Annotated in this window: 32 protein-coding genes, 1 tRNA gene and 1 riboswitch (1 of these 34 only partly in view); of the genes, 6 read left to right on the plus strand and 27 right to left on the minus strand. The window is 44.8% G+C overall.

The window, feature by feature from the left end:
- The 24 genes from R2S67_RS19230 to R2S67_RS19345 all read right to left on the minus strand — a co-directional run.
- Positions 1 to 1,423 carry the start of a YhdP family protein gene (locus R2S67_RS19230; RefSeq protein WP_317346667.1) on the minus strand. Its footprint begins 2,459 nt before the window's first position, so 1,423 of the gene's 3,882 nt are visible here — the first part of the coding sequence; the start codon lies at positions 1,421 to 1,423; its stop codon lies off the left edge, out of view.
- A gap of 12 nt (positions 1,424 to 1,435) precedes the next feature.
- Complete coding sequence (rng, locus tag R2S67_RS19235; protein WP_005381138.1) at positions 1,436 to 2,905, minus strand: ribonuclease G; 1,470 nt, start codon at positions 2,903 to 2,905, stop codon at positions 1,436 to 1,438.
- A gap of 18 nt (positions 2,906 to 2,923) precedes the next feature.
- Positions 2,924 to 3,493: a Maf family protein gene (locus R2S67_RS19240; RefSeq protein WP_104970986.1), complete on the minus strand. Its 570-nt coding sequence runs from the start codon at positions 3,491 to 3,493 to the stop codon at positions 2,924 to 2,926.
- Positions 3,494 to 3,497: 4 nt separating this feature from the next.
- A complete protein-coding gene (gene mreD / locus R2S67_RS19245; RefSeq protein WP_012841380.1) occupies positions 3,498 to 3,986 on the minus strand; it encodes a rod shape-determining protein MreD in 489 nt (162 codons plus the stop codon).
- Positions 3,976 to 4,875: a rod shape-determining protein MreC gene (gene mreC / locus R2S67_RS19250; RefSeq protein ID WP_005396268.1), complete on the minus strand. Its 900-nt coding sequence runs from the start codon at positions 4,873 to 4,875 to the stop codon at positions 3,976 to 3,978. Before mreC ends, mreD begins: the two co-directional genes overlap by 11 nt.
- 150 nt (positions 4,876 to 5,025) lie before the next feature.
- Complete coding sequence (locus tag R2S67_RS19255; RefSeq protein ID WP_005381144.1) at positions 5,026 to 6,069, minus strand: rod shape-determining protein; 1,044 nt, start codon at positions 6,067 to 6,069, stop codon at positions 5,026 to 5,028.
- 151 nt (positions 6,070 to 6,220) lie between these two features.
- Positions 6,221 to 10,444, minus strand: coding sequence for a DUF6701 domain-containing protein (locus R2S67_RS19260; protein WP_317346668.1), 4,224 nt, complete (start codon positions 10,442 to 10,444; stop codon positions 6,221 to 6,223).
- Between the two features lie 4 nt (positions 10,445 to 10,448).
- Positions 10,449 to 10,883, minus strand: coding sequence for an MSHA biogenesis protein MshP (locus tag R2S67_RS19265; protein WP_317346669.1), 435 nt, complete (start codon positions 10,881 to 10,883; stop codon positions 10,449 to 10,451).
- Positions 10,873 to 11,628: a PilW family protein gene (locus tag R2S67_RS19270; protein ID WP_317346670.1), complete on the minus strand. Its 756-nt coding sequence runs from the start codon at positions 11,626 to 11,628 to the stop codon at positions 10,873 to 10,875. The genes R2S67_RS19265 and R2S67_RS19270 overlap by 11 nt, the downstream gene beginning before the upstream one ends.
- On the minus strand, positions 11,628 to 12,233 hold the full coding sequence (locus R2S67_RS19275; RefSeq protein WP_317346671.1) for a type II secretion system protein: 606 nt from the start codon (positions 12,231 to 12,233) through the stop codon (positions 11,628 to 11,630). The genes R2S67_RS19270 and R2S67_RS19275 overlap by 1 nt, the downstream gene beginning before the upstream one ends.
- Positions 12,230 to 12,718: a type II secretion system protein gene (locus R2S67_RS19280; protein WP_317346672.1), complete on the minus strand. Its 489-nt coding sequence runs from the start codon at positions 12,716 to 12,718 to the stop codon at positions 12,230 to 12,232. Before R2S67_RS19280 ends, R2S67_RS19275 begins: the two co-directional genes overlap by 4 nt.
- A gap of 124 nt (positions 12,719 to 12,842) precedes the next feature.
- Positions 12,843 to 13,067 carry an MSHA biogenesis protein MshA gene (locus R2S67_RS19285; protein ID WP_317346673.1) on the minus strand — a complete coding sequence of 75 codons (225 nt, stop codon included), beginning with the start codon at positions 13,065 to 13,067 and terminating at the stop codon, positions 12,843 to 12,845.
- 57 nt (positions 13,068 to 13,124) lie between these two features.
- Entirely contained in the window at positions 13,125 to 13,616 is a 492-nt protein-coding gene (locus tag R2S67_RS19290; protein WP_193448059.1) for a type II secretion system protein, read from the minus strand.
- A 291-nt stretch (positions 13,617 to 13,907) separates the two neighbouring features.
- Entirely contained in the window at positions 13,908 to 14,369 is a 462-nt protein-coding gene (locus R2S67_RS19295; protein ID WP_317346674.1) for an MSHA biogenesis protein MshF, read from the minus strand.
- 3 nt (positions 14,370 to 14,372) lie between these two features.
- Positions 14,373 to 15,596, minus strand: a complete 1,224-nt coding sequence (locus R2S67_RS19300) for a type II secretion system F family protein (protein ID WP_317346675.1) — start codon at positions 15,594 to 15,596, stop codon at positions 14,373 to 14,375.
- Positions 15,597 to 15,604: 8 nt separating this feature from the next.
- Entirely contained in the window at positions 15,605 to 17,329 is a 1,725-nt protein-coding gene (locus tag R2S67_RS19305; RefSeq protein ID WP_317346676.1) for a GspE/PulE family protein, read from the minus strand.
- Positions 17,326 to 18,420 carry a tetratricopeptide repeat protein gene (locus R2S67_RS19310; protein WP_317346677.1) on the minus strand — a complete coding sequence of 365 codons (1,095 nt, stop codon included), beginning with the start codon at positions 18,418 to 18,420 and terminating at the stop codon, positions 17,326 to 17,328. Before R2S67_RS19310 ends, R2S67_RS19305 begins: the two co-directional genes overlap by 4 nt.
- On the minus strand, positions 18,417 to 19,262 hold the full coding sequence (locus R2S67_RS19315) for an ExeA family protein (RefSeq protein WP_317346678.1): 846 nt from the start codon (positions 19,260 to 19,262) through the stop codon (positions 18,417 to 18,419). The genes R2S67_RS19310 and R2S67_RS19315 overlap by 4 nt, the downstream gene beginning before the upstream one ends.
- A gap of 44 nt (positions 19,263 to 19,306) precedes the next feature.
- The gene (mshL, locus tag R2S67_RS19320; protein WP_046873589.1) at positions 19,307 to 20,950 is read right to left on the minus strand and encodes a pilus (MSHA type) biogenesis protein MshL; all 1,644 of its coding nucleotides are present in this window, start codon (positions 20,948 to 20,950) and stop codon (positions 19,307 to 19,309) included.
- A 20-nt stretch (positions 20,951 to 20,970) separates the two neighbouring features.
- Positions 20,971 to 21,303: a hypothetical protein gene (locus R2S67_RS19325; protein ID WP_046873588.1), complete on the minus strand. Its 333-nt coding sequence runs from the start codon at positions 21,301 to 21,303 to the stop codon at positions 20,971 to 20,973.
- A complete protein-coding gene (gene gspM, locus R2S67_RS19330) occupies positions 21,296 to 21,946 on the minus strand; it encodes a type II secretion system protein GspM (protein WP_317346679.1) in 651 nt (216 codons plus the stop codon). The genes R2S67_RS19325 and gspM overlap by 8 nt, the downstream gene beginning before the upstream one ends.
- Entirely contained in the window at positions 21,943 to 23,388 is a 1,446-nt protein-coding gene (locus tag R2S67_RS19335; RefSeq protein WP_317346680.1) for an MSHA biogenesis protein MshI, read from the minus strand. Before R2S67_RS19335 ends, gspM begins: the two co-directional genes overlap by 4 nt.
- A gap of 11 nt (positions 23,389 to 23,399) precedes the next feature.
- Positions 23,400 to 25,409: an RNase E specificity factor CsrD gene (gene csrD, locus R2S67_RS19340; RefSeq protein ID WP_085344274.1), complete on the minus strand. Its 2,010-nt coding sequence runs from the start codon at positions 25,407 to 25,409 to the stop codon at positions 23,400 to 23,402.
- A gap of 243 nt (positions 25,410 to 25,652) precedes the next feature.
- Positions 25,653 to 26,186 (minus strand): single-stranded DNA-binding protein, encoded by a 534-nt coding sequence (locus R2S67_RS19345; protein WP_005397416.1) that lies wholly within the window; start codon positions 26,184 to 26,186, stop codon positions 25,653 to 25,655.
- A 277-nt stretch (positions 26,187 to 26,463) separates the two neighbouring features.
- On the opposite strand from R2S67_RS19345, the gene R2S67_RS19350 reads away from it, so the two are divergent.
- The 4 genes from R2S67_RS19350 (at position 26,464) to R2S67_RS19365 (ending at position 32,960) form a co-directional block, all read left to right on the plus strand.
- Positions 26,464 to 27,108 carry a LuxR C-terminal-related transcriptional regulator gene (locus R2S67_RS19350; protein WP_005397417.1) on the plus strand — a complete coding sequence of 215 codons (645 nt, stop codon included), beginning with the start codon at positions 26,464 to 26,466 and terminating at the stop codon, positions 27,106 to 27,108.
- A 158-nt stretch (positions 27,109 to 27,266) separates the two neighbouring features.
- A complete protein-coding gene (gene galU / locus R2S67_RS19355; protein WP_005397418.1) occupies positions 27,267 to 28,139 on the plus strand; it encodes a UTP--glucose-1-phosphate uridylyltransferase GalU in 873 nt (290 codons plus the stop codon).
- A 149-nt stretch (positions 28,140 to 28,288) separates the two neighbouring features.
- Positions 28,289 to 31,111: an excinuclease ABC subunit UvrA gene (uvrA, locus tag R2S67_RS19360; RefSeq protein WP_317346681.1), complete on the plus strand. Its 2,823-nt coding sequence runs from the start codon at positions 28,289 to 28,291 to the stop codon at positions 31,109 to 31,111.
- 67 nt (positions 31,112 to 31,178) lie between these two features.
- Positions 31,179 to 32,960, plus strand: a complete 1,782-nt coding sequence (locus R2S67_RS19365) for a PglL family O-oligosaccharyltransferase (protein WP_317346682.1) — start codon at positions 31,179 to 31,181, stop codon at positions 32,958 to 32,960.
- A 59-nt stretch (positions 32,961 to 33,019) separates the two neighbouring features.
- Here the strand turns inward: R2S67_RS19365 and R2S67_RS19370 are convergent, their stop codons facing one another.
- Positions 33,020 to 34,141: an alanine--glyoxylate aminotransferase family protein gene (locus R2S67_RS19370; RefSeq protein ID WP_317346683.1), complete on the minus strand. Its 1,122-nt coding sequence runs from the start codon at positions 34,139 to 34,141 to the stop codon at positions 33,020 to 33,022.
- 220 nt (positions 34,142 to 34,361) lie between these two features.
- A riboswitch (Lysine riboswitch) is annotated at positions 34,362 to 34,540 on the plus strand.
- A gap of 101 nt (positions 34,541 to 34,641) precedes the next feature.
- On the opposite strand from R2S67_RS19370, the gene lysC reads away from it, so the two are divergent.
- Positions 34,642 to 35,994, plus strand: a complete 1,353-nt coding sequence (gene lysC / locus R2S67_RS19375) for a lysine-sensitive aspartokinase 3 (RefSeq protein ID WP_317346684.1) — start codon at positions 34,642 to 34,644, stop codon at positions 35,992 to 35,994.
- 86 nt (positions 35,995 to 36,080) lie between these two features.
- Here lysC and metH read toward each other — a convergent pair whose 3' ends face one another.
- Positions 36,081 to 39,761: a methionine synthase gene (gene metH / locus R2S67_RS19380; RefSeq protein ID WP_317346685.1), complete on the minus strand. Its 3,681-nt coding sequence runs from the start codon at positions 39,759 to 39,761 to the stop codon at positions 36,081 to 36,083.
- Positions 39,762 to 39,952: 191 nt separating this feature from the next.
- On the opposite strand from metH, the gene R2S67_RS19385 reads away from it, so the two are divergent.
- A complete protein-coding gene (locus tag R2S67_RS19385) occupies positions 39,953 to 41,284 on the plus strand; it encodes a cation:proton antiporter (RefSeq protein WP_114323950.1) in 1,332 nt (443 codons plus the stop codon).
- A gap of 772 nt (positions 41,285 to 42,056) precedes the next feature.
- Here R2S67_RS19385 and R2S67_RS19390 read toward each other — a convergent pair.
- Positions 42,057 to 42,133, minus strand: a tRNA-Asp gene (locus tag R2S67_RS19390).
- Between the last annotated feature and the right edge of the window lie 25 nt (positions 42,134 to 42,158).

The raw sequence follows: 42,158 nt of genomic DNA on the forward strand, positions 1-42,158 counted from the left end.
CTGCCGTCACTTTATCAGACCACAAGCGCCAGCCGCTCTCATCTTGTTGCCAGATAATATCGACTTCACCTTGTTTGATATTCAGCGGAGCTTGAAATACATCACCGTACGGAAAGACATCATCAATGACGGTTACTTTCGCTTTGGCTTGATCTAAATCACCAGATACACTGCCCTGTACATGATGGAATCCTGGTAGCAGTTCCCATTGCGTCATTGCAAGTTCATCCAGTTCCGCGGAGTAGCGTAACGTGTCTAAACCACCGTTCATGGACAAGCGAACATCTTCAACTCGGCCTTTCGGTGCCAATTTGTTGATAAGGTCACTGGTCGATTCCGACTCTGGAGCCAATTTGATGAGCGGAATAAGTGCTTCGATATCGAGTTGAGAAAGGTTGAGCGTCCAACCATTCGGTTGCCAATCAAACGCTGCGTCTAATTCCGGCCAAGGGGTGTTGTCGGTTCGGATCCGAAGTGAGTGACCATTTACTTTCCAACCTTGTTTATCTGGTCGAAGGTTGAAAATACCTGACTCGATAAACAGCTCATGACGACCGTTTTCATTCCACACCAGCTCAGAAGGCAACAGTTCAACATACGCATCATTCGGTTGGCTGTGTTTCAGCGTCAGCCAAGTGTTTAAGCTGACCTTACCCGACTCAGCACCCGACTCTTCTTGCATGTAAGTGGTTAACCAAGGCGTCACTGAGACATCTTGGGCACTTACGTAAAACTCACCAGACACATCACGTAGCGAACCATGATCTTTAAAGTTAGCGCTCACTAACAATGAATTCAGACGAACATCGGCAATGTTCACGGTGCCTTCGGCTAAGTGATGCTTGCCTTGGTTGCTCCAACGGAGCTGCTCGATATCTAAACGGCGAGTCTCACCAGATACCGATTTATACCAAATCCGTGAGTCGGTAATGGTGAAGTCTTCAAACTGACGTAAAAGAAGTGAGTCGAGTTGGTCGATGAGCTTCACTTCGCTCTTATCCACACTCGACTCCTGCTCTTGACGACTAGAGGTCGGCAGAATGTCTACGGTGTGAATATCCAGAGCGAGGTTATGGATGGTGAGGTCTGCGACCACCGGTTTGAGTTGCAAAAGAGATTGAATGAGATCGAATTCAATTTGGATTTCTTCAACGGCAAAGCGTGCATCCTGAATATTCGGCAGGTTCGCTTCTAAACCGAGTAGCGCGATGGAGGGGTGATTATTGCGCCACGTCCCTGCGACGTTGGCGATAGAAAAGTCAAAACCTGTGTCCTGCTTGACCCAGGTTTTGATCTCATCTTGGAAGTGGTTAAGTTGTGGCAATGTGACGCGCAGTGTGGTTACTAATATGGCCAATAACACCAGTACAGTAACTAAACTCCACGCACAAAAACGCCCAAAACGGTTAACACCAGAATTCACAAATGTTCCAAATTACATCATTACGACGTCAAACTGTTCCTGAATGTACAGGGGCTCAGCCTGAACTCGCACTTGCTTGCCAATAAATACTTCGAGCTCAGCCAATGCATGAGACTCATCACCCAACAGCGCTTCAGCAACAAACGGCGATGCGTACACAACAAAATTATCGGCGTCGTAAGCACGGTTTACACGAGTAATCTCGCGTAATATCTCAAAGCACACGGTTTCAACCGTTTTCACGCTACCACGGCCCTCACAAGTAGGACAGCCAGAACACAAGATATGTTCAATACTTTCTCGTGTGCGCTTACGCGTCATCTCGACTAAGCCGAGCTGAGTAAAGCCGTTGATGTTGGTTTTTACTCGATCTTTAGCCAGTGCGGTTTCCAATGAGGTGAGCACTCGCTGACGGTGCTCTTCAGACGCCATATCGATAAAGTCGATAATGATGATGCCGCCGAGATTGCGCAAACGCAGCTGACGAGCAATAGCTTGCGTTGCCTCAATGTTGGTATTAAAGATGGTCTCTTCGAGATTACGACGACCAACAAATGCACCAGTGTTGATGTCGATAGTTGTCATAGCTTCAGTTTGATCAATGATCAAATAGCCACCCGACTTTAGCTCAACCTTGCGCTCTAAAGAACGCTGAATTTCATTCTCGGTGTCGTACATGTCAAAGATTGGCTTGTCACCTTCGTAAAGCTCAAGCTTGTCTGTTAACTCAGGTACATACTCAGAAGTGAATTCTTTCAGGTTTTCATATTCGAGGCGGGAGTCGACCATGATTTTATCGAGCTCTGTGCCGACAAAATCACGCAGAATGCGCTGGGCCAAACCAAGCTCACCGTAAAGCGTTGAACGCGTTTTGTATTTTGAACGACGCTCCATGACTTTTAGCCACAAGCGCTTAAGAAATGCCGCATCTTGAGAAAGCTCTTTTTCATCAGCGCCTTCCGCTGCGGTACGAATGATAAAACCACCGTGCTCATCACAGTAATGGTTCACCACTTTTTTCAGACGCTCGCGCTCTTTCTCACTCTCAATACGCTGCGAGACACCAACATGGCTGGCACCCGGCATAAAGACAAGATAACGTGAAGGTAAGGTGATATCCGTCGTTAAACGCGCGCCTTTCGTGCCGAGCGGATCTTTGACCACTTGTACAACTATGTCTTGTCCCTGTCGTACCAGCTCAGAGATATCACGGACTTGAAACTGCTGTTTTTCGTTCTCTGCCACACATTCGGTATGCGGGACAATATCTGACGCATGTAAAAACGCCGCTTTATCTAAACCGATATCGACGAAAGCCGCTTGCATACCTGGCAGTACTCGGCTGACTTTGCCTTTGTATATATTGCCCACAATGCCGCGACGCGATTCGCGCTCGATATGTATTTCTTGTAGTACTCCACCTTCAATCATGGCCACACGAGTTTCACTCGGGGTCACGTTAAGCAGCAATTCTGCACTCATGTGCACACCTCAAAACAATTATAAAAATTCTTGAATTAGCTGATCGGTTTCGAACAAAGGTAAGCCTACTACAGCGTGATAACTGCCTTCGATTCGGGTGACAAATCGCCCTCCGAGTCCCTGAATACCATAACTTCCAGCTTTATCGCATGGCTCTCCTGACTGCCAATATTGTTCGATTTCTTCGTGAGTCAGTTGCTTGAACCACACGTCAGTGGTGACGACCACTGAATGTTGTTGTTCCGATGATACGACGCTCACCGCAGTCATCACTTGATGACGACGACCGGATAAGTCAGTAAGCATACGCTTTGAATCTTCAAAACTTTTTGGTTTTTCTAGCACACGGTCATCACATACTACGACCGTATCAGAGCCCAATACAACGGAATCAGGCTTAGCTAATGCTAAGCCTGCCTGAGCTTTTTCCAAAGAAAGACGCAACACGTAATCTCGTGCTTGCTCATGAGCCTGTTTGGCTTCCTCAATATCAGGCAATACTATCTCAAAATCATAACCCAGTTGAGCAAGCAGCTCTTTTCTTCTCGGAGAACCCGAAGCAAGAACGAGAGATAAGCTTTTCTTCACCGCTTTACCTTACGTGCCATGCACGACGAACTCGTCGCATTAATAAAAACATCCATGGCCAAAGTATACAGTTTATTGCTGCCGTCCACAGAGATAATGGATTAAATACTACGTCCTGGTTCAAATATTCCCCACAGAATATCAAAACTTCCAATAACGCAGTAAAAAAGGCAATTAAAATCGACTGTTGCCACAATGCCATGTTACGAATCAACAGGAAATTCAACGCCACCAGATAGATGACAATCGACATCATCATGCCGCGAATTCCAAGCGTTGAGCCGATCAAGATATCCCATAATAAGCCCAGCACTAGCGCGGTTCCAACGTTCACTCGGTGCGGCAGTGCCAACACCCAATAACACGTGACAAGGAACAACCATGATGGACGTAAAACATCCAACACACCTGGCCACGGAATGGTTTGCAATACCAGCGCAACGAAGAAACTGACACCAATCACCATTCGGCTGCTCACTACATTATTGGCCATCAGTTACCTCTTGTTCTTCTTGCTCTAGCCCTTCATCCACATTGGATCGCAGCACTTTGTGTTGACGATCTTCATTCGGCCAAATCAGCAGTAGGTAACGTAAGCGATCAAACTCTACAACTGGCTCAGCCTTGATTGACGCAAACTCTTGGCGCGTATCGTGATCCACATTGGTAACCGTCGCGACTGGGTACCCTTCTGGGTAAATCCCACCTAGGCCGGATGTCACCAATAGATCGCCAACCTGAATATCAGTACTGGTTGGAATGTGCTCCAGTTGGATTTCATCCATTTCACCATTGCCCGACGCGATCACTCGAATATCGTTACGGATCACCTGGACAGGAATCGCATTTTTCGCATCCGTTAGCAACAGAACACGTGCGTTGTGCGCTGCGACAAACGTGACTTGACCAACAATGCCTTTTTCGTTGATCACTGGCTGTCCGACGTACACACCGTCTATTTGTCCTTTATCAATCACCACTTGATGACGATAAGGTGAGGTATCAACCGCCATCACTTCTGTTACGACTTTCTTTTCATCCCGGACAAATGAAGAACCTAACAATTTGCGTAGACGTTGGTTTTCTTCTTTATATTGATCGAGCAAGATAAGCTCGCTTTTCAGGCGTAGCACTTCTCGCTTTAAGTTGCGATTGCCTTCAACTAATGCCTGACGAGTATTAAAACGTTCAAATACGCCATCGAACATGCTGCGAGGCAAATTGGCTGCGTATTGAATGGGCGCAACCATACTGTTCAATAAGTATCGGACGTTGGAAAACGTATCTAGACGACTATCAGCCAGCATTAAACTCGCCGACACGATGACAGCAAAAAACAGACGTAATTGCAGAGATGGACCTCTGCCAAAAATCGGTTTCATCTTGTTTTTGACCTGATTGCTTCCATGATTATTGAGCCTTACTTGGCAACCTAAAAATACTTAAATAAATACTTTTAGGTATGGAGCATGTTTGAATTACAGAGAGAGCAGAAATGAAGGTGAAGCCCGACATGAGCTTCACCTAAACCTTTATTCTTCAGAGAACAGATCGCCACCGTGCATGTCGATCATTTCTAGTGCTTTACCGCCACCACGCGCAACACACGTTAGTGGATCTTCCGCGATAACCACAGGGATACCGGTTTCTTCCATTAATAGACGATCAAGATCTTTCAGTAGCGCGCCACCACCAGTCAGAACCATGCCGTTTTCAGAAATGTCTGAAGCAAGCTCTGGTGGACACTGTTCTAGTGCAACCATGACTGCTGAGACGATGCCAGATAGGGGCTCTTGAAGCGCTTCTAGGATCTCGTTTGAGTTCAAGCTAAAGCTGCGTGGCACACCCTCTGCAAGATTACGACCGCGAACTTCAATCTCTTGAACTTCATCGCCAGGGTAAGCAGAACCGATTTCATGTTTGATCTTTTCAGCCGTGGCTTCACCAATCAAGCTGCCGTAGTTACGACGTACGTAGTTAATTACCGCTTCATCAAAGCGGTCACCACCGATACGTACAGACGATGAGTAAACCACACCGTTTAGAGAGATAACGGCAACTTCAGTTGTACCACCACCGATATCGACCACCATTGAACCAGTCGGCTCAGACACGCGCAGGCCAGCACCGATTGCTGCCGCCATTGGCTCGTCGATTAGGTAAACTTCACGCGCGCCAGCACCAAGTGCTGATTCACGAATTGCGCGGCGCTCAACTTGGGTAGAGCCACAAGGAACACAAACAAGAACACGTGGGCTTGGCTTTAGGATGCTGTTGTCATGCACTTGTTTGATAAAGTGCTGAAGCATTTTTTCGGTTACGTAGAAATCAGCGATTACGCCGTCTTTCATTGGGCGGATAGCGGAAATGTTGCCAGGTGTACGACCAAGCATCTGTTTTGCTGCGTGACCGACTGCAGCAACGCTTTTTGCAGAACCTACACGATCTTGACGAATAGCAACTACAGAAGGTTCATCAAGGACAATTCCTTGCCCTTTTACGTAAATTAGAGTGTTGGCTGTACCTAAATCGATAGATAGATCGTTAGAAAACATGCCACGAAGTTTCTTAAACATACTCTTCGCTCATCCTGCAAAAATATAGAAGACAAAAATTGCTCTAAATGTACCAATGCCTCGCTGTSACAGCAAGGTATTGGTACACAAACATGAGCAGAAAGCCTCAATTTCTTGCAGTTTCCTAACTTAAGGGCAAAAACCTAAGTTGTTACTGTCCGGTTAACCCAGGCTCACCACGGTAAATCACACGGTCATTACCACGGTGAATACCAAAGGTTACTACGGATGATGGGTTTTCTTCGGAGCCATCTTTATCCCAGTCGTATTTGAGCCAAGGTAAGCCATTTTTTGAATCATCAAGATCTAACCAAACGCGCGTTTGCTGACGGTATGGTTCAGCTTGAGTTGCAGTAACAGAGCGAGAAGAACCAGAAGACACTTCACCACCAGCTCCTAGTGTAACCGCTTTAGGATCAGCATCAGTACCTGTTGGCCAAATATGCCTTTCAGCGGCAGTGACACCTTTCACATCGGTTTGATTGTCATTAGGGTTGGCGATAAAGCGGCTACCATTCCAGTATTCGATTCTTAGAGGAATATGTAAGGTTGCCCCCTGATTTCCACCAACATCATCTAGGCCTACACGACCAAAGCGGATATCAGGTTGAATAGAAAGAACTGGATTACCATACACCGATATAGGATCTGGCTCTATTGCCACGCCAACCTTTATATCTGTCGCTTTTATGGTGCTGCCATTAAGATTAAAAGGTCCATCTTCGTAACCTGCGGCAGGAGTCTTTTTCATCCAACACAATCCTTCTGCCGAATTGCACTCTCCACTTAATGGGGGAGTCAGTGTGAAGCGTTGAATACTTCCCAATGCGTCTACCCAAGAAGGTGTTAAATTCCCCTGAGCATTAAACCGATTCAATGAATCACTCAACTCAAAAGATGCTACATGTTCTTTGTTGAAGTATTTATAATTTTCTACTGATTTTGGAACATCCCCACCAGTCAATACCTCTACTTCATACCACATAGAATCGAAGTTTTGATTCATATAGTTAAAGCTTTGACTTCCAGCATAGTCCCAATTTTGCCCGCGCAACGTGTAGAACTTAGGATAGAAACGACCAAGTGTAATGGTCGCGGGCTGAATCAAGAATGAACTCTTACCAAGGTAGAGAGACGTATTTTCAGCATCGCCTTTGGGCGCACTTATTGAAAATTCAAACGCACCTACCTCTGACACTGTTTGAGGAAATGACGTTTTAGCATCATCAGAAGCAATATGTTTATATGTGTCTGTGAGAAGCTCTGCTTTTTTTCCGCCAGCACTTATAGCGGGATACACAACTTCATTTGACACAACCATTTGTTCTTCTTCGTAGTTTTTAGCTGGTATATGACCTTTACCATCTTCACTATACTGCAAAGCAGTGATGCTCATAGTAAATTCCTCACCAGCTGAAACAAACCGACTATCACACCCAGAGTTAATACTGCTACACCGCCCACCTGCAGTTACTTGGAGGCGATGTGGATAACTCACAAATTTGCCAACACCCTCGGAATCTTGAATCCCCTCAACAGAAGCAATAAACGAAACTTGACCTACTTCAGGATAAGTAAACTTAAACTTAGCTTGCCCATTATCATTAAAGTATACATCCTTAAGGTAAGTACTCCCTTTCTCTGAAATAGTTTTGTCCGAGCTCCAAACCGGCGCAGTATCCCCCTCTCTCTTCATATAGTTTAACGTAACATCTGGCTGCACTATCGGAGCTACGGTATGCTTCATGCTCATATTAATATTACGTGTAGTATCGGTTGTTGAACTAGATGAGCAAAATTCAAAAAAGTTGCTATCTGAAGACTCCTTGTTAGCGATGACATCTTCAGCAACGATAGATAACGTATTGCGACGGAATTTAATCTTACAGTATTTGGCCGAAAGCTCACCACCATTAATTCGACAACGTGTATCCTCAAAACCGAACTGTGGAACCGAGCTGTGTGCAATGCCGATAGTAACTTCACCCGCTCTAGAGCCTCGAATCTGAAGATTAGTAGACCCCTTAAAGCTAATTGGTGAACTTTGTACCCAATTAGCAACATGATGCCCCGCACTGGGGGAAAGAGTTACGTGCAAATCTTCGGCATCGGTTATTGAGCCAGGATAAAGCGTATTACAGTCTTTATCCATACATGCCCTAAGAGTGACATCAGACGGCTGACATGTACTGCCAGAGCCGGAGTAATCAAACTCAAAATGATGGATACCTTCTGTAAGTGGCTGGAAATCGTCGGCACATATTTGGAAGTTATCAATTTCATGCACATTTTTTACCAAGCCAGTAGAACCCGCTACAGACACTCGAAATTCACTTGGAGCAGTCGATTGAGCAAAACCTTGCATGATATTGAAAGAATCAATAATGTCCTCCCAATCTAGGTTATCGCTTTTTAGTTTCCCTCTATCATCAACATCAACTTTGAGGTTACCTTGGTAGCTGGCTCTTTTGATAGAGACATAAACCCCGGCGTCTCGACCATCGATAGCCCGTGAATCAATAGTCATCCGATAACGGTGAATCTCGTCCTTTGACTCATCATCAAGCTTGCCAACGTTACTGTTCTTTTTAATAAAGCGATATCCACCGAACCATCCTTCAGGGAACGTACCTATACGATGGTTGTTCGTGTCAATATATTCACCAGGACCTTTTTTCTCACCCGATCCTCGTATTGCTATTGAATGATCATTCTGTCCAGGGCTACTATCAAGCGGATTTTTATCTTGATAATAACTGCCTTCATTAGAGAAGTTACCATACTCATCAATACCAAAAGCGATCCAACCTCCAGCAAACCCTTCGATGCCTCCGCCGTCAGGTTTCACGCCATAACCTAACGGCCCACCAAATGCACCAGTAGATGGTGGAACACTTGCATCCGAAAAAACAATCGCTACCCCATCTGCACCAGTGTTGTTACGGTTACCATCGTACGCAAAATGGTCAAATTCAACTTCAATAATGTTGTTGCTTGATGGAAATATATAGTTGTATGCGCCAACCGCAGCTTGGCCCTGCACATTGTTGGTTATTCTAAAACGATTCTTATGAATAAATGGTTTAGGCTCTGCACCACCCTGTCCATTATAATCACCGCTAAAGTAACCCATAGTTGCCCACTTTTGCTCAAGGTCAGATTCTTGAGCAAAGGCCTCAACATCAATACATTTTTTTGGATCAGGTAAAGTTGGTTTAGGCTCTGGCGGCGTAATGCCACAGTAATCATAAAAATCTCTATATTCTGAACTACTCACTAAATCAACAGGACATTTACCCTTCGATTGCTGTGCACTACATTTTGGGTCGCTTAACCCACAATACGCAACGAGGTTTCCATCATAGGAATATGATGAATTCGCAGTACCGCAAAGGGTAGTGTTATTAGAGAACTCAATGTACCTATTGCTTGGAAACTCTAAAGCCTTACTGTCCGCTAGGATTTTGGCTTCAGATAACTTCATGCCGCTATTAAAAGTACTGACTGTCCCAAACACAGTTGAGCGTGTTACATATAGGTACTTTTTAGTAGATAAATCATCGCCGATATAGGAATCTCTGATATAACCTTGCTCATTTTCACTTGATGCAACACCACAGATGTATGAGTTACTGACAACATCAAGGTTGTTCTTGACCTGAACACGACCTTTAATCTTTGAATTCTCGATATACCCACTATTGTGCGAGCTAGACACAGCACCTTGTACTTGCGAGTTATGAATTTTCACATTCTCCTTAGTAGAAACATTACCAGAAATATTTGAATCCTTTATATTCCCACTATCATTCAAGCTATATACAAAACCCGATACTTGCGAGTCCTCAATATTTACGTGTCCCTTGGCAATAACATTACCGGTAATAGACGAGTTATCCGACACGAAAATCGATGTATTACTATTATTTTGAGATGCTACGTTTCCAGTTACTTTAGCTTCTATTAGCTTAATATGGCTAGCGTTATCAATATCGCCATTAATAGTTAATTTAGAGGCGAAAAATGAATTTCCATTGAGATCTAATGATAAGGGACTGCTTTGAGTACCAATATTATTCCCCCCCCAGAAATAGGCATACCGTACTAGAACTAGTTGAGAGGTACTGCCCCCAGTAACAATTCTGTCACCGGAACTAAGATGTACTTGACTTGGGCATACATATTCAGATAAATCTCTAGAGTAATATCCATCAAATGAGCATGGGCTGTTAGTAGCAATCCACACGAGTTTCCAATTACCTTGTTCCAACACCCAACCCCGTCTAGGCGTTAGATCATAAGTTGTTGCTGCTGCAATACCCTGAACAAAAAACAAAGAAAAGGCTAATGCACTGAGTATTATTATTTTCTTCATTATTCTACTCTCTTACCCAAACTTCTTGCTGACGCTGTACTTGAGACAGTCCTGAACCACAAATAGCTGTTGCTTGCACCCTAAATAATGACTCTGCTGCAGACGTGTCTGCGTTCAGAGTACCTAACTTTACGCAACTCATTGAGTTAAGCCTGCATCCTGTCCCTTGTGTTACATTTGGCGCGGCACCGCTCACCTGATTTTTGCAGAGTGTCGCGACGCTATCACTCGTACCATTGAGTGGATATAACCTTGTCAGTGCCCACTCATTTGCAGACTGAGCAACAAACCAAGCTTTTGTTCCCAAAAACTCTCTTGTTAATCCGCTTTGATTCGACCATGTCACTTTCATTAAAGAGGAAGCCAAAAAGCCCATCACGATAATGACAAATAACACTACAATTAAGACATTGCCTTGTGACTTTCTTCTATGGAACATTCAGCACCTGCACATCTTGTTGATAAACACTGCGCTCACCGTCTTGCACAAACTCTATATTGATGTGGACAAGGCCACCGCGCTGAAGGGTTGCTTCTTTGTAGTGCATCTCACTCTTGGATGTATCGATATTTTTCGCAATCGTGATCGGGCGATTGTATCTAGAGTCTTGACGAGTCACCTCACCGCTATCGCTATCAAAGCAATACGTAATCTGAGAATTATCTTTATAAATATAGTGACGATTAGATATTGAGTTCGCATCAATATCATCAGCAACCCCATTAACAATAAAGGGCTTATCTGCCTCTTCTCTTTTTACATCAGTTAGTTTTATTCGCAGCGATAACGCAGAACTATCAGAGCCATCCGGAAAGAGGTCAAAGTAGCGACTTGGGTTAATAACCATCCAGTTTCCATTTGGGAATATATTTGAAGATATATCATTACCAAGAAGAAACTCTAAATTCCCATCACTTAAACTGTAAAAACCAGAGAACTCGATAGGCACAAACGCCAAACAGTTGCTTGAGGGTTCATAAAAACTATTTGGCACAGCATGGCGAATTTCACGCGACATTTTTTCCAGTACAAACTGTGCTTGAGTCTGAATTCGCTGGCGGTCGATAGAGTCTGCATAGCCTTTCATCCCCAGCTTCACATAACCAGCAATACCAAGCATCATAATACTGCCAATCACGATCGTGGCGATCATCTCAATTAAAGTAAAACCCCGCATTTTCATCAGTAGTTTCCTCGAAAAGCCGTAATTGATAACGGTTGGGTGTTGCTCGAGTAAATGGTCAGCGTCACCTTTTTATAAGGCGTGATACTCGTAGACTTTGTAGGCGCAGAGCTACCTGTCGTAACATTGTAGTAAGCCACATCCACCTCAACACGGAAGTTCTTATAACTATCACTACTGTCTTCATCCTGACTATCCAATACATTTCGAAGATTGCCACGAGAATATCCAGTACATTGGCTTACCGTTGTAGGCGTACTCCAACAGCCGATGTAATCATCAACGTCATTAAAGTCACTTGGGCGATTTTCTCCGCTGTCTTCACCTAAATCATCAGGCTCAGTACAACGCTCTTGTTTCGTACCCGCATCTCCCTCTCCACAGCGTACCAAACCACCATCAACGTTACTGTTTTCATCAAAGCCTCGCGCCAATATCTGAGACATAAAACCTTGGCCTAATGCGACAGCGCGGGTTTGATAATGAGGGATGGCGGAATCTCGAATTTGAGGGACAAGAAAAGAAGTAAACGCCACCATCGCAATACCCATTAAAACAATTGCGATGATCATTTCTATTAACGTCATGCCACTAGATTTCTTCATGAGCATGTACCTTTAGAAACATAACCTTGAGAATTAATTTCAACTTGGCAGCGGCTTCGACCATGCTTATCTTCAATCAGGATTGAAACTCCACCACTCGCAGAATTTATAGGATTACCCAACAAATTAAACTCGATTGGATTAGTTACGGCATTGGTCAGTGAAAACTTTGCGGACTTATCGATAACCACGTCACTACGAGCATCTTGTGCACTACCTGTTAGTTCACAGGCAGCAACCGAACCAACACATGAGCTAGAAACTTGTAAACGAAAATTGTTGTCAGGACTTGCAACATTCGACTGCATACGATTCACCTGTACTTGGCGAATCACAGAAATCACGCGTTCTTGTAATGCATATGCAGAGAAACTGCTAGAGCCCATAAAACGGCTGGCTGCAAAAAGTGAAAGGATAGAGAGGAGAACAATCACGAGGATTAACTCCATTAAAGTGAACCCTAATGCAGAGCTGCGAATTTTCATAACCCAACCTTAGGCTTAGAACAAGCGAGATAAGTATACGATGAAATTATGAGATTAATGATAGGTTTATAATTTTTTGATTCGAAGTGTGAACAGACGAACAAATAACCAATGCCTAGTGACTTTACTCTTTTGAACGACCAATCTCTTCTTCAATTCGATCGTAAGTTTCTTTATTGCTTAACGTTTCAGAAACATGCTCTGCGGTTTGCTTGGTTTGCTTCCACTTCGCTTCATAAATTTCTGGTTCAAAGTTTACGTATCGAGGTAATACGATATACCCAACTATGGCGATAAAACTAAGTATTACTACAAGTTCAATGCGGGATAAGCCCTTTACTATTCTCACTTAAGCACGCCTTAGAAAGGGGCCATTATGACCCCTTTAAAATCAAACAAACCACTATTATTTAGTACAAGAAGTTGATATCTCTGTTTTAGCAGGAATTAGCGCACCATCTGCATCATAGTATGATTCAGAGTACTTAACACACTCAGCAGCTTTATCCTCAGATGCATAAGTAATTGTACCTGCAGTACCATTTTTCTTATCTTTTGCGTCTGTACGCTCTGTTTCTGAAATAAGAACCCAATCTTCGTCTAATCCTTGTACTGCCTTACCCAAACCATTTTCGTCAGCCGTTGGGTAACCTAGGTAGATCGTAATATCCTCTACTTTCGTACCTTCAGCAGTCAAAGATTCTTTACCTTCTACAGCAGCTTTACCATAAGTAATGCCTGCTGCACCATCAATGGCACCTTTAAGGCCTTGGTTTGCAGCTTTACGCGCATCATCTTGCAGGTTAAGGAAACGTGGTGCTGCAGTTACCGCTAGAATACCTAGGATTACAATTACCACTACCAATTCGATAAGGGTGAAACCACCTTGTCTTTTCATTGTTTACTCTCTCTATGTAAGCATGCAGTACAACTGCAAAGTTTCGTTTAGGTCACGCGACCATTTTGGATATTGTCAAAACGGTTTGGGGCAGCAACGTTCACTAAAACTGACCGTGAAGTGGATACTGTATCTACCGCTTGAGCAGAATGACGATTCGCCATTATTCAGTTCATGCTGCAATGAGAAAAACACATTATTGTTTACCCTCTATTACAGCGCCTTACTTATGGTAATGATTGCATTATACCGACTTTCAATACCAATTATAGTGATTAGGTGTCAAAAAATTCACTCCGCCGACATTTCGACGTCTATTTTCAGCTGATTAGCTGTTGAAATAACTACAATCGACTGACCATTTTCATAAGTATAGTGGCAGACATAATGATCAGTTTTGATGGCTCCACTGATATCTATTAACTTATTGGTCATTATTTTACGTTGTGGATAATGCACTGCTAGCCAATAACCACAATCTAAAACACCTTGTTGAGTAAAGGGAGATACTAGCCCGCCCTCAGTCATCGTGAGATTAAAACCATCCATCAGCATATGTTCTGGCTCGCCTTTTACGAGCCAAGCTTGACGATAACGCTGAACACTATCTTGCATCCAAACTCTCGCCAACTTCGCTCCAGTCACCTGCGCCTGCTCGGTAACAGGACGTAATTTGGCCGCCAAGCCAACAGCAATGATGGTAGCAATTGCCCCAAAAACGATTAGCGTCGCTCGACTTTGATTTTCAACCACCTATTAGCCGCCTTTGATGATGTCTAGCATTCCCCACATTGGCAGGAAGATACCCAGTGCTAGCACCATGACCATGCCGGCGACAATCACCAAAAGTAGCGGTTCTATTCTTGCGGTCAGTGTTTTTAGATCGTAATCAACTTCTCTATCGTAAAAATCCGACACTTCCAGCAGCAGCTCATCAATACGACCGGTTTCTTCCCCTACTGCAATCATCTGAATCACCAAAGGGGTAAAGATTTTACTGTTGATGGCAGTCACTGAAATGGTGCTACCCGCTTCAATCGCGGATTTCATCTCAAGAATTCGATTTTCTAAAAAGCGGTTCCCCAGGGCTTCCCCGGCTAAAGCTAAAGACTGGTTAAGTGGAACGCCTGATTTCAGCATCAACGAGAAGGTTCTGGCAAAACGAGAAAGCTGCGCGCGATTAACGATATCGCCCACAATTGGCAGCCGAAGCCGAAACTTATCGAACTTTTCCCGACCATCTGCTGTCGCCACCCAAGCTCTGAAAACCGCAAACGCACCAATCATTGCCACAATCAGCAACACCCAATAATTAACAAAGAAATTAGAAGTAGCGATCAAAATACGCGTCGGCAATGGCAGCTCAACGCCAAAGCGCGTGAACATGGAAGCAAACTCAGGGATCACCAAGATGTTCAATATAAACATAGCGATGGTAATAAAGATAATCACAAACGTCGGATAACGCATCGCCGCTTTGATACGTTTACGAGTATCGAGTTCCTGTTCGTAGTAATTTGCCAGTTGCAATAGCGCTTGATCGAGTCGACCCGTATTCTCACCGACATTGATCATAGAAACGAACAGTGGGCTGAATACTTTGCTGTGTTGCTGCATCGCAGAAGACAAACCTCGGCCATTACTCAGTTCAGAAACGACATCTTCCAGTGCCTCTTTGAGCTGTTTGTTTTCACAATTTTGCAGCAGGCCACGCATAGAACGCAGCAACGGTACGCCCGCTTTAGTTAAGCTAAACAACTGGCGAGAGAAAAGAATGATCACTTCCAATGGAATGGCTGGCACAAATAGCTTAGACAAGCTCACTTGGCTTTTTGCCGACTCTTTCTCTAACCGCACATTGAGCGGGATGATCCCTTTATTCATCAACGCTTCCGCTGCAGCTTCTGAGTTCACTGCCTCGATTTTGCCGTTAGTGGATGAGCCGTCTAAAGTACGACCTTGATAACGAAAAGTTGGCATTCACTTACCTATATGAAAATGGGATCAGTCTTACCAGAAGCGTCACCCTCACCTAGGGTCATCACTTCATCCAAACTGACGGTGCCTTGTAGCGCCAGTTCCATTGCAGAAGCAAGCAGTGGCTTATAGTTTTCTGAGCGACGCGCGGCTTGGGCAAAACCGACCGCATCGTTGGCGCGCAGTTTATCCATCATTTCTTGCTCCAGTTCGAGCATTTCAAACACACCGATTCGGCCTCGATAGCCAGTCAAGTTACAGTTTTGACAGCCTGCACCTTTATAAAAAGTGGTGCCCACTTGGTTTGGAAAACGCCCAGCTAACCACTGTTGGCGTGACTCGTCTAGATGGTCTTCTGTTTTGCAATCTGGACAAACACGGCGAACAAGACGCTGCGCCACTACGGCTCTGACCGCACTGGCAACCAAGTAACCCGGCGCGCCCATATCGATCATGCGTAAGGCACTGTCAACCGCGTCGTTAGTGTGAAGAGTGCTCAATACTAAGTGACCCGTTAGTGCAGCTCGTAGACCAATTTCTACCGTTTCTTGGTCACGCATCTCACCGACGAGAATAATGTCTGGGTCTTGACGTAAAAAGGTTCGAAGCACACGCGAGAAGGTCAGATCGATCTTACTGTTTACCTGTACCTGAGTGATGCGAGGCAGACGGTATTCGACCGGATCTTCTGCTGTAATGATCTTTCTCCCTGGCTCGTTGAGCTCACTCAATGCGCCGTAAAGCGTGGTGGTTTTACCTGAACCTGTCGGCCCCGTCACCAAGATCATGCCGTGCGGACGAGCCAACTGTCGACGTAAACGAGCAAGCAAATCTGGCGGCAAACCTGATTCTTCTAATGGACGCAAACCAGCAGACTGGTTAAGCAGACGCATTACTACGGACTCCCCGTATTGCGTTGGTAGCGTCGACATACGAATATCGATTGATTGACCACGCACTTTGATATTGAATCGGCCATCTTGTGGCAAGCGCTTCTCAGAGATGTCCAGGTGCGCCATCAACTTCAATCGAAGAACCAAAGCCGATGCGATATTCACTTCATTCAGGATGGTTTCATGAAGTACACCATCAATACGCTGGCGTAAGCGCAAAACCTGATCGTCTGGCTCAATATGAATATCCGATGCCCCGACTTGTACCGCATCTTCAAACATGGAATTAACCAGCTTTACAACGGTAACTTCCTCGCTGTCGGTTCCATCAATACCGTAATCGAAGCTTTGCTCATCTTTATGCTCTTCATGCAACTGTTCCGCGAAAGAAGCGATTTCTTTGGTGCGGCGATAATAGCGGTCAAAGCTTGAAATGAGTTGGCGCTCTGAAGCCACAATGAACTCAAGGTTGTATTCACCTAGCAAATTCATCAGTGACTCTTGGATGAACAAATCTGCAGGGTCACTCATAGCAACGCGCAACGTGTCCCCATTTCGAGCAACGACCATCGCACGTAAGCGACGTGCGTGTACCTCAGGTAGAATCTGTACCGCTTCCGCATCCACAGGGGCACGACCAAGATCGATCAATGGCAAACCAAGTTGTTGGGACAAGAAGTCCAACATTTGCTTCTCAGTAATAAAGCCGAGATCAATTAACGCATCGCCTAGCTTCTGCCCGGTACTACGTTGTGCGTTTAGTGCTTGCTGGATTTGTTCTTCAGAGACGATGCCTTCTTCAACCAGAAGATCGCCTAAGCGTTTTCTCAACTGAATTTTCATTGTGCATTCTCCAGCTGTTTCAAGATGCTCAAACGGTCACGAATAAACGCTTGCGATTGATTCGAAATGCCAACTTTACCCAGAGCTTGGTTGTAAGAGTTGATCGCGGCGGTAAACGTCAGCGCGCGCTCTTGTTGAATAGCTAAACCTAGCCACCAGCGCGCATTTTCCGGCTCACGTTGAGTAAGGAGTTGATAACTCTCAAGCGCAATATCATTCTGCTTGTGTTTTTGTGCCAATGCCGCACGCATCGCCAAGTAATCTCGACTTGGTATTGGAGGCAAATGCACAAGCGGACTCAGCGCCGCTTCAGGTTGATTAGCTTTCACTAACAACTTAGACAAGGCCAAACGAAGTACTTGGTTGTTCGTGTCAAGGTTGATCCCTTCTTGGATAATCTCATACGCTTTACGCGTGTCGCCTTTGCCAAAGTACAACGCCGATAATTTTTGACGCGTGTCTGCATTCATTGGCTCATAACGTAACGCCTCAGCATAAGCCGACAACGCCGTTTGCATATCGTTAGCATCCAGTGCTTTTTCCGCTCGGCTAACCGCTTTAAGAGATAACTGGCGGTGCGTCAGCTCAACCTGCTCAATACGCATTGAACTGTTTTCTGCTGTCGTGCGGGTTACGTGATTAGATTGCTCATCGCTTGGCATCGTTGCCACTTGCGCGAGTAGCACTGCATCTTCAGAGACCGCATTTACCTCCGCTCTTGGCGTGAACCTATCAGCCTCTGGCATATGAAGCTGTTGCGCAGCCGGTTGTGTCACTGGCTTCGTGTAAACCACATGGGCTGTCTCGGGCGTCATTTTACTCGTTGGCGAATGAGTACTCTCTGATGATGTGATTGACGAAGCATTCACTGACGACAATGGCATGGTTTCTGTTTGAGCAGATGAAAGCTCGCCTGAAGGGATAGGACCGCGAGAGAGCGCCCAGCCGCCCACCGCAAGGCTTAACGAGAAACCAGCAACGAGCCAAAGCCAAGGTTTACTGCGTGAAACGTTGGGAATGTCCGCACGAGTAAGCTCTGACGGTGATGTTTTTTCAGCGAGTTCTGATAATGCTTTATTGATGGCACTCAAGGTTGACTCCATCCCCAAAATACGGGTGTTTTAAACTTAGGTTTACGGGCATCAAACGTATCGTGCATAGCTGCGTAAACGTGATGATTTTTTAATAGTGTGCAACGATCATTAAATGCCGCAAGCAACGACTTGTGGCTAATTTGGTTGATCAAACGTGGAATCCCCATGGATGAACGCCAAATCGCTTTTTTCTGCTCAATAGAAAAAATGTGCGCTCCATTGCCTGCTTTGTCTAAACGATTATTGATGTAAGCCACGCCTTCATCGATAGAAAGAGGACGCAGCTGACAACTAAACGTAATACGTTGACGAAACTGCCTTAGCTCGTGGCTGGCTAACCGCTCATCCAACTCAGGTTGTCCGAATAACACCAGTTGAATGAGTTTATCTTGTTCCGTTTCTAGGTTACCGAACAGACGCAATGTTTCTAAAGCTTGTGGAGAAAGAGCTTGCGCTTCATCAACGATCAAGACGGTTTTCTTTCCCGCAGAATGCACTTGAATCAGGTGTTCTTGAATGAGAGAAACAATACGTAGCGGGTCATCGTTCTCGATGCCTAACTCTCTGGCGACAGCAAACTGCAACTGCTCTCCATTCAAAACTGGATTGGGTAAGTAAATCAGCTCGACTTCAGATTTAATCTGCTCAATTAACTTACGACACACCATGGTTTTTCCGGTGCCGACTTCTCCCGTCACCTTAATCACCCCTTCTCCCATTTGCACAGCGGCTAAAATGGTTTGGATCGCCTCATAGTGAGGGACTAACCCCAAGAACATTTCTGTGTTTGGGGTTAGCGAAAAAGGCTGAACTCGAAATCCAAAATGTGACAAGTACATACTCGAATCACAAACTCATTGAAAAACGGAAGCTTTCCCCGCGCTTATTGCGCATCTGGGAACCACTCTTGCAGCAGATCACGAGAGCGCTCTAGCTCTTTCTGCCAAGAGTTCACACCAACTACGGTCGGTTTTAGCAAGATGACCAATTCTGTTTTCTCAGTCACGTTATTTACGTTGCGGAACAAATGCCCCAATGCGGGCACATCGCCCAAGAATGGGACTTTAGAAACAAGCTCACGATTTTGCTGTTTCATCAAACCGCCGATAACCACAACATCGCCATCTTTAGCACGAATAACCGAGTCTGATTCACGAATAGAGCTTTTTGCCAATGGCAATTGGATGTTTTGGAACTCACCGCCCAAGTTCAATTTCTTCACTTCTTCCGAGACTTCAATAACCGCAGGGTGAACATGCAGGAACACATTGCCTTTGTTATCAATTTGCGGAGTCACATCGAGAGAGATACCTGAGAAGAATGGTGTCAATTCCACTTCTGGGACGGCATTTGAATTTTCACCGTTGCCTGCATTGCTCGATAACTCGGTAACAAAGTACTCATCGGTACCCACTTTGATGACCGACTTTTGGTTGTTGGCAGCGGTAATACGAGGGCTCGAAAGAACGTTCAAGTCACCTTGTGTAGACATAAAACTCAACACAGCATTGAAGTTGCCATCAGAGATAGTCACGTTGGTTTGGCCGCCCAATAGCGTGCCAATCGCATCCAACGGTGGTAATGCCGACGCTGGACGGTTCACTACGACACTACCCGAGTTACCAATTGACGCCGATAAGTTCGACCAGTTGATGCCTTGTTGGTAGCCATCATTCAACGTCACTTCTAGAATTTTAGCTTCAAGAATGACCTGACGCTGCATGCGCTCCTGCGATACACCTAAGAACTCACGGACTTCTCGAATATCATCTGGAAACGCTCGAACCGTAATCACTCCTGCTTGTGGTGTTACGACAACGCTTTGTCCTTTGCCTGAACCAATTAGATTCGCAACGGCTTGCTGCAGCATCGGCCAGAAGTCACTTTCGGTGATGGTTTCGATGCGCGTACCGCCCGTAGAAGTCGTCGAGCTATCGCCGCTGTTACTTCCATTGTCAGAGTCTGATGAGTCAGAACTGTCTGAGCTACCGCCAGAATTAGACGTACCAGCCGAGGTCACTGAGCCCGTGACAATGCTCGTCAATGATCGACCAGAGCGTTTGAACTGGAGGTAATCAACAGGAATGGTTACCGTACGCATACCAGCAGGGTAGATTTGAATAACTTTGCCAGACTTCACCACATCATAGCCATACATGTTCTGTACAACGCTCAGGACTTCATCCAACGTAACATCTGACAAGTTGACGGTGATATTACCTTGTACCGCAGGATGAATCGCCACGCTGTACTCAGTACCTTTGACTAGCGAGGCAAAAAAGCTTCGTGCATCGACCGCATTCGCTTGAATACGGAAACGCTTCGAGGTGCCTTGCTCTGAAGCAACATTCGAGTCTAAGTTAGGCATCAGGTCCGCTTCGACAGAAGAAGGAATTTCTTCTAACGTGCGGCTGTTCGCTTGATTGATAGATTCATTGAGTGCTTCTTTGACTTCCACGGGGTCACGGTGACCCATTGAACATCCCATTAAAGAAGCAATCGTTATTCCTACAACTAATTTGCGCATATCTGATCAGGCTCTGGTTATTATTTTTTTACGTTTAAACCAAAAAGCTCTAGGTCCCACTGACGGTTACCACGCTTTAAAGTTACAAATTCACTATTAATGCTCGCGACGCGATAACCCTTAAATAGCTCGCCTTTTTCAACAAGCTTGTTATCCATAATCGCGACACAAGCAGTACTTGGCTTACACACAATACTGTTGAGCGTAGGCAGTCGGTACTGTTTTGCTTTTGGTTTCGCTGACGTTTCAACCGCAGGCTTTTCCCAGCCAAGTGGTGCCGTTGGATCTTGGTTCGCCCAAGCGGTTCCTGCCGCAGCCATGACAAGTAATGAGATGATGAGTTTTTTAACCACCAATAAACTCCTCTCGAGATCCTAGTGTGTAGACTTCCAACACAAGCTTCGCTTTCGGGTACTCTTCGACTTTGTAACTAAAGCTGCGCCAATAATAACTGGCAGGAAGGCTCTCCAACTTATTTAGGTAATTGGCAATAGAAAAGTAGTCGCCAGTCAGCTCCATACGTACAGGGTGTACGTAGTAACCAGAGTATTGCGATGCTTCTTTATCTTCCGTAATTGGCTCAGATGGCAAAGTTTGCAAAGACAAAAGGTGAATGCCACTTTGCTGCTCTAATACATTTTCCAGCAGCTCAGCCATTTGCGAAGGTGTAATAAGGTGTTCGATGATCTCCGCTAGCTGCATCGAAAGGTGCTGACTTTCTGTTAGCAGGTTAGATATCGCGCGATCAATCTCAGCGTTTGGATCTTTCTTCAGCTGCGCTTGAATACGTAGCGTGTCGATTTCAATCTTTTGATTGGCTTGCTTTAAATTGCTTAGTTGCCTCTCATTACTGATGATCTCGTTAAGCTTTGGTTCCAGTACCAGCGTAAAAAGCAACATGATCACGACAACTAAACCACACAGCGCGATAAGCAATTTTTCACGCGCGCTCGTTTCGCCAAAGCGCTCTTCTAATGAGAGCCAGAATTCGTTCATTTCTCTTTATCCTCGCGCGTTTTTAGTTCAAACGTCACAATATCCTTATCATTTCGGCCAATTTTGACGTCGTCAAATGTCCGGCCAACCAAGCTAATCTCAGTTTTAAATTGGTTAACCCAACTTGGTACTGAGCTCGGCTTTTTCGCCAGTCCCTTCAGATCTAAGGTATGGTTATTGATTCGAATTTCGGACAAAGAAATTTCTTGGTTTCCTAGCTTAGCTAATGATTGCATCACGCTAGAGTAACCCGTGCGCTGCGAGTCATCGTATTTCCCGACGGCTTTAAGCGAGTCTCGCTTCGCCTTGACTTCACGCTCTAAGCGGGCTTTAGCTGCCAGCTTATTATTGTCGGGTTGATGCTTACGTAGCTTGACTTGATAGCGTTCAAGCTCTGACTTCATGATATCGCCTTTGCTTTTTACAATAGCAATTTCATCTTCTAAACCACTGCTCTGCCAAGTCACATAGCCGTAAGAGAGTAGAATGCCCGCAGCCGCGACACCCCAAGATAACGCGATATTTCTTAGTGTCAGGAGCTCTTTTTTTGGCTTTAAGTAATCAGGGTATAAGTTAACGCGTCGAGTATTAGAAGTCGCAGCGGCATCTGCTAAAACGTGTCCTGATAACTCATGTTCTGGTGGTAATAACGGAGAAACTTTAGTGCTTAAACGGTAGTTCAGAGACTGAACAAGCTCACTCTCATCCTCCTCATCACAACACACTTTCAATTGATGCAGCTGCACATGGCGCAACTGAGAAGAAAGATAATCAATCGAACGTTGCAGTTCTAACGAGAGGCTATCCATCTGTAACTCGCTAGACGGAACACCCGTTAACGGTGGCGTCACACTGCGAATCGAACGATGGAACGCGATAGTATTTTCGACAAAAGCGCTAATACGGAAGTGACCACGCACACTGCGTTGTAATAATAGGAAGTTACCTAGTTCACCTGCGGTCTCTCCCCAAATGTCGTCTTCAGGAAGAATAGCTTCTAATGGCAACTGGGCGCGACTGGCCAGTAACACGATCTTATCCAACATTTTTCGTGATAAGACGTAAGCTTGCACTTTGGTTGAATTGGGTAACTCGACCGCATCTGCAATAATGTCAACGGCACGCTCAGAGATCAGTTCTTTCAACAAAAACGGTAATGCTGCAGGCCATTCTTGGCGCGGCATGACAGGTTTGTCGATTTGATACATCTGATAATAGTTATGAGAAAGGACAACCGTTAGAGAATCATACGCACTCGCAGCAACGCTCAATGCTTGCTCTACGGCTTTCTCCCAATTGGATTCAGAAATATCAAATTGGTATGGGCGGCCACTTTTTATTGAAGATGATAAATAAACGGCATCTGGCTGAATAACCAAAAAGCAGGAACGACCACCACCAGATGATCGTTTGAGCTTGTCGAGTAGTGCTTTGAAATCCATGATTATTATCTTTATTTTTTACGCCAGCGATTTCGTCTTCCCAATTTCACTTGGGATTCTGATTGAGAACTTGGCAATGCTTGTGGACGAGGAAGAAACTGCTGCTCTGCAGAAAAGTAGCGCCCTTGCCCACCATAAACCCCGAGCTCAATTAACGTGTTGAGCTCGTTTTGATTCTCAATTCCCACTGCTATGATTTTAGTTTTACTGTTTGCCGCGGCACCTAGCATGCTGCGGACAAATAGCTGGTTCTCATGTCGCTGGTCGATTTTTGCTACTAAACTGCGATGAAGTTTAAGGTAACGAATATCCACTTCTTTTAAATAGTGAGTGCTGACGATGGTTCGTCCAGCCTGCCCAACCATTAAGTGGCACCCTAAACCGGCCAGCATTTTAGCGACTGGTCGCATAAAGTCTAAGTGTCTTACAAATTGTGCTTCAACAAACTCAAAACTGAGACACTTTCTCTGTTCACGTGACAACTGTAAGAGTTCATCACGAAACCATTTAAAGTACTCTCGGTTAGAAAAAGGCGTTACATTCAAATTGAGCGCATACTCTCTCGAGTTATCAAAATTATCCTTAAATTCTCTTAAGAATTTATTAATAACTGACTTATCCATTTGCGCTTCATAACCAACCTGTCTGATCGCAGAAATAAACCGAGACGCTTTAACAATGCCATTCTCAGGATCGCGAATCCGACATGTTAACTCTTCATATAATGATTTTTTATGCGTCGCATCACTTATTGGGTGCACAGATTGTGCGTAGAGTATCACATTTTCTGGTGTAAGTGCTGTGTCAAATAACGTTCTCCACCTCACACTTCCGCGAGCTTCTTCATCGTGGTTCCATTTTTTGAAGCGACTCCAATTATTGTTATTTTGTAGTTGCGCACTACGCAAAGCTGTCTCTGCCTCATCGATGATTTGGCTGTGTCGCTCACCCTCTTTATAAGTAGTGATGCCTATATGGCACCAGTTGTCTGGGTCGAGTGGCTCTGGCGGAATTAATTTTTCTAACTGGCGAATGCATTGTGATGCCAAATTAGCCACATCTTTAGCACTTTGATGCGGAAGAAATAACGCAAAATCAGCATCGTAATAACGAGAAAATACAACATCAGGGTATCGCTGAACTAAGTTGGATAATAAACTCCCTACTTCAACAATAAACTCATCCGTAATTTGCTTATCTTGCTCTTCTTCAACCAGTTTCCAGTCTTGAATGCGTACTAGCAACACGGCGCCGCGAGCCCCACTTTCTAGTAACGCCGATTCCAGTTTGCTATCAAACAGCACTCGATTGGCGGTACCTGTTAACTTATCAAGGAAGGTTTGAGTTCGAATAAAGGTATCAAATCGGCTTCGCTCTTGACGCGCATCTTGTAACTCTTCAATTAATACATCGAGCGCTTCACTGGCAGTATAAGGCCATTCTTTTTTGTCACCTTTTGCATACTGCTCTACCCGACCAGCAAGGATCATCCTGCCTCGCTCTTCGAGCATTTCAGAGCCTTCTAATTGCTCCTTAAGCCACGCAACACCGCGCATTAAACAGAAGATGATCAGGATAACGGCAAGCGTGATCGACCAAAGCGCCTGCATTGAGTAGCTGTAACCTAAATAAGGCGGGATCGCTTTAAAATGAATCGTGTAATCTTGATTGTGAGTCAGTTGGTATTCTGTCTCAAACAAGACTGACGCTTCCATTTGATGAGAAGTATCTTTGAAGCGATAAACAACCGCATTGTTGGTCGACAATGTCATTTCGACAATATTGGAAGCCTGCAGCATTTTCGGCATCCAGCGCTGCATAGAATAAGCAGCGTCAGGATCTTCCATCTCCTTGTCGACCACCTCTACGATCCCTTCTAAATAATGGGTGAGATATTCCTGCCCAAGACGCTTAAAAGAGAGGGTGCCACCGACAAACAAGATAAACATGGCGCAGATGACGATCATGGTGACAAAAGCCACCAGCCGTGTGCTTAACTTAAGAGTTGGGGTATACCTCATGAATACCAAATTCCTTTTTTATTCATCATATACCTTATTGAAATATTTATACTTGATAAGAGTTCATCAAACAATCGGATTCGTCTGATAGTGAGAGGCCGGAGCATAAAGAACATAACACTCATTGATAAGTTTTATTGTTACGCCTAACCTTGCAGAGATAAGCCTTTGAGCTCATTAGATAGTGACAATAAAAAAAGACCGCGATATTCGCGGCCTTTTCGATTCAAGCATAAGCAGAATTTAGAACGGGATATCGTCGTCAAAATCCATTGGTGGCTCATTGTACTGCTGCTGTGGTTGCTGCGGAGCCTGCTGTTGTTGCTGTTGCTGAGGCGCATTGTACTGCTGCTGAGCTGGTTGTTGAGGCTGACCCCATCCACCTTGCTGCTGTTGACCGCCCATTGGTGCGCCGCCACCTTGACCACGACCGCCAAGCATTTGCATCACGCCGTTGAAGCCTTGAACAACGACTTCAGTTGAGTAGCGATCTTGACCGCTTTGGTCTTGCCATTTACGCGTTTGCAGTTGGCCCTCAATGTATACTTGAGAACCTTTACGCAAGTACTCACCTGCTACTTCCGCAAGCTTGCCGAACAACACAACACGGTGCCATTCCGTTTTTTCGCGCTGTTCGCCAGTCGCTTTATCACGCCATGAATCAGAAGTCGCAATAGTAATGTTTGCTACTGCACCGCCGTTCGGCATGTAACGAATTTCAGGGTCGTTACCTAGATTCCCCACCAAAATAACTTTGTTAATTCCACGGCTGGCCATGATGTGCTCCGTTTCACTCTGGATATATAAAATTTTAGCGCATTAGAATAGCACGCTTTAATGTTTTGATTAAAGTCTAATACCATTGTGATCTAATGAGTCACCTACTAGAACCCAAATCGCATTTCAACTTACGCATGTAGCACTTTTGATTCGCGTTGCAGACATCGTTTCGTGAAGCTTTGAATTCGAACGCATTTATTCAGTAAAGCTATGGTTATAACCTCTCTTTAATGCCAACTTATGGCCTTTATTGAACACTGGGAGATTTGAACACGTGAGAAAGTCGGCTTACGCAAGAAAGCTATTTCTGATCAGTATGGAAGATAATGCGCAAAAAAAGGTGGCAGCACTCGAAAAGTACATTGATATGAGCATCCCGGTGATTTCAACCGAAGCACTCATGGAAGCTAAGCCACAGCATCGTAATAAAATCCTACTGATCGACTTCAGTGAACATAAATCACTCGTTCAATCGATCAAAAACTTACCGCTGGTATGGAAGAACTTTGAAACCGTTGTGTTCAATGTCCCTAAAAGGCTGACCACGGATGAGCTGCTTTCATTTGGTCAATTAAAGGGGCTGTTCTATTCCGAAGATACGCTAGAGCAAATTGGAGAAGGATTAAAAGGCATTGTTAACGGTCAAAACTGGCTGCCGCGTAATGTAACCAGTCAACTTTTACACTATTACCGTAACGTCATTAACACTCATACTGCCCCAGCCACGGTAGACCTAACCATTCGCGAGCTGCAAGTACTGCGTTGCTTGCAAGCTGGCGCCTCAAACAGCCAAATGGCCGAGGAATTATTTGTCAGTGAATTCACCATCAAATCGCACTTGTATCAGATATTCAAAAAGCTATCAGTGAAGAATCGCGTTCAGGCAATTGCTTGGGCAGATCAAAACTTAATGTCATGATGCGATGCCGCGACTCTAATGACTGAAATGACGAGTCGCTCATCTTTTTTCCGCACTGAGTCTCACACTTTTTCCTACTTTATTCATGATTCATTGACGCCTCTCGTGTTAAAGTTATGCGCAGATTCTTGATAATAACGAGATAGGATATTCCCCCAATGATTAAAAAATGTCTGTTCCCTGCTGCAGGCTATGGCACTCGCTTCTTACCGGCAACGAAATCTATGCCAAAAGAGATGATGCCAGTCGTGAATAAACCGCTTATTGAATACGGCGTGGAAGAAGCAATTCAAGCTGGTATGAACGGCATGTGTATTGTGACAGGTCGTGGCAAACACTCTATCATGGACCACTTTGATAAGAACTACGAACTGGAACACCAGATTAGCGGTACCAATAAAGAAGAGCTATTGGTAGATATCCGTGAAATCATTGAATCTGCAAACTTCACTTACATCCGTCAACGCGAGATGAAAGGCTTAGGCCATGCGATTCTGACCGGGCGTGAACTGGTGGGTGACGAACCATTTGCCGTCGTTCTTGCTGATGACCTTTGTGTCAACGAAGAAGAAGGCGTGCTAGCTCAAATGGTGGCGCTATTTAAACAGTTCCGTTGTTCTATCGTTGCCGTACAAGAAGTCCCAGAAGATGAGACTCACAAATACGGCGTTATCTCTGGTGAAATGATCAAAGATGACATCTACCGCGTAGACGACATGGTAGAAAAACCTGAGAAAGGCACGGCACCAAGCAACCTTGCGATCATTGGTCGCTACATTCTGACCCCTGATATTTTCGAACTGATTGAAAACACAGAGCCAGGTAAAGGTGGTGAAATTCAAATCACTGACGCGCTACTTAAACAAGCAAAAGCGGGCTGTGTCTTGGCTTACAAATTCAAAGGCAAACGCTTTGACTGTGGTAGTGTTGAAGGTTACATCGAAGCAACCAACTACTGTTTTGAAAACCTTTATCTAAAAGATGAAAAAGCCTCTGAGTTAGGTAAACACGCAACACAAAAAGCGGTATAAAGCATCGTCGTAGTACGAAATTATTGTTTCTAAAGCCCAGCATTATGTTGGGCTTTTATTTTTACTGTTTTTTTATCCAGTAATTTTCTTTGCACATTTCTCACACTATGTAATACTTGCCCCACTTGGTTATACATAGAGCAAAAACGATGGATAAAATAGAAGTTCGCGGTGCCCGAACCCATAACCTCAAAGACATTAATCTTACAATCCCTCGCGATAAACTGATTGTCATTACTGGACTAAGTGGCTCCGGTAAATCCTCTCTCGCTTTCGATACATTGTATGCAGAAGGCCAACGACGCTACGTAGAGTCTCTCTCTGCCTACGCTCGTCAGTTTTTGTCTCTGATGGAAAAACCCGATGTCGACCATATTGAAGGATTATCACCCGCGATTTCTATTGAACAGAAGTCTACTTCTCATAACCCGCGTTCAACCGTCGGTACAATTACCGAAGTCTACGATTACTTACGTCTGTTGTATGCTCGTGTGGGTGAACCCCGCTGTCCAACGCACCATGCCCCTCTTGCCGCACAAACCATCAGTCAAATGGTGGACAAAGTTCTAGAGATGCCAGAAGGCAGCAAAATGATGCTGTTGGCCCCTATTGTCAAAGAGCGTAAAGGTGAGCATGTTAAAACGCTTGAGAACCTGGCAGCTCAGGGCTTTATTCGTGCGCGTATTGATGGAGAGACATGCGATCTATCTGATCCTCCAACGCTAGAGCTACATAAAAAGCACACCATTGAAGTCGTGGTCGACCGCTTTAAAGTTCGTCCAGACCTGCAACAGCGCTTAGCCGAATCTTTTGAGACAACGCTCGAATTATCAGGAGGAATTGCGGTTGTCGCGCCAATGGATGGAGACGGTGAAGAGATTATTTTCTCCGCCAACTTCGCTTGTCCACAATGTGGTTACAGCATGCAAGAGTTAGAGCCGCGACTTTTCTCATTCAACAACCCTGCTGGTGCGTGTGGGACTTGTGATGGTTTGGGTGTGCAGCAATATTTTGATCCAAGCCGAGTAATTCAAGATGATTCATTAAGCTTGGCACAAGGTGCGATTCGCGGTTGGGATCAAAAGAACTATTACTACTTCCAAATGCTCACCTCATTGGCTGATCATTATGGTTTTGATCTCCATGCACCTTTTAATTCTCTGCCAAAGAAAACGCAAGATGTCATTCTAAAGGGCTCTGGTCGTACTGAGATTGAGTTTAAATACATCAACGATCGTGGCGATATTCGCGTTAAACGCCATCCATTCGAAGGTATTCTGAATACCTTAGAACGTCGCTATCGTGATACAGAATCCAACTCTGTCCGTGAAGAGCTTGCGAAGTACATCTCCACTAAATCTTGTTCAAGCTGTGGCGGTACTCGTCTACGCCTTGAAGCACGTAACGTGTTTATTGCTGATACGACACTGCCTGAGATTGTTGAACTTAGCATTGCTGATGCATTGGAATTCTTCCATTCCTTGAAACTGGAAGGTCAACGTGCCCAAATCGCCGAAAAAGTGATGAAGGAAATCAACGATCGCCTGCAGTTCTTGGTTAACGTTGGTTTGAACTATCTAAACTTGTCTCGCAGCGCCGAAACGCTCTCTGGTGGTGAAGCCCAACGCATTCGCTTAGCAAGCCAAATTGGGGCGGGCCTTGTTGGTGTGATGTATGTTCTGGACGAACCGTCGATTGGTCTCCACCAGCGTGATAATGAACGCTTATTAAAAACGCTCACTCATTTGCGCGATTTGGGTAATACCGTACTCGTGGTAGAACACGATGAAGATGCTATTCGCTGTGCGGATCATGTCATAGATATCGGTCCTGGCGCTGGCGTACACGGTGGTCATGTTGTCGCGGAAGGCGCTATGGAAGAGATCATCGCAAATCCGAATTCTCTGACAGGTCAGTACTTAAGTGGCGTTAAAGAAATCGCAGTACCGAAAGATCGCACGCCGCGTGATCCGAAAAAAACGGTTGAGCTCTTAGGCGCAACAGGTAATAACCTTAAGAACGTTAATCTCTCTATTCCTGTTGGGTTATTCAGCTGTATTACAGGGGTATCTGGCTCAGGTAAATCAACGCTGATTAATGATACTTTCTTTAAAATTGCTCACACCCAACTCAACGGAGCAACAACGGCTCAACCTTCACCTTATAAATCGATTAAAGGCCTAGAGCACTTCGACAAGGTTATCGATATCGATCAAAGCCCAATTGGTCGTACACCTCGCTCTAACCCTGCAACCTATACGGGGATCTTTACCCCAATCCGTGAACTGTTTGCAGGCACACAAGAGTCGCGTTCTCGCGGTTACAAGCCTGGACGTTTTAGCTTTAACGTACGCGGTGGTCGTTGTGAGGCCTGTCAGGGTGATGGTGTCATTAAAGTTGAAATGCATTTCCTACCAGATGTTTATGTGCCATGTGATGTATGTAAAGGTAAGCGCTACAACCGTGAAACACTTGAAGTACGTTACAAAGGCAAAACCATTGATGAAGTGCTAGAAATGACGGTCGAAGACGCCCGAACGTTCTTTGAACCCGTACCTGCTATAGCACGTAAGCTACAGACTCTAATGGATGTTGGCTTGTCTTACATTCGCCTAGGTCAAGCGGCAACGACACTCTCCGGTGGTGAAGCTCAGCGTGTGAAACTAGCGAGAGAGCTATCCAAGCGTGATACAGGAAAAACCTTGTACATTTTGGATGAACCAACAACCGGCCTGCACTTCCATGATATCCAGCAGTTGCTCACTGTATTGCACAGACTTCGCGACCACGGAAATACTGTCGTGGTGATCGAGCATAACCTAGATGTCATTAAGACTGCGGACTGGATTATCGATCTAGGACCTGAAGGGGGACAGGGTGGAGGCGAGATAATCGCTCAAGGCACACCGGAAGATGTGTCGCAAATCGAGGGCTCACACACAGCTCACTTCCTTAAGCCTATGTTGAAGTAGAAAAAACAGGTAAAGTACCGAGACCAGCAAGTGCTGGTCTTTTTTCATTCAAAACAACGCAATAACTATGGCTACTATACATGTAAGTGGAACAAAGCTTTCTCCCGAAAAAGTACAGGTTCCCCTCAATCGCAAGTTTCTCATTGCCTTGGCAACACTATTTGTGTTGGCAATGCACTTTTTCATGCCCAACCCCGGCGGTTCGGGGCTTTCGCTTTCGTTCAATGCGACAACTTGGATTGCTTTTAGCTTTGCATTAGGCATTGGGTGTTACCAACTCGCGAATAATCGAGTGCTACGTTACTCAAAACTAACCATCGGCTTGTTCATTAGTGCTCTTATCATGACAGTACCCATTCTGTACCCAAATGCGAATAGCAGCTTGGCAGCCAATAAGCTCATAGGCCTGTGGTGTGGTGTCCTGTTCTTTATTGTTTTACAACAATTTCATTTCAGTAATAAACATCGCCAACGCCTATTATGGTTCATTGTCCTTGCGGTTGTTATCGAAGCCATTTTTGGTTTGACACAATATCTGCATCTCAAACCAGGCAATCCGTTTGGTTACGACACGGTGGCCAATCGTCCTTATGGTATTTTCCAACAGCCCAATGTAATGGCCAGCTTTCTTGCGACAGGGTTGGTGATTGCCAGCTATTTACTTGCACGTCAGCCCTACAAATACGACCGTAAGTTAAGCGATGTTTACCTTCTCTATGCCGTGCCAGTTTTAACTTTACCACTAATTGTGGCGTTGGCTTCACGCACTGGTTGGTTAGCCTCGGTCATCGCCGTGTTGTTGGTCATTCCATACATGTACCGCTTTGCAACCAAAGGACGCTTTATCCGTTGGGTTGTGTCACTTGTAAGTGGGCTCTTACTCTCAGTCGTTGTCATGCATCTTGCCTTTCCTGATGGAGGTGGGTTAGCCGCAGAAAAAGTAAATATGGAGTCTCCTCGAGCGTATACTTTTCCGCAAACATTAGACATGGTGATTGAAAAGCCTTTTACTGGTTATGGATATGGTAAGTTTGAATCTGAGTACATGCTGTATACGGCTCGTCAACATGCCCTAAATGAGAATTACCCAGCTGGTTTGCCAGCCATGGATCATCCGCATAATGAGCTACTTTACTGGGGAGTAGAAGGTGGCTTGCTGCCAATACTCGGCATCTTCTTAGCGATGGCACTGGTACTGTATCGAATCTATCAAGCCAAACGCGGAACTCGTCTTGCGTTGCTGGCCTTGTTTATACCTATCGTATTGCACTCACAACTGGAATACCCTTTCTACCACTCTCTCGTGCATTGGTTGATCTTTGTTATCCTACTGTACTGGGTCGATCAGCGCGTCTCTCGTTATCGACAAGTCGGCTTTAGTAATGTGACCAAAAGCTTGCTGCGTGTTTTTAGTTTGGTACTTCCCGTTGCGTTTACGTTTTACATGGTAAGCGCATTACATACGAACTATGTATTGACGAAGTTTGAGACCACTAGACCAACTAACCCTGATATTCTGAATCAAGTCAGTAACCCTGTGGTTTGGAAAGACAGATTTGATTGGGATGTCTATAGCACGTTTTTAAACATTGGGCTGTACCAACAAGACGCAACCTTGATTCAGCCTTATATCGATTGGTCGCTAAAAATCATCAAAGATAAGCCTCGCCCTGCATTTTATAATAATTTGATTTTGGCCTACCAAGGCTTAGATGACTCAAGTAAAGCAGAGCAAATTCGAGCTGAAGCACAGTTTTTGTTCCCGAAGATTGATTTCAGTGACGTCAATTACCAACCACCGTCTCAAGCAATCTCTGCCTCACTAGCACCTACTTCAGGTGCAGAGTAATAAGTACAAAAAAGCGAAGGGATGACCTTCGCTTTTCTTTATCTCATTGCGGTATAGTTTTATTCAGTGAGTGACTCTTCTAATGCTTTTAAGCACAGCGCAACGTTTTCAGGTCGAGCGCCGTAACCCATTAAGCCAATACGCCACGCTTTACCAGCTAATGCCCCGAGGCCTGCACCAATTTCTAGGTTATAGGTTTCTAGTAAGTGAGCACGAACTTTTGCTTCATCAATTCCTTCAGGCACGTAAATCGCATTTAATTGTGGCAACCGATGGGCTTCGTCCACAACAAATTCAAAGCCTAACTTTTGTAGGCCATTTTTGAGTTTTTCATGCATCAGTTGATGACGAGCCCAAGTGTTTTCTAATCCTTCATTTTTCAGTATCAATAAAGCTTCATGAAGCGCATACAAGCTATTAACTGGCGCCGTATGATGGTAACTACGCTTGCCTTCTCCACTCCAATAGCCCAACACTAAACTCTGATCGAGGAACCAACTCTGTACTGGCGTTGTTCTTGCTTGAATCTTTTCAATCGCGGCAGGAGAAAACGTCACTGGTGAGAGCCCTGGTACACATGACAAACATTTTTGACTGCCAGAGTAAACCGCATCCAGTTGCCATTCATCCACTTTTAACGGCACACCACCAAGTGACGTCACCGCATCAACAATAGATAATGCATTATGCTGTTTCGCCAGCTTACCCAATGCTTGAGCATCACTGACTGCACCAGTTGAGGTTTCCGCATGCACAAAAGCAAGAATTTTTGTATCTGGGTGCTGTTCGAGTGCTTGCTCGACTTTATCAATGGAAACAGGCGTCCCCCATTCATCATCGACGATAACAACTTCACCACCAGCACGGACGACATTTTCGCGCATGCGTTCACCAAATACACCGTTACGGCAGACGATCACTTTATCGCCTTCCTCGATTAAGTTTACAAAGCAGGTTTCCATCCCTGCACTACCTGGCGCTGAAACTGCAATAGTGAATTCATTGTCAGTTTGAAAGGCATACTTCAATAGCTGCTTGAGCTCATCCATCATACCGATAAACAGAGGATCAAGGTGACCTACCGTAGGACGGCTTAGTGCTTGTAACACTTGAGGATAAATATCAGAAGGACCAGGTCCCATTAAAATACGGTGAGGTGGAATAAAGCTTTGGATCGACATGTCAGCTCCTTGATTATCTTTTATCCTGAGCATTCTAAAAGTTCTATTCAATAACATGGCTCAGGTGTAGGGTTCTTCACCCTAATAGATTTTTCCTCTATCAGCAATTAGCCGTAAGTATGGAGGTCAAACCAGTGTCACAAAATCGTTAATAAAAAACACCATAAAGGTTGAAATATTGATTGACATTAAGGCCTCAAAACCGTTCAATGTTTGAGCTTTATGTAGAAGAGGAGCGCTACCCAGGTAGATGATTTGTGGAACCGCAATTCCAACACCAATCATTGAGGGGGAGTAGTGCCGAGGTAAGTCAAAGTTGCAGGATTTGACTTGTCGGTTGAATTGGGCTGAATCCCATCAACTGTCATCAGCGCAGTCTGATGAAGGGCTTCTGAGGGTAAATTTTTCAAATAGCATTCTAAATACCTCTCTTTTTGCTCTGTTCCTTTTCTCACTAAACATTGGATGTACAATTTTTTAGGAAGTCGTGGGAGAACGCAGTGAGCGCATTTAACGTAGCTAAATTCGGTGGAACCAGTGTTGCCAACTTTGAGGCAATGAGTCGTTGTGCCACCATTATCGAAAACAATCCAAATACTCGCTTGGTCGTGATCAGCGCTTGTTCTGGCGTCACCAACCTATTGGTGGAACTCGCCAATGGTGTACAGGATCAAACGCACCGTACTGAACTGCTGCAAAATCTGGCCAACATTCATGACGCCATTTTAACTCAGCTCGAAGACAGCACGAAAACTGCTGCCGAGGTGTATGGCATATTAGATACCGTCACCAGCCTGGCCGAGGCTGCATCTATCCAAGCTAGTGCGAAGTTAACCGATCATTTAGTCGCATGTGGTGAACTCATGTCGACGCACATTCTAACTCAGTTAATGTGTGAGCGAGGCATTCAAGCAGTGCGCTTTGATATCCGCGATGTGCTGCGTACTGATGACAACTTTGGTCGCGCGGAGCCAAACATTGAAGCAATTTCGACGCTTGCGCAAGATAAACTCGTACCACTTTGCCAACAATCCGTTGTTGTTACTCAAGGCTTCATAGGATCTGACGAAGCCGGTAATACAACAACACTAGGTCGAGGAGGCAGCGATTACAGCGCCGCCTTAATTGCTGAGAGCGTCAAAGCGGCAGGGTTAGAAATCTGGACTGATGTTCCGGGCATCTACACAACAGACCCGCGAATTGCGCCAAAAGCCTCACCAATTCCCGAGATCAGCTTTAGTGAAGCTTCAGAAATGGCTAACTTTGGCGCTAAAATCCTTCACCCTTCTACGCTAGTACCCGCATTGCGCCACGACATTCCGGTATTTGTAGGGTCATCGAAAGAGCCAGAAAAAGGGGGAACTTGGATTCGCCACCAAGTCGAAAGCTCACCGTTGTTCCGTGCGCTAGCTTTGCGTTGTAACCAAACCATGGTAACGCTACGCAGCGCCAATATGTTCCACGCATACGGCTTCTTAGCAAAGGTCTTTGAGATCCTTGCAAAACATAAGATCTCTGTCGATTTGATCACGACATCTGAAATCAGTGTATCGTTAACACTTGATCAAACCGATACATCCGGCGGCGCGCCGCAGCTGCCGCAAGCTGTACGAGAAGAGTTAGAAGAGCTATGTAAGGTAGAAGTTGAACATGACCTATGCCTCGTTGCTCTCATTGGTAACAACATGAGTGAGAGTAAAGGCTACGCGAAACAGGTTTTTGGCACGCTAGAAGATTTTAACCTACGCATGATTTGTTATGGCGCAAGCCCTCATAACTTATGCTTCTTGCTCCATGAATCGGTATCGAAACAAGCCATACAAAAACTCCACACCGAGTTGTTTGAGAAGTAAGTTCAACTCAATAAAACAAAGGGCTGCGTATCTGCAGCCCTTTGTTGTTTCAATAGTTGTTACGTTTGGACGAGGTAAACATCAATTTAACCGTTAATGTTTGGCCCTAACCATTTTTCAGCCTCGATCCTATCCCACCCCTTACGATCGGCGTAACTCTCTAGCTGATCTTCTTGGATCTGTGCGATCGCAAAGTAACGTGAGTCAGGATGAGAGAAATACCAACCAGAGACTGACGCGCCCGGATACATTGCATAGCTGGAGGTTAGAGTCATGCCAATGTTCTCTTCCACATTAAGTAACTCCCAAAGCGGTCCTTTTTCAGTATGTTCAGGACACGCTGGATAACCCGGCGCAGGACGAATACCTTGGTATTTTTCACGAATGAGATCATCGTTAGATAAATCTTCATCCGCAGCATAACCCCAAATTTCTTTACGGACACGCTCATGCAAATACTCAGCAAACGCTTCGGCTAGGCGATCCGCCACCGCTTGAATCATAATTGCGTTGTAATCATCTCCCTGTGCTTTGTATTCATCCGCAAGCTCTCGTTCACCAATACCACCAGTGACAGCAAATGCCCCTATCCAATCATGTTTACCCGACTCTTTAGGTGCGATGTAGTCAGATAAACAATAGTTGAATCCTTTTGGTTTCTCGGTCTGTTGACGCAAGTTACGCAATACTTTCACAACGGCGGTACGAGTTTCATCAGAATAAACTTCAATGTCGTCCCCCACGCTTGCTGCAGGGAATAAGCCACATATTCCACGCGCTTTTAACAGGCCTTCTCGCTCAACTCGGTCAAGCAACTCGTTGGCATCTTCGAATAAACGTTTTGCTTCTTCACCGACTTCTTCATGTTGGAAAATTGTTGGATACTTGCCCACAAGTGACCAAGTCATAAAGAATGGTGTCCAATCGATGTATTGACGTAATGTGGCCACATCAAAATCATCGAAGATATGAATACCAGGCTTAACAGGCACTGGAGGAGTGTAAGCTTCCCAATCGATCGCAACTTTATTCGCTCGAGCCGCTTCTAATGTCACTGGTTTGGTTCTCGGTTTCTTTCGATTATGTTGATCACGTACTCGGTCGTAATCAGCTTCAAGTTTTTCAACAAATTCAGGGCGACGTTCATCTGACAATAGAGAAGTACATACGCCCACCGCACGTGAAGCGTTATTCACGTAAACCACTGGATGCTTGTAATTTTGCTCAATCTTAACTGCTGTATGGGCTTTTGACGTTGTTGCGCCACCGATGAGAAGAGGTAAGTTAAAGTCGAGACGCTCCATCTCTTTTGCAACATGCACCATTTCGTCTAATGAAGGCGTGATCAACCCTGACAAACCAATAATATCGACGTTCTCTTCTTGCGCTACTTTTAAGATCTTTTCGCAAGGAACCATGACACCAAGATCGATAATTTCATAGTTATTGCACTGCAATACAACGCCTACGATATTTTTCCCGATATCGTGTACATCACCTTTTACCGTCGCTAACAAGATCTTACCGTTTGTTTGTCCCACCTGCTTTTCTGCATTGATGTAGGGCTCGAGATGCGCTACCGCTTGCTTCATCACTCGGGCAGATTTTACGACCTGAGGAAGGAACATTTTACCTTCACCAAACAAGTCTCCGACGACGTTCATCCCATCCATTAGTGGACCTTCAATCACCTCTAATGGCTTTGAAGCGTTGACACGAGCCTCTTCGGTATCATCAACGATGAACTCAGTTATTCCTTTCACTAACGCGTGCTCTAAACGCTTTTCAACAGGCCAAGTTCTCCACTCAAGTGCAGAGGCATCCTCCTCTTTACCTACCCCTTTGCCTGCGTATTCCGCCGCGATATCTAACAATCTCTCAGTGGCGTCATCACGACGGTTAAGAACGACATCTTCCACAGCCTCACGCAATTTTTCAGGCACGTTATCGTAGATTTCTAACTGACCCGCATTCACAATCCCCATATCCATACCATTTTTAAAACAGTGGTAGAGGAACACCGCGTGAATCGCTTCACGTACATAGTTATTGCCACGGAAAGAGAATGAGACGTTAGAAACACCACCCGAGATCATCGCATATGGTAAATCACGTTTGATATCGCCAACGGCTTCAATGAAATCCACCGCGTAGTTATTATGCTCCTCGATCCCCGTAGCAATGGCAAAAATGTTTGGGTCAAAGATGATGTCTTCTGGTGGAAAGCCCACTTCATCAACGAGAATTCGGTAAGCGTTGGTACAAATTTCTACTTTGCGCTCACGTGTATCTGCTTGTCCAATCTCATCAAACGCCATCACAATCACAGCCGCACCGTAACGGCGGATCAACTTAGCTTGTTCAACGAATTTCTCTTTGCCTTCTTTGAGAGAGATCGAGTTAACAATGCCTTTGCCTTGGATGCACTTAAGACCGGCTTCAATAACCTCCCACTTGGAAGAGTCGACCATGATTGGTACTTTTGAGATTTCAGGTTCTGACGCACAAAGGTTTAAAAATCGAACCATACAAGCTTGTGCATCCAACATGCCTTCATCCATGTTGATATCGATAATTTGAGCGCCATTTTCAACTTGTTGACGAGCCACATCGAGCGCTTCATCGTACAGCTCTTCTTTAATCAAGCGCTTAAAACGCGCAGAACCGGTTACATTCGTACGCTCACCGACATTGATAAATAAAGAGTCTTTATCAATCGCGAGCGGCTCTAGGCCAGACAAGCGACAAGCAACGGGAAGATCAGGTAATTGACGAGGGGCGATATTTTCAACCGCGAGTGCCATTTGGCGAATGTGCTCTGGAGTTGTGCCACAACACCCACCAATTAAGTTTAAAAAGCCACTTTGAGCCCACTCTTTAACATGCTTAGCCATATCTTCTGGCGACAAATCGTATTCGCCGAATGCATTCGGAAGCCCGGCATTTGGGTGAGCGGAAACAAAAGATTCTGATATACGCGAAAGCTCTTCAACATAAGGACGAAGCTCATCTGGGCCCAACGCACAGTTCAAACCAAACGAAATCGGTTTAACATGACGTAATGAGTTGTAAAACGCTTCTGTAGTTTGACCTGATAATGTTCTACCGGAAGCATCAGTAATAGTCCCCGAGATCATCACAGGTAACTCAATACCCATCTCTTCAAACACACTTTCAACAGCAAATGAACAAGCCTTAGCGTTAAGAGTATCGAAGATGGTCTCGATAAGAATAAGGTCAGAACCGCCTTTAATCAGGGCTCGAGTCGATTCAGAGTAAGCCTCAACCAACTCGTCGAAAGAGACATTTCGATATCCGGGGTCATTTACATCAGGAGAAATAGAACAAGTTCGGTTCGTCGGCCCTAAAACCCCTGCGACATAACGCGGTTTATCGGGTGTTTTTGCGGTCCATTCGTCTGCAACTTCACGTGCAAGCTTGGCAGCTGCAAAGTTAATTTCTTCACTTAGGCTTTCCATCTCGTAGTCAGCCATCGCAATGGTTGTTGCGTTAAAAGTGTTGGTCTCGAGAATATCTGCACCCGCTTCTAAATATGCAGCGTGAATTTCCTTGATAATTTGAGGCTGACTTAGAACCAACAGGTCGTTGTTACCTTTTAGATCACAATGCCAATCCGCAAAGCGCGTTCCTCGATAGTCTTGCTCTTCAAGTTTGTATCCCTGAATCATGGTTCCCATACCACCATCAATCAAAAGAATACGTTGCTTCAATTGAGCTTCAATCTGTTGTCTTACGTTACTTCCCACAGTACAGCCTCATTCCTTTAGTTATCTTTCCATCCTATCACACAAACTTCAGGAGTCTAGACGTCTAAACGTGGAATTAATGATTATTTTATCTCCTTCTTAACTTACAAAATAATCGCGAAAAAATGTTTGCTATTTAAGCAGCATCAGTCGAGAATCCCATTCATAAAATGTTACAAATAGAGAGCTCTATGTCGGTCTATCATACTTTATGTTTTCTATCCGCAGCTGCGATGCTAATTGCTTTTGTAAACAGCAAGATAGGAAAGATGCAAACCACCATTGCGATTACCGCAGGTTCAATGGTGCTTTCACTTCTAATCTTAATTGCGGGCCAAAACAACTGGTTCCACCTCACCGAAATTGCGACAGAAACGGTCACAAGGATCAACTTTGAAGATTTCTTGCTCAAGGGCATTCTTGGCTTCTTACTATTTGCGGGTGGATTAGGCATCAAACTCCCGAACCTTAAGGATCAAAAATGGGAAATTACCGTTTTGGCTCTCGGAGCCACCCTGTTTTCCACTTTCTTTATCGGGTTTGCGCTCTACGGATTCTGTCAGTTAATTGGCATCCAATTTGATTTAGTCTACTGCTTACTTTTCGGTGCACTTATATCGCCAACTGACCCAATCGCTGTACTGGCTATAGTTAAAAAGCTCGACGCTCCCAAACGTATCTCCACTCAGATTGAAGGAGAGTCACTCTTCAATGATGGCTTCGGTTTGGTTATCTTTGTCACTCTATTCACGATTGCATTTGGTACTGAGGCACCAACTGTAGGTAGTGTCACCTTGCTCTTCATCCAAGAAGCTATCGGTGGTATCACTTATGGTTTCGTCCTCGGTTTGCTATTCCACTACTTAATCAGTGCCACCGATGATCACTCAATGGAGTTATTACTTACTATTGGTGTCCCAACGGCAGGTTACGCATTTGCTGAATACATCCATGTATCAGGCCCACTCGCGATGGTTGTATCCGGAATTATGATTGGCAACTGGACACGCTTTATTGGCTTTTCAAAAGAGAGTGAAGATCACCTTGACCATTTTTGGGAGCTTGTTGATGAGTTTTTGAATGGCGTGTTATTCCTACTGATCGGTATGTCAATGCTGCTATTTGAATTCCACAAAGAAGACTGGATCATGATGGCTATATCAGTCCCTCTTGTACTAGCAGCTCGCTATCTAAGCGTATTTCTCTCGTACATTGGCTTTAAGCGTTACAGAAAATATAACCCGTGGTCAGTACGTATTTTGACGTGGGGCGGCTTACGCGGGGGCCTTGCATTGGCAATGGCTCTTTCCATTCCATCAGGTATTTGGGTGATTCAAGATAAGTTAATCGATGTAAAAGAGATTATTCTTGTAATGACCTACTCCGTCGTTGTTTTCTCTATCCTCATTCAAGGCTCAACAATCACCCCAATGATTGAAAAAGCAAAAGATGAAGAGAAGAAAATGGAAGAGAACAACCAAGCAATAACCACTCCGGTGCATACGGAGCCAGTGGACTCTTAAAGACACGTAACTTAATAGATGAAAAAGCAGCTATCTAGCTGCTTTTTTCATATCTAATCTTCGGACTCCCCTTCAAGAACAAAACGCTTGTTACTCTTTGATATACAGTTAAATATCCGAATAATCGTCACGCTACGGTGTCATAGATACTAACTATTACCGATAGATAATATTCATAGACGAGTCTTTTAGTTTAAGCATTTTCATCTGTATCACTTCTCTTGGCAATATAGGCTCCTCGCAAACATCAAAGCTAAACTTTCACAATACTTAGCAATGAGCGAGTTTATATTTTTATGAGAAAGAGACATTTAGGGTGATTGCGTTCAGAACCCAAACGGGTTAGCAACCTCACCGAGATAAAACTGAGCTAGTATTCAGGTAGATCAAAGCCTTAACGGAAGTTTAGACTCCTCACTCTTGATCTCAGTGAGACTAAACTTGTATTCAAAGTCGTCCTATTTTCAAAATTGGAACAAGTGACACCTCAAACAATTAAACTCTGTCACATAAGTCACATAACTAGATTTTCTAATATCGAGTAAAAGGAACTTTGGTAAGCGCAAAGGCTCAAAACTAGAGTTAGGTATCGGAATAAAGCTAAGACTAAGTCACAGAATTACGTGTCAGCTCGTTCACAGTAGGGATTAAAACCATGTGAAGAGGGTAGTGTAACTCTATATGCAAGGTTTCAATATGGAAATGAGGTTAAGGGAAGTCGGGTAACCAAAACGAAAAAAGCCCCAGTCTTTCGACTGAGGCTTAATATAAGTGGCGGAGTGGACGGGACTCGAACCCGCGACCCCCGGCGTGACAGGCCGGTATTCTAACCAACTGAACTACCACTCCGCAGTGGTATCACTCGCTTGTAATC

The sequence above is a fragment of the Vibrio sp. T13N genome (genome assembly GCF_032970445.1).
Taxonomy (GTDB): Bacteria; Pseudomonadota; Gammaproteobacteria; order Enterobacterales; family Vibrionaceae; genus Vibrio; species Vibrio diabolicus.

What these genes read in the sequence shown, in the direction of transcription:
- rng (WP_005381138.1), bottom strand. Translation starts at nt 2,905, where the DNA reads ATGAGTGCAGAATTGCTGCTTAACGTGACCCCGAGTGAAACTCGTGTG.
- mreD (WP_012841380.1), bottom strand. Translation starts at nt 3,986, where the DNA reads ATGGCCAATAATGTAGTGAGCAGCCGAATGGTGATTGGTGTCAGTTTC.
- mreC (WP_005396268.1), bottom strand. Translation starts at nt 4,875, where the DNA reads ATGAAACCGATTTTTGGCAGAGGTCCATCTCTGCAATTACGTCTGTTT.
- R2S67_RS19255 (WP_005381144.1), bottom strand. Translation starts at nt 6,069, where the DNA reads ATGTTTAAGAAACTTCGTGGCATGTTTTCTAACGATCTATCTATCGAT.
- R2S67_RS19260 (WP_317346668.1), bottom strand. Translation starts at nt 10,444, where the DNA reads ATGAAGAAAATAATAATACTCAGTGCATTAGCCTTTTCTTTGTTTTTT.
- R2S67_RS19265 (WP_317346669.1), bottom strand. Translation starts at nt 10,883, where the DNA reads ATGTTCCATAGAAGAAAGTCACAAGGCAATGTCTTAATTGTAGTGTTA.
- R2S67_RS19270 (WP_317346670.1), bottom strand. Translation starts at nt 11,628, where the DNA reads ATGAAAATGCGGGGTTTTACTTTAATTGAGATGATCGCCACGATCGTG.
- R2S67_RS19275 (WP_317346671.1), bottom strand. Translation starts at nt 12,233, where the DNA reads ATGAAGAAATCTAGTGGCATGACGTTAATAGAAATGATCATCGCAATT.
- R2S67_RS19280 (WP_317346672.1), bottom strand. Translation starts at nt 12,718, where the DNA reads ATGAAAATTCGCAGCTCTGCATTAGGGTTCACTTTAATGGAGTTAATC.
- R2S67_RS19290 (WP_193448059.1), bottom strand. Translation starts at nt 13,616, where the DNA reads ATGAAAAGACAAGGTGGTTTCACCCTTATCGAATTGGTAGTGGTAATT.
- R2S67_RS19300 (WP_317346675.1), bottom strand. Translation starts at nt 15,596, where the DNA reads ATGCCAACTTTTCGTTATCAAGGTCGTACTTTAGACGGCTCATCCACT.
- R2S67_RS19305 (WP_317346676.1), bottom strand. Translation starts at nt 17,329, where the DNA reads ATGAAAATTCAGTTGAGAAAACGCTTAGGCGATCTTCTGGTTGAAGAA.
- R2S67_RS19315 (WP_317346678.1), bottom strand. Translation starts at nt 19,262, where the DNA reads ATGTACTTGTCACATTTTGGATTTCGAGTTCAGCCTTTTTCGCTAACC.
- mshL (WP_046873589.1), bottom strand. Translation starts at nt 20,950, where the DNA reads ATGCGCAAATTAGTTGTAGGAATAACGATTGCTTCTTTAATGGGATGT.
- gspM (WP_317346679.1), bottom strand. Translation starts at nt 21,946, where the DNA reads ATGAACGAATTCTGGCTCTCATTAGAAGAGCGCTTTGGCGAAACGAGC.
- R2S67_RS19335 (WP_317346680.1), bottom strand. Translation starts at nt 23,388, where the DNA reads ATGGATTTCAAAGCACTACTCGACAAGCTCAAACGATCATCTGGTGGT.
- csrD (WP_085344274.1), bottom strand. Translation starts at nt 25,409, where the DNA reads ATGAGGTATACCCCAACTCTTAAGTTAAGCACACGGCTGGTGGCTTTT.
- R2S67_RS19345 (WP_005397416.1), bottom strand. Translation starts at nt 26,186, where the DNA reads ATGGCCAGCCGTGGAATTAACAAAGTTATTTTGGTGGGGAATCTAGGT.
- galU (WP_005397418.1), top strand. Translation starts at nt 27,267, where the DNA reads ATGATTAAAAAATGTCTGTTCCCTGCTGCAGGCTATGGCACTCGCTTC.
- uvrA (WP_317346681.1), top strand. Translation starts at nt 28,289, where the DNA reads ATGGATAAAATAGAAGTTCGCGGTGCCCGAACCCATAACCTCAAAGAC.
- R2S67_RS19365 (WP_317346682.1), top strand. Translation starts at nt 31,179, where the DNA reads ATGGCTACTATACATGTAAGTGGAACAAAGCTTTCTCCCGAAAAAGTA.
- R2S67_RS19370 (WP_317346683.1), bottom strand. Translation starts at nt 34,141, where the DNA reads ATGTCGATCCAAAGCTTTATTCCACCTCACCGTATTTTAATGGGACCT.
- R2S67_RS19385 (WP_114323950.1), top strand. Translation starts at nt 39,953, where the DNA reads ATGTCGGTCTATCATACTTTATGTTTTCTATCCGCAGCTGCGATGCTA.